This is a genomic window from Streptomyces sp. BBFR51 (assembly GCF_044591655.1).
GTDB lineage: Bacteria > Actinomycetota > Actinomycetes > Streptomycetales > Streptomycetaceae > Streptomyces.
In genome coordinates, this window is the sequence record NZ_CP172448.1 from 169,707 (window position 1) to 227,377 (window position 57,671).

The following is a 57,671-nucleotide window of genomic DNA, read 5'->3' on the forward strand; positions in this document are numbered from 1 at the left end:
TGGGACGAGGGCTACGCCCTGGCCTCCGACGCGCTGCGTCCCCTCACCGGCTACTCGCTGCGCCCGCAGTCCGTCCCGGAAGCGATCGCCTACCAGCTGGTCACCCAGATGACGCTGCAGACCTCGCACGCGCCGGATCTGATCAAGTGGACGTCCGGCTATGAGCTCAAGAAGCTGGCGCGCGGCGGACAGCTCACCGACTTGTCCGGTCTGTGGGGCGCGTACGCGGACAAGGGATGGATCACCGAGTCACAGCGCGACACGATGCAGTACCGCGGCGCGGTCTACGGAATCCCGTTGTACGAGTCCTACTACGTCGTCTTCTACAGCCCCCCGGTCTTCGCCCGGCTCGGACTGCGCGCGCCGGGCAGCTGGGAGGAACTGCTGCACTGTGCCACCGTCCTCAAGCGCCACGACATCACGCCCTTCGTGGCCACCCAGGCCGGCGGCTGGCCCGCCTACGAATGGTTCCAGGAGCTCATCAGCAAGATCGACCCCGACTTCTACACCGCACTGGTCGAGGGGAAGGCCCGCTACACCGACGAACCGGCGGTCCGGGCGATGGACATCTGGCACGAGTTCATACGCAAGGGCTGGACGACCCCGCCCGACTACGACCAGGGAAAGGGCGCCGCCGAACTCCGCGAGGGCCGGGTCGGGATGTTCCTGCACGCGACATGGCACACGAAGAACCTGAGCGGTGCGGGCATGCGCCCCCTCAAGGACTACGACGCCTTCGTCCTGCCCACCGTTGCCAGGTCCACGAAGAAGTCGGTGATCACGGAGAGCAGCGCGCTCGCGGTGCCGCGCCGGGCCACCACCCACGAGGCCGGCATGGCGAGCGCCGGGGCCTGGCTGCACCCGAACGTTCAGCGCGCGTGGACAGACTACCTCCAGGACGGCTCGGCCAATCCCGCCGTACGGTCCAGCAACCCCGTGGTGGCCGGTCTCAGGGAGAACATCACGAAGGAACGGCGCGCACGTCTCGTCCGCTACAGCGAGGCCAGCCCGCCCAGCATCATCCAGGGCAACATCCAGGATCTCTCGGCCTTCATGACCGGCCAGACGTCGCCCGGAGCGACGCTGAGCAGCATGGCGGAACGCGCGGACGAGGAATGGCACACGTGGAGGCAGGACGAGGCATGAGGACCACTACCGCGCCACCCGCCACCACCGCCCCCCCAGCACCGCTCGCCCGACCCACGCCCCCGCCGGCCGCCTACCGTCAAGCCCCGGGCGGCGGCACGTGATCGTCTCGCCGCCGGGGCCTTCCTGACCCCGTCGGTCGCACTGGTCGGTGTGGTGCTGCTCGCGCCCTTCGCGACGACGATCTACCGAAGCTTCTTCGACGACCACCGTCACTCCGGCTTCGCCGGTGTGGACAACTACCGGCTCTTCCTCACCGACGACGCGCTGCTGCGCTCCGTGGAGAACACGCTCCTGTGGGTGGCGGGGACCGTGGCGCTGCCCTTCGCACTCGGCATGCTCATCGCCTGCCTCACTGACGCCACCCGCTGGTCACGGTTCGCGCGGTTGTGCGTCGTCATCCCCTACGCGCTGTCCGGCGCCGCCGTGGCCGTCGTGTGGAACTTCGTCCTGAGCACCGACGGTGCGCTCAACCAGCTGCTGTCCGCGGTCGGCCTGGGCTCCCTCGGCCAGAGCTGGCTGCTCGACTGGCCGGGGAACACCCTGGTCATCATCTGCGTCAACGCCTGGCAGGCCACCGGTGTGGCGGTCATTCTCATCCTCGTCGGGCTGCAGGGCATCCCGCCCGAGACACTGGAAGCCGCCGATCTCGACGGCGCCGGTCCCTGGCAGCGCTTCCGCTTCGTCGTGCTGCCCCAGCTCCGTCCGGTGTCGGTCATCGTGATCGGCATGAGCCTGGCCAACGGGCTCAAGTCCTTCGACCTTCTCTGGGTTCTCACCCGGGGCGGCCCCGGGCGGGCCACGGAGACACTGGCGGTCTCCATGTACCAGGAGACCTTCCTGCTCCAGCGGCCCGGAGCAGGCTCCGCGATCGCGGTGATCCTCACCGTGATCGTCCTTGCGGCGTCCTGGTTGTATCTCCGGCGCCAGTTCGACGAGAAGGGCGCGTGACGATGCATCTCGGCAGAGTTCTGCGGAACACCGTGCTGATCCTCCTGTCCCTGCTGTGGGCCATCCCGTCCTGGCTGCTCCTGGTCAACGCGCTCGTCCCCGCACAGGAGTACACCGGTACGCCCCACTGGCTGCCGAAGAGCTTCGGGCTCTTCGACAACTTCGCGACGGCATGGACCGAGGCGGACCTGGGGCCCGCCATGGGCAACAGTCTGCTGTACGCCGTCGTCGGCTCCCTCGTCGCGGTGGTCATCGCCACCGCGGCCGCGTTCGCGGTGGTGATCATGCCCGTGCGGCGCCGCGTTCTGTGGTTCTGGCTGATCTACTCGGGCACGCTGCTGCCGCTCCAGGTGTTCCTGCGCCCGCTGTTCCTCTCCTACGCGCGCTTCGACCTGTACGACACACAGATCGGCATGTTCCTGGTGTACGCCACCATCTCCATCCCGTTCTCGTTCTTCCTCATGCGCAACTACGCCACCACCGTGCCCCGGGAGGTCGTCGAGGCGGCACGGATGGACGGCGCCTCGTGGTGGCGACTGTTCTGGCAGATCCACGTACCGCTGTCGAAGTCGGCGATGGTGGCCGCGTTCTCCTTCCAGTTCGTCGCCATCTGGAACGACCTCCTGTTCGGCATCACCTTCAGCGCCAGTGACAACATCCGGCCCGCCATCGCCGCGCTTTCCGAACTCCAGGGCAACTACTCCGACGTCGGGCCCCCCGTGGTCCTGGCGGGCGCCCTTCTCGTCTCGCTCCCCACCCTCCTTCTCTTCTTCTCCGCCCAGCGCTTCTTCGTCAACAACCTCAAGCTCACGCGCTGACCCCCGTTTCTGTACCCGCCCCACTGCGTTGCGGAGCCCCATCCATGCATGACGACCGTGAACTGACCGAAGCCCGACTGCGCCGCGTGCTGGAACAGCGCATTCGCCCCGCCGTGTATCCCGCCTCCGTGCCGCTGGAGGTCGCGGCGTGGGTCTCGCCCGGCGAGCCGGTTCCGCCGGCCGAGGGGCTGAGGGCCGCCCACACTCCCGTCGCCGTGGGAGAGCGGTGGGGCGCCCCCTGGGACACCACGTGGTTCCGGGTACGCGGCGAAGTGCCCCCCGAGTGGGCGGGGAAGACCGTGGAGGCCGTGCTGGACCTGGGCTTCGACGAGGGGCAACCCGGTTTCCAGTGCGAGGCCCTGGTCTACACCCCGGACGGCACACCGGTGAAAGGGCTCAACCCCCGTAACCAGTGGGTCCGGGTGGGCACCCGGGTCCAGGGCGGCGAACCCGTCGAGTGGCACTTGGAGGCCGCCTCCAACCCGTACCTGGATCTCGGCTCGTTCCTGCCGACGAGGCTCGGCGACCGGCACACCGCCCGCGCGGAACCCCAGTACCGTCTGGCGCGCATGGACCTCGCGGTCTTCGACCCGCAGGTGTGGGAACTCGTACAGGACCTGGAAGTGCTGGACGAGCTGATGCACGAGCTGCCGCTGGACAGCGAACGCCGCAGCCGGGTGCGGCGCGCCGTCGGCCGGTCCCTGGACGCTCTCGACCCGCAGGACGTGAACAGCACGGCTTCCGCGGCCAGGCAGGAGCTGGCGGATGTCCTGGCCTCGCCGTCCCACGCGTCCGCGCACCGCATCAGTGCGGTCGGGCACGCGCACATCGACTCCGCCTGGCTGTGGCCCCTGCGCGAGACCGTACGGAAGGTCGCGCGCACCGCGGCCAACATGACCGCGCTGCTGGAGGACGCCCCCGAGTTCGTCTTCGCCATGTCCCAGGCACAGCAGTTCGCCTGGATCAAGGAACACCGGCCCGAGATCTACGCCAAGGTCAAGGACGCCGTGCGTGGCGGTCGGCTGGTGCCCACGGGCGGGATGTGGGTCGAATCCGACACGAACATGCCCGGATCGGAGGCGATGGCCCGTCAGTTCGTGCACGGGAAGCGGTTCTTCCTGGACGAGTTCGGAGTCGAGAGCGACGAGGTGTGGCTGCCCGACTCGTTCGGCTTCGCCGCGGGCCTTCCACAGATCATCGCGGCCGCGGGTGCCAAGCGGCTGCTCACCCAGAAGATCTCCTGGAGCCGCACCAATTCCTTTCCCCATCACACCTTCTGGTGGGAAGGGATAGACGGGACCCGGATCTTCACCCACTTCCCGCCCATCGACACCTACAACTGCTCGATGGTGGGCAGTGAACTCGCGCACGCCGCACGCACCTTCAAGGAGCAGGGCGCGGCCAGTGGCTCGCTCGCCCCCACCGGGTGGGGGGACGGCGGAGGCGGCACGACGCGCGAGATGGTCGCCAAGGCGGCCCGCACGCACGACCTCGAAGGTTCTCCCACCGTCACCTGGGAGACACCGGAGGCGTTCTTCACCCGGGCCCAGGACGAGTACCCGGACCCCGCCGTCTGGGTCGGCGAGCTGTACCTCGAACTCCATCGGGGGACCTTCACCAGCCAGGCCCAGACCAAGCAGGGCAACCGGCGCAGCGAACACCTGCTGCGCGAGGCCGAGCTGTGGGCGGCCACCGCGGCCGTACGAACCGGGTTCGCGTACCCCTACACGCAACTGGACCGCATCTGGAAGACGGTCCTCCTGCACCAGTTCCACGACATTCTGCCCGGCTCGTCCATTGCCTGGGTGCACCGGGAGGCCCGGCACACCTACGCCGAAGTCGCCCGGGAGCTGGAAGGCGTCATCGGCGCCGCGCTCGAGGCGCTGGCCCCGTCCGGCGGCACCGAACTGCTCGCCAACTCGGCTCCCCATTCACGGGGCGGAGTGGCTGCGGGTGCTCTGGGCGCTCCCGTGGCCGACGGCGCCGACGTCACTTCCGAGCCGGACGCCGAGGGCGGCTTCGTCCTCGACAACGGGTTGCTGCGGGTCCGCGTCGACGCCCGCGGACTGGTCGTCTCGCTCTACGACAGGGAAGCCGGCCGGGAAGCACTGGCCCCCGAAGCGGCGGGGAACCTCCTGCAGATCCACCCGGACCTCCCCAACGAGTGGGACGCCTGGGACGTGGACGCGTTCTACCGCAACGTCGTCACGGACCTCGACGACGTGAGGGAAGTACGCCTGGAACACACCGGAGCGGACTCGGCGACGCTACGGGTCGTGCGTTCCTTCGGACGTTCGCGGGCCGTGCAGTCCCTGACCCTGGCGCGCGGGCAGCGGCGGATCGACCTGGAGACGGAGGTGGACTGGCACGAGACGGAGAAGTTCCTGAAGGTCGCCTTCCCTCTCGACATCCATGCCGAACGGTATGCCGCGGAGACGCAGTTCGGGCACCTGTACCGGCCCACTCACACCAACACCAGCTGGGAGGCCGCCAAGTTCGAGGCGTGCGCGCACCGTTTCGTGCACCTCGAGGAGCCGGGCTGGGGCGCGGCGGTCGTCAACGACTCGACGTACGGGCACGAGGTGACCCGAACGGTGCGCGCCGGCGCCGAGCGAGGAACGACCACGACCGTTCGCCTCTCCCTGCTGCGGGCGCCTCGCTTCCCGGACCCGGAGACCGACCAGGGAACGCACCGCTTCCGCTACTCCCTCGTCCCCGGGGCGCGACTGGCCGACGCGGTCCGTGAGGGGCACCGCATCAACCTGCCCGAGCGCCGGGTGACCGGGGCAGTCGACGCCCCCGGCAGCGTGCCCCTGGTCGGCGTCGACGCCGAGCAGGTGGTGGTCACCGCCGTGAAGCTCGCCGACGACGCCAGCGGCGACGTGATCGTGCGCTTCCACGAGGCGCACGGCGGACGCACCACGGCCACCGTGACCGCGGGCTTCTCCGTTGCCGACGTCACAGCGGTCGACCTCCTGGAACGCCCCCTCGACGCCCCCGCGCACATGACGGCCGAAGGGGACTCGGTACGCCTTGCCCTGCGGCCCTTCCAGATCGTGACCCTGCGGTTCGCCAGGAGCGACCGTGCCTGAGGGCCAGGGCACCGGATGCCGTCCACCCGCCATGCCCGCCCGCGGACTTGCTGCCGCCCGGCCTCCAGAGGAACCCCGCATGACCTCCGACCGCTCCCTGTGGACAGCGACCCCCGCCCCCGTCACCGGCTCCTGGCCGGACGTGGACGGCACACCCACCCTGCACGTCGACCTCGACCGTCCCGACGCCGTATGGCCCGAGGTGCATCCCGGCATCCACGACGCCGACGGAGGTCACCGGGCGCACCGCATCGTGGCGTCCTTCGCCCTCGAACACGCCGAAGACGCCGTCCTGCACCTCGCGTACGCGGCGGAGCGCGGCCCCTGCCCCGATCTCGAAGTCGTCCTGGACGGCACCCGTCACTCGCTGCACCACCTTGCCGTCGAGCGGGCCGACCGCGCCCGCACCGGGGACCCTGGCCCCACCTCCGGGCACGGCACACTCCGCATCCCGCTGCCCGCGGCATGGCTCACCCCCGGGCGGCACGAGCTGACCGTGACCACCGTCCTCGACGAACCCGCGGCCACCGGAGCGCCCCGCACCGAGGGCGGGTCCGCCGCCCACCGACCCGGCGAGGCACTGCCCCCGGCACGCGCCCACTACGGGAAGTGGTTCGGCTCCTATCTGCGGTGGGACGCCGTCCGGCTGGAGTCCAGCCGCACTCCACCGCCCCACACTCCGGCGTGGTCCCTGCGGACCACACCCCTCTACCTGCACGGTGACCCGCAGCCGGTTCCGCTGGTCGAGCTCACCGCTCACATCCCCGCGGGGGCCGCGCTTCCCGGCGATGTGTCCCTGCGTTACGCGGACCGGGTCCTGCCCGTTCCCAAGGCTCCGGAGCGGAACTTCGGCATGGTGCGCTGGCGGCTGCCCGCGCCCGGCTTCGACGCGCCGGCCGAGTTCGCCGTCCACGCGGGCGAGACCGTCCTGCACCGTGCCGACCTGACACCGGCGCGCCGCTGGACCGTGCACCTGATCCCGCACGTGCATCTCGATCTCGGCTTCACCGACACCCAGCCGAAGGCGCTGGAACTGCACTGCCGCAACATCGACAAGGCCCTGGACCGGCACGCCCAGGATCCCGCGTTCCGCTACAGCGTGGACGGGGCCCTGGTGGTCCGGGAGTACCTGAACACCCGCTCGCCGCGGCGACGCGCCCGTCTGCGCGAGGCGATCGCCGCCGGAGTGATCGGCGTCAACACCTTTCACAGCAACCTGCTCACGGGCATCACCAGCCTGGACGAGCTGCGCCACGCCCTCGACTTCGGCTCCTCCCTGCCCGCCGGGCCCGGGACCGTCCCCCGATACGCCAACATCACCGACGTACCCACGTGGACGGGGGTCCTGCCCTCGGTGCTCCGGATGGCGGGCGTGGACGCCTTCGTGGGCATGTCCAACCATCACCGCGCGGCGACCGCCGGCAGCGACGAAGTACACCTGATCTCACCGGTGCGCTGGCAGGCCCCCGACGGCAGTGAAGTCCTGGCCCACTTCGCCGACCACTACTCGCAACTGCGGTTCGTCGCCGCCGATCCGCAGTCCGTCGCCGGCGCGGTGAACGGCCTGGAACGCCTTCTCGAGCGTTACGAACGTCGGGACTACCTGCCCACCGATCTCGCCGTGATCGGCACCCACGCCGACAACGAGGATCTCGGGGACGGTGACGCCGGGTTCGCCGAACGGTGGAACGAGGCCTTCGCCCACCCCCGGGTGCGGGTCTCCACGTTCGGCGACTACCTGAGTTCCGTCGCGCCGCTGCGTGACCGTCTGCCGCTGCACAGGGCGGAGGGCGGGAGCTTCTGGGAGGACGGGCCCGCCGCCTCCGCAGCGGACGGCGCCGCCTACCGGCGGGCCCAGGCCATGCTGCCGGCGGCCGAGAACCTCGGCGTCGCCTCACAACTGACCGACGAGCGCTATCGCCCCGACCGGCAGGCCCTGGACCGCGCCTGGGACGGATTGATCATCGGGGGCGAGCACACCTGGACGTGGGCCCGTGCCGTATCCCACCCGCACGCACCACAGATCGACGACCAGCTCCACTGGAAGCGCCGTGCCATCGACGACGCGGCGCGGATCTCCCTCGACGAGAGCCGCCGCGTGCTCGGTCAGCTGGCCGAGGCCCTCGAGCTGGACGGCCCCTGCCTCCTGGTCCACAACCCGCACCCCTGGCCCGCGTCGCTGACCGTCGAGGTCGACCTGCCGCAGGGCAGCACCCCGCTGGACGCGCAAGGACGACCGGTCCCCCTCGAGGTGCTGAGCGACTGCGCCGGCATGCTCCGAGTCAGGCTGATCCTCGAGGAGATGGAGGCCTTCGGCTACCGCTCCTTCCCCCTGAGCGACCGAAGCGACACCGTTCCCGCGGGGGAAGGGACCCCGGCGGCCGCACTCACGCCCCCGTCGCACCCCGCCGACGAGCGGACCCCGGTGGGGGCCGCCACGGCCGGGGAGACGCAGACGAGCGAAGTGTGGGAGATCGGGCTTCGGGACGGCGACGGGCTTCCCGTCAGCCTGCGTCATCTGCCCACCGGCCGCGAACTCCTCGACTCCCGGGCCCCCTTCGCGCTGGGCGAGCTGATCCAGCTGACCGCCGCCGAGGCCAAGAGCAGCGGAGCCCACGACCGGACCATGATCAAGCAACTCGATTCGCGTCTCCACCCCGGCCCGCCCACCGCACTCGCCGAGGAACGCCCCGCGATGCGGCTGCTCGGCGTGCGCCGCACTCCGGACGGCACCCGGCTGCGATGGGCCGGCGAGGGCGCGGGCCTCGGCGACATCACCATGGAACTGCTGCTGGGCGACGCTCCCGACCAGTGCGAGCTGAGCGTCGAAGCGACGAAACTGCCGGTACTCGACATGGAATCGGTGTCCATCGCCTTCCCCTTCCTGGTCGACACGCCGACGGTGCGCTACGACAGGCAGCTGGGCTGGGTGGAGCCACGCGCCGATCACGGGCCGGGCTCGTCCAACGAGTGGCTCTCCGCCACCTCCGCGGTGACCGTCACGGCACCCGAGGGTCCCGGCGTGCTGTGGGCGGCCCCGGACAGCGCCCTGTTCTCCTCCTCCGACCTGGTCCGCGGCGTCTGGCCCGAGCGGTTCTCGGAGACGAACGGGTACCTGTACGCGTACGTGATGAACAACTTCTGGCCGTGCAACACGCCGCCCACGCAGTCCGGCCGGGTCCGGTTTCGCTACGTCTTCGCCGCCATCGACCGCCACGTGCCCGAAACGGCGTCACGGTTCGGGGCACAGGCCCGGCTCGGCGCCCTGGCTCATGAAGTGACCCCGCTCGACCGGTTCACCGAGACACGGCAGCCCCGATTCGCCGAGGGCGCACTGCTCGACCTGGGAGACGTGCCCGACTGCAGGGTTTCCCTGACCGGCGAGGAAGATCGCCTCGTCCTGCGGATCGCCAACCTGCGCGCCGTGGAGAACCACGACATCGCCCTCCGCGTCCCGGACGGCTTCCGTTCGGTGGAGGGCGATGTCGCGACGCCGGCTGCCGACGGCAGGCTCAGGCCCCGCCTGGGGCCCTTCGGCGCCGTGGAACTGCTCCTGAAAGGCGGTGAGCCTCGGCAGACGGACGACTGACGGTGGTGGCCGGGCGGTTACCGGATCACGCCGGGTCGAGGCGGGAGACGGTGCCGCCGATGGCGAGGACGTACAGCTCGCCGTCGGCGTCCTGGGCGAAGGACACGACCTCACCGCCGTTCACACCGAGGTCCCTCTCGCCGGTCACCTCGCCGTTCTCGATTTCCAGGGAGCGCAGCGTGCCGTCGCAGTAGTCGCTGTAGACGTACTGTCCGGCGAGGTCCGCGATCGCGTCGCCGCGGTAGACGTAACCGCCGGTGACCGAGCAGCCGAGGCCGTTGCGGTCGTACTCGTGGATCGGCGGGACGTGGTTCGCGGGCTCGGTGCCCCCTCGGAAGGGGTGCGTGCCCTCCATCTGGGACCAGCCGTAGTTCTCTCCGCCCTTGCTGCTCGCGGGCGCCCAGTCGATCTCCTCCCAGTCGCTCTGGCCGACATCGCCGATGAGCAGGTCGCCGGAGCCGGCGTCGAAGGAGAACCGCCACGGGTTGCGCAGCCCGTACGCCCAGATCTCACCCTTGGCGTTCGGGTCGTCGGCGAAGGGGTTGTCCTCCGGGATCGCGTAGGGGTCGCCGCCCTGCGGGTCGATCCGCAGCAGCTTGCCGAGCAGGGTGTCGAGCTTTTGACCGTTGCCGTCGGGGTCGCCGCCGCCTCCGCCGTCACCGAGCGCGACGTACAGGTAGCCGTCGGGACCGAACTTGATGTCGCCGCCGTTGTGGTTCGACTCGGGCTGTTCCTGGGTCAGGACGGTGCGTCGGGTGTCCTCCTGGACGGCCCCGTCCTCGACGGCGAACTCGTCGACGGTGCTGGTGCCCGCGAGGTCGGTGTAGGAGATGTAGAGGTGCGCGAACTCCTTGTCGAACGCCAGCCCGAGCAGGCCGCGTTCACCGTCGGTGGTGGTCTCGTCGGAGATGTCGAGTACGGGGTCGCCGAGTCCGTCGTCGTTCAGGACCCGGACCGTGCCCGCACGTTCGGCGACCCAGACCGTGGCGCCGGGGCCCGCGGTGCCCGCGGTCGGGTTCCGGGCCTGGGCCACCTCGGTCAATACGACGGGCGCCGCTAGCTCGGGGGCGGCGGGCTCGTCGGCGGACGCCGTGGCCAGAGCCAGGGACCCGACGAGGCCCAGCGTTCCGATGATCGCCGACATTCTGGTGCGAACTTTCACCATGGCCTCCCGGAGGCGGTGAGTGGGGGGAAGGTTGTGCCGCCGGTCACCGCAGAGGATACGAGACGTGAGCGCCCTGGCCTAGACCAATGCGCGCCTCTTCTGACACTCGTGCCGTCATCGATCCCGGTCCTTCGTGAGGGTTGTTCACCCGGCTGAAGATGCTGCTGAACAACTGCCGACGGCGCTGTACTGATGGGAGCAGAGCATACGAACGCAACCGCTCTACCGAGGGAGAGGATTCGTGCGTTCCGGGGACGAGTTCGCCGACCGCTACGTCCTGAGGGAGGTCATCGGCGCGGGGCGCGGCGGTGACGTGTGGCTGGCCCACGACACGGTGGTGGGCCAGGACGTCGCCCTGAAGCCGGAGCGGACGGACGGCGAGGGCGAGACCGCCGTACGACGGCTGCTGGGCGAACCGCGCGCCATGGCCAAGTTCCGCGGCCATCCCCACGTCGTGACCCTTTTCGACGTGGTGCGGGTGGAACAGGACCGGGCCGGGACTCGGGACCTGGCCGGGGAGCAGACGTTCTGGTTCGTCATGGAGTACGTGCCCGGCGGCGGCCTGGACCTGCGCACTCCGCTCTCCCCGGCGCGGGCGGCCCGCGTCGGTGCCCAGCTCGCCGACGCACTGGCCGCCCTGCACGAAGCGGGCATCGTCCACTGCGACGTCAAGCCCTCCAACATCGGCCTCACCCGGTACGGGACCGCGAAGCTGCTGGACTTCGGTGCCGTCTACCGGGTCGGCGGCACCGAGACCATCACGGTCAACGGCCCGTCCAGCTTCACCCCTGACTACGCCGCTCCCGAGCTGGCCCGCGGGAACCTCCCCCGGCCGGCCTCGGACGTGTTCTGCCTGGCCGCCACGCTCTGCGCGCTGGTCACCGGCGCGCCGCCGCGCGGGGGCGTGTCCCAGGAGGCCGGAGCCCTCTCCGACGGTGCGGGGGACGACGCCGAGGAAGCCGACCGGCTGAAGTACTGGAAGGCCGAGCAGGGCGTCGTCGAGCTGGACGCCGCCGCCGTGGGACCCCTGTATCCCGTGCTCACCGCCATGCTGCAACGCGATCCCCGGCGACGCCCCGACGCCGCCGAGGCCAGGCAGCTCCTGGAGGACGTCGCCGCAACCGGGCCGAAGCCCTCTCGGGACACGGCCGGCACCATCACCGGGCGCCGACCGCGGCGGCGGCCGCTGCTCACGGCCGCCCTCGGCATCGGCGCCGTACTGGCCCTGGGGCTGGTCGTCGTCCACGACCAGGGGGACGGCGGGAAGGCCGTTTCCCAGTCCGTGCAGAGCGGACTGGAGCAGGACCCCTCGGACGGCGAACCCGAGACCCTCATCGGCGATCCGCACACGGCCGACGTCTGTGCCCTGACCGATCCCGCCGCGCTCAGCCGGTTCAGTGACGGCGAGGCGCGCGTGGACGTGGACTACGGGAACTTCGACCGCTGCGACGTCCTCGTGGGCATCGACGACAGGACCCGGATCGACGTGTCGATCCGCGTCCTTCGGGGCTCGTCACCCGAGGGTTCGACACCCTCCCGCACCGTCGGGAGGATCGGGGTCCGCGAGGAGCCGGCCGAGCGCGACGAGTGCGAGCTGCTGCTGACCTCCGACGGCGACACCGCTTCCCGCGTCGAGGTTCGCGCCAGCATGGGCAAGGGCTCCGTCGTCGGCGGCAACGCGACCCTGTGCACGGTCGCCGACAGCGCCGCCACGAGCGCCGCCGAGGTCCTCAACCTGGGCCCGCTCCCCCGCCGTTCGCCTGCCTACCCACGCACCTCGCTGGCCTGGGCGAACGCCTGCGAGCTCCTCGACACCAAGGCGCTGTCCGTCGTTCCGGGCCTCAAGGTCGACGTACCGGACGTCGGCGTCGCGGGCTGGAGCTGCGAGTGGTCCAGCGACGTCGACGAGCTGGACGCGGAGATCGCCTTCTTCCGCGACCAGCCGAAGTCCGCGGTGAACGGCGCCACCACCGTCACGCTCAGCGGATACCGCTCCGTCGTCGGACCGGACGACCCGGACACCTGTACGGCCTTCGTCGAGTACCGCAGGTACAGCGGCCGGGACGCCGAGACCGCCGCCGAGATGGTGCGCCTGGACGTCACCGGGCAGCAGCCCATGGAGAAGCTGTGCACGATGGCCAGGGCCCTCGCGGCCTCCGCGGCCGCCGAACTCCGCGCGCGCTGACACCGGTCCTCAGACAGTGGAGTCCGGCCAGGCCGCGTCGTCCTCCATCAGCTCCAGGTCCGGCGGTACGAGCGTCGTCGACTCGACCAGACCCTTGATCAGGTTGTGCAGCAGGCTGTTGTCGCCGGGACGACCCTGCGACTTGTCGTGGATCAGCGGGTACCGGAAGCCGGTGCGGTGCAGGCGACGGCGTACGGCCTCGATCCGGTACTCGATCTTGCGTTCGTTCCAGCCCGCGTCCGGGCGGAGGTAGGCGAACTGCTTGGCGGCGGTCGCGTACGTCAGGGGGCGCGGGTCCTCCTCGTACAACAGGTACCGCTGGCCGAGTACGACCAGCAGCAGCCGTTCGTCGTCGTCGAGTGCCCAGGTCTCCGGGCGCGCCGTCTCCGCGCGCCGGCGCGACACCGGTCCCTGGTCGTCGTGGCTCGCCACGTACAGCTCGACCAGGTGCTCCCGGTAGCCGGACCCCTTCACGAACAGCGGGGTGTAGCCGGGGGCGAGCGGGATCGGCTCGGTGCTGAGGTGCATCATCCGGCCTCGGGGCAGGCGGACCAGCTGCTGTCCGGTGTTGCGCAGCCACCACTGCCCCGCGCGGTACGTCAGCTCCCCGTGCCGGCGGCTCACCCGCAGGTCGTCGATACCGACTCCCAGATCCACGTCCGGCTTCTCGCCCCGTCCGAAACGGACCGTCAGCCCCGGGCGGGGCGGTGCGGTGAGCTCTCCCGTGACCGTACGGGCGTGCAGGATGCCGGGCGTGGTGGGCGCGACACCACGGGCGAGGCTGGCGGAGAGGGGCATCGCTGGTCTCCTCGGTTCGTGGGCTGCTCCACCGGCGTACGGGGCATGCCTGCACGATGCAGTGTCCCCTCCGGGACCCCTCCCGAGTCCCGCCCCGCACAGTGGGTGTCGTTTCCGCTTTCCCCACGGCGAAGGGTGACTTGATGGCGGAGGAGAGTGTCGAGGTCGTGATCGCGGCGGACGGCACCGCGGAGGTGCACGTCCGGGGTGTCGCCGGAACGCGGTGTGTGACGGACACGGATGAGTTGATCCGGCTGCTCGGCGGCGCGGTGGAGCACCAGACGCTCACCGAGGAGGCGTACCAGCAGGACACGGCCGAGGAGCAGGATCGCCTGTGGCAGGGGTGAGCGGCCCGGGCACGCCCTGGCGACTGCACGCCGTCGTGCCCCGAAGCCGCGCCAACGGTCCGGGGGTCCGGTACGTCGCCTGGAGTCAGGGGTGTGCCCTGGCCTGCCCGGGGTGCTTCAACCCCGAGACCCATACCGCGGCGGGCGCCCACCTGGTCCGCACGGCGGGTGAGGTGGCCGACGAGGTGCTGGCCGACGCCGCGTCCCTCGAGGGCGTCACCCTCACCGGCGGTGAGCCGCTGGAACAGCCCGCCGCGGTCGCCGCGTTCTGTGCCGAACTCCGGGCGCACAGCGACCTGTCGGTGATCGTGCTGACGGGGTTCACCCGGCCCGAGATCGAGTCGGACCCGGCCCGGTCGGCGGCCGTCGCCGACGCCGATCTGGTGATCGCCGGCCGCTACAACACGCGGCTGCGTCTGGCCCGGGGGCTGCGCGGCTCGTCGAACAAGGAGTACTGGATGCGCACCGGGCGCTACACGCCGGACGATCTGGCCGCCGTACCGGAGTTGGAGATCACCGTCGCGGCCGACGCGACGCTGACGTTCACCGGCATGGCCGCGCCGGGAGGAGAGTTCTGAGTGGGCACTGTGGGCATCCATGACGAGATCCGACTGTATCTCCGCGCCCGGGTGGCGCTGATCGTGCTCGTCACGGTCGAGGAACAGCGCGCCCTGGCGGTGCTGGATCAGGTGCGGCTCGACCGGGACCCGTCGTCCGACCTGGTCACCTGGGACATCGCCGACGGTCTGGAGTCCGCGGCGGGGCGACAGCTGCCCAAGGCGGCCAGTCCGCCGGACGCGCTGGCCAAGATCAGGGAGCTTTCGGAGAAGGACCCGCACCGCCGCGATCTGTATGTGCTCAAGGACTTCCACGCCTTCTGGGAACGCGACCCGGCGGTGCGCCGTCGTCTGCGCAACCTCGCCCACAAGCTCGTCTTCACCGGCTCCTCGCTGATCGTGACCACACCGGTGCGCGGCATCCCCGTGGAACTGGGCGACGACGCGGTGGTGGTCGAAATGCCGCTCCCGGAGGCCGATGCGCTGCGCGGCGAACTCGACCACCTCATCGACAGCACCAAGGGCGTGAAGTCCACACTCACCCCGGCGGGACGCAGCCGCCTGGCCCAGGCCGCGCTGGGCCTCACCACCGCCCAGGCCCGCCGGGCCTTCGCCAAGGCCATCGTCCGCGACGAGGTGCTCGACGACCGTGACATCGAGGCGGTGCTGGCCGAGAAGAAGGCGGTCATCCGGGAGAACGAGGCGCTGGAGTTCTACGGCGCCGAGGAGAGCCCCGACGACCTCGGCGGTCTGGACGTGCTCAAGGAGTGGCTGCGACTGCGCGAACGCGCCTTCGGCGACGCCGCCCGCGAGTTCCGTCTTCCGGCGCCCAAGGGCATCGCGCTGATCGGCATCCCCGGCACCGGCAAGAGCCTCACCGCGAAGATGATCGGCGGACTGTGGCGGCTGCCCCTGCTGCGCCTGGACGTCGGCGCGCTGTTCGGCTCCCTGGTCGGTGAGTCGGAGGAGCGGGTGCGCAGGGCGCTGCGGCTGGCGGAGACCGTGTCGCCCTGCGTGATGTGGATCGACGAGGTGGAGAAGGCGCTGACGTCGGGCGGCCACGACTCAGGCACCTCGCAACGGGTCTTCGGCACCGTCCTGACCTGGATGCAGGAGAAGACCGCCCCGGTGTTCGTCGTGGCCACCGCCAACGACGTCAGCGCGCTGCCCCCGGAGACACTGCGCCGCGGCCGCTTCGACGAGGTGTTCTTCCTCGACCTGCCCACCGAGGAGGAACGACGCGAGATCATCACCGTCCATCTGCGCAAGCGCGGCCGCAGCCCGGAGGCGTTCGACGTCCACCAACTGGCCCGGGACTGCGACGGGTTCGTCGGGGCGGAGCTCGAACAGGTCGTCGTGGACGCGATGTACGAGGCGTTCGCCGAGGAGCGTGACATCACCACCGCCGACATCACTCGCGCGGCGGTCCGCACGGTCCCGCTGAGCAAGTCCCAGCGCGAGGTCATCGAGGACCTGCGCGCCTGGCTGCGGGAGGGCCGCGCCCAGTCGGCGTCCTTCGCCGGTGCCGCGCAGGCGGCCCGGTACCAGGTTCCGGTACTGGAGGTGTAGCCGTTGCCGCACATTCGGATCGCCGTGCCGGCGCTGCGGCTGCCCCTCGGGCACAGGTCCCGGTGGCGCCTGCGGTCTCTGACGTGGGCGGAACCGCCGACGTCCGGACCGTCCCGGCGACGGTGGGACTCCCCGCTCGTGGCGGCACTGCTGCACCCCGTCGGTGAGCGGGCACGAGCCTGGCTGTCGGTACTGAACGACACCGAGGTCGTCGACCTGTACTGCACGGCGGCGCCGGCCTCGCCGAAGGCGGCGGCCTTCCGCGCCGAGCACCATCTCGCGCCCAATGACGAAGTGCGCCGCGCCGTCTTCTTCGTACGCACCGGACAGCAGGAGCAGTACAGCGCCCCGGACCCCGACGGCGCGCTGCTGGCACTCGGCTGTCCATCGGGGCGACGGCGGATACGGCGGTGGTCGCGGGCGACTTCGAGAGCGAAGTGGACGAGGACGGCGAGGAGTGAGGCCGATGCGGGTACGCACCGCTGTACTGGTGCTGCGGCTGCGGGCCGCGCCGGAGTCGTGGCTGGGCCGCCGGGCCCTGCACGCCGTGTTGCGTGCGGCGGAGTCCGGAGCGACCGGGAGTCTGCGCGCCGCCGGCCGCGCCATGGAGACCCACGGCGCGGAGGCGGTGTTCCGGGCGTGGCTGACGCCGTCGGTGTCCGGGCCGTCTCCCCAGCGCTGGGCCTCTCCTCTCGTGGCGGGACTGCCGGCGCCCTCCGCACCCGTACCCGCCGTACTCGTCGACGCCGCGTGGCTGGACTGGCTCGACCGGCACGGTGCCGAGCTGTGGTCGCTGCTGGAGCGCTGGGGTCCCGCCCCGGCGACCTCCGAGCCGCGCGTGCGCTCCCTCAGCCGGCTGGCGCTCGGTGACGGCGACGTGGCGCTGGAACAGCGCGATCTCGTAGGCGCCGCACTCCGTTTCGACCACCCGATCGGAGAGCGTGCCCGGGCCCGGCTGCTCGCGCCGGGCGAACCCGAGACCGTCGAACGGTTCTGCGCGGCGGCGCCGGCCTCGCCGGAGGCGGCGCGCTTCTGCGCCGAGCACCACCTCGCGCCCGCCGACCAGGTCCGACGCGCCTTGTTCTTCGTACGTACCGGGCAGCCGGCGCAGTACCGGGCGCTGGACCCGGACGGCTCGATCCTGGCACTCGGCTACCGCGGGGCCTCCGCCGAGGAGCGCTCGATGCTGCGGGTCGCGATGAGCAGGCTGGGCATCCTGGACGTGCTGCGTGTGCTGGCGGGACAGAGTTCCCATCGAGGGGACCTCGCCTCGCTCGACGAGAGCGAACGTGCCTATGTGATCGAGCAACTGGTGGACCGGCGTGACTGGGACCACTTGTGGTCCCTCACGCTGCAGATGTCGCTTCCCGAAGCGGTACGGACGGCCAACGAGTTCGACGACTGGCGGCCGTCCGGCGAGGACGACCGCCGCTTGTTCGAAGCCCTGTGTGCCGCGGACCCGCCTGCCATCACCCGGTTCGTGGACGCCCTGGCCGGCGCGGGCCCGTTCAGCTCCGTCCCCCGCACCCGCATCTGGCCGACCGACACCGATGAGCAGCCGATCACGGTGCACGCTCTCGACTTCGCGGCGGACGGCGCGCAACTCGCCTTCGCCGGGCGAGGGACCGGACACTGCGCCGGGATCGTGGACCTCGGCAGCCTGAGTCTGGCGTGGGTGGACGACGACCTCCCGCAGCCCGCCCAATGGATCGCCCATCTGGGACCCGACGCCATGATCGTGGCGGCGCGCAAGTACATCCACTACGCGGACGAGAGCGGCACGCGGGCCCTCGGCAGTGCGCCGAGCGAGGTGGGCGGCGTGGTGCGCATCGCCGGAGACCGTGCCTTCATGGTGCCAGCCAAGCACCGCACACCGGGCATGACATCGGAGTGGGCGATGTTCGTCGGAGGCTCCGACGGCCCCCTTGCCGACGGCGGCTGGCCGCGCGACCAGCGGTACGTCCTCCCGAGGAACCCCGCGGTGGACGCGGAGGGGCGGGTGGTCGCCCTGGTCCATGGGCTCCTCGACGTCGCGGTGGCCGACCTCGCCGACTCCACCGTGAACAAACTCGGCCAACCCGAGAAGGCGAAGTCCCGCCTGCGTCACGCCGCCGTCTCGCCTTCCGCGCTGGTCTGCAACACCGAAGCCGGTGAACTCCACGTGTGGCACGAACCTCTCACCTCCTCACAGGCGCCGCTCACGACCCGTCCCTGGAGGTACGCGACGAGTGCGATCCATCTCGCCTGGTCACCCGTGCTGGACCGGTTCCTCGCCGTCACGGCAACGCATCTGGAACTTCTCGACGTGCCGCCGACGCCGGACACGCCTCTGCCCGAGGACTGCGTGTCGGAGCGGGTCCGCCTCCTCGCCGACCGCCCGAGTGCCAGGGCGCGTTGTGCTCGGGTGTCACCGCGGGGGGATCTGCTGGCGGTGGGCGACCTGGACAGGGGCACCGTCGACATCTACGTCCTGACCGCCCTCGCCCTTCGCCCGTTCATCGCCGGACCCATGGGCGCGATGCACCACAAGGACCTCGCGAAGGTCGTCGAGGTGATGGAGAACCCTGCCCTGAACGAATTGTCCCGGCAGGCGTTGGGGCTGTTGCGGGCATGCCTGGAACACCGCTTCCGGCACGACGTCGGGATCGGCGGGACAGCGGGTTCGGCGGGCGCGGCACGTCTGGGCGACTACGAGATCGAACTGGACGGGTGAGCGCCGATGCCCACCGAGGACGAGACCGACCAAGCCCCGGACTCCGACCGCTCGTTGCCGGCTCTGGCCTGTCGAGCGGCGGCTCCTGGGGTCCGTGAGCGGCTGCGTACGGTCCTGACCTCTCCCCGTGCGAACTCGACTACCTGCGCCACCGACATCGCCCTCGGCCAGGTACCGGACAAGCATCAGGGAGACGTATGACCACCCGTATCGGTATCGACTTCGGCACCGCCAACACCGTGGTGGCGGGCTGGGACCAGGAAGCGGGCCGGGGTGTTCCCATCCCGCTGCCCGGGGTCGACCTGCTGCGCGAGGCCGGTCCCGGGCCCACCCAGCGCGTCGTGCCCTCGCTCATCGCCTACACCGACGACGGCGCGACCCGCCGTCTCGGCGCCCAGGTCACCCCCGACCTGTCCGAGACTCCCGGCGTCACCGTCTTCGCCTCCACCAAGAGCAATGTCGCCGGGCAGTCCTACGACGCGGCCCGCCCGGTCGGCGACCGCAAGATCACCGGGCGGGAGGCGGCCGTCCAGTTCCTCAGCGACATCATGGCGCTCGCCCTGCTCACCATCGAGGACGACGACCTCGAGATCGTCGTCACCGCGCCCGTCGAGTCCTTCGACGGCTACCGCGACTGGCTGGTACGGGAAGTGCGCGACGGACTGCCCACCGCCCGGCTGCGGGTGGTCGACGAGGCCACCGCGGCGGCCGTCGGCTACTGCGCCCGCCTCAACCCGGGCGACGCGTTCACCGTGATCGACTTCGGCGCGGGCACCCTCGACGTCTCGGTCGTACGGGTGCAGGAACCCGAGACCGCCGGCGCCGGGGCCGGCGTACGCACCATCGCCAAGAAGGGTCTGGACCTGGGCGGCAACACCATCGACGCGCTCCTGGCCGAACACGCCGTCGACCAGTTGTCCCTGCCGCCCGGCGACCAGATCGGCCGCAACCAGGTCTTCAGGCGTCTGCTGGCCTCCGCCGAGCAGGCCAAGCGCACTCTGGCCGGCGCCGACCGCGCCGTGATCACCGCCCGCGACGCCCGCACCGACGCGGTGCACCAGGTCACCGTCACCCGGGGCGAGTTCGACACCCTGCTCCGTGACAAGGGGGTACTGCGCCGGGTCAACCAGGCGCTGCGCGGGTGCCTCGACACCGCGGCCGCACGTGGCTTCGCCACCGACGACATCCGGCAGGTGTTCCTCGTCGGCGGGACCTGCCTCGTCCCCGCCGTGCAGGATGTGGTGCACCTGCACTTCGACCCCGACGTCGTACGCATGGACCGGCCGCTGGAGGCCGTGGCGGCAGGCGCGGCCGGCATCGCGGGCGGCAGCGAGTTGTTCGACCACATCCAGCACGACTACGCCATCCGGCACGTCGACCGCGACACCGGGGCCTACGAGTTCGAGACCCTGGTCGAGGCGGGCACCGCCTACCCCACCCCCGAGCCGGTCAGGACGCTCACCGTCAAGGCGGTGCACGACGGGCAGCAGCGGCTCGGCCTCGCCGTCTACGAACTCGCCCACGCCACCTACCGGGATTCCAGCGCCGAACTGGAGATCGCTTTCGACGCAGGAGGCGGTGCCCGCGCCATGACCGTCACCCCGCAGCAGCGTCAGCAGCGTTCCATGCTCTGGCTCAACGAGGACAGCCCGACCTTCCTGCGGGCCGATCCGCCGGCCACCGCGGGAGAGGACCGCTTCCGCCTGGAGTTCCGCGTCGACGCCCACAAACGCCTCACCGTCACCGCGTACGACCTGCGCCGCCACACCCTGATCCTGGACGGCCAACCGGTCGTCCGACTCGCCTGACCAAGCGCCCACTTGACCGCATCCCCCCTTCGGCAGCCCCGACAACAACAACCAAGGGACCCGTCATGTCGCACTTCACCCGAGTCCGCACCGCACTGCGCGACCCCGACCTGCTCGTCCAGGCCCTCTCCGCGGTCGGTTTCCCCGCCGTCGAGGCCCACGACACACCGCAGACCCTGTACGGATACAGGGGCGACGCCCGCCCGGACCGCGCCGAAGTGGTCATCCGCCGTGCCCACATCGGCCGTGTCAGCAGCGACATCGGCTTCCGGCGACGCGACGACGGCACCTTCGAAGCCGTCATCAGCGAGTACGACAGACGCCGCTACGACCAGCCCTGGCTGACCGAGGTCGCCCGCGCCTACGGCCACGCCGCCGCACTGCGCTACGCCGAGGACAACGGCTACGAGGTCGACTCCGACGTGCTCGAACAAGACGGTCGGCGCCGTCTCGTCCTGCGCCGCTACGTCTGATGCGCGGGCAACGGGTACGTGAAGGCGTCGTCGTCGCTCTGGCCGCGGTGGCTCTGATGGCATCCTGCACCGCGGGCCCGGCCGGCGAGGACGGCGGTCCGGGGGCCACCGGCTCGTCACCGGGCAAGCCTGCACGGGACGCTCTCGACCTCAGGGGCGATCCACGGGCCGCGGCGCCCCTGACGTTCGACAGTCGGACGGCCCATGTCCTGCCGACCGGCCCCAAGGGCAACCCCACCATCGCCTTGTACGGACGTGGAGCCTGGCTGTCGCACGCGTCCGGAGTGACGGTGTACAACCTGGCCACGGGCAAGGCCGTCTCCAGCATCACGACCGAGAACACACCCGCGTACGACCTGCCGGCGCCGGGCGAGCTGAGCAAGAAGCAGGCCGAGATGATCCGAAACCGTGTGTCGTTCCCGGTGCCGGTGCGGATCGGTGGCGAACCGGCCATGCTCGCCGTCGTTCCGGTCCAGCTCGCCAAGCAGGGCAGCGGTTTGGCCCAGGCCGGATTCGAGGTCGTCGCGGCGCGGGCGGACAACGGCAAGCTGATCTGGCGGATTCCCGTCGACATCTACGGCGACCCGACCGGCGGACTCGGCGCGCTCCAGGTGTCGGCCGGGGACGACGTGGCGACCGTCACCTGGACGGAGGACGGTTACCCGACCGGCACCTTCGCGGTCTCCCTGGACGAGCCCCGGATGCTGTGGCAGCGCGCGGGCTTCTGGAAGGTCGGGGGATCCGGCGACGCCGTGCTGGGCTTCCGCGAGGAGCCCGACGGGGACTACGCGTTGGCCGGTGTCGCCGCGGCCAACGGCCGAGACCTGTGGGTCAAGGAGGTGCCGGAGGGCTCCACCTGGGCGATCGCGTCGAGCGGTGGGCCGTTGGCCAAACTCGACGACGACAGCGAGCAGGCGCGGCTGATCGAGATCGCGAGCGGCGATTTCGCCCTGTCCAAGCGCGGCGGTCTGACCAGGGGGATGGACTGCGATCACGGCGAGGGCGGCTCCGTCCTGCTGTGCGCCTCCGAGCAGGACGGAGCGATCGCGGCGGACGACACCGGCAAGATCCTGTGGCGTCGGCCCGCGGGTGACGGCCCGGGCGACTGGAACGCCACCGTGGAAGCCGAGTTCAAGGATCTGTTCTACGTGAAGGGCAAGGACGGGGCCTTCGTCGTCGACGGGCGTACCGGGCGAACGGTCGGCAGCGACACGGGAGTTGTACCCGACCGCGCCAACGCCTACGCCGCTCTGGTCTACACCGACACCGGCACGGAGGTCCACCACTCCAAGCGTTGACCGGACCGCCTGGTCCGGGACCCCTCCCCAAGCCGAGTCCGTACGATCCCGGCATGTTCTCGGGACCAGGAACGATCCGACGGGCTCGCCCGTTGCTGCTGACGGCGGCCGCCGGAGCACTGCTCATCGCCTGCGGCGGCGATCCGGCACCCGCTGCACCGCAGGCCTCTCCGTCGACATCGCAGTCGCGATCGTCGGCTCCCGCTTCCGTCTCGGCCGCCCCGGAATCCTCCGCACCACCTACGACATCGCCTCTGACGCAGGACACTCAAGACGCCTTCCAGGCCGCGATGGCCGCCCATCCGGGCGCGGACCTGGACAAGTGCGGTATGAACGCCTCGTTGGACGACGCCGACTGCGGGGCGGCCCTCGTCGCTGCCGAGCGGGTCGCCGCCGACACAGGGCGGCGGCTGCGGCGGAAGGGCGCCGAACATGCCGACCTGCTCTATGGCGCGGCGCTCCTGGCCGCAGGTGCCGTTCAGGACGGCGTCGACCGGCTGCGGCATCCGATCCCCTGTTACGGCCTCAGTGACGAGCCGCAGCCTCCACCGCCCCTGCGTGCGGAGGCCGAGGACATCTGCGCCGAGGGTGCCGACATCGCCAAGGGTGAGTGGCAGATCTTCCTCACGACCGTCGCGCTTTGAGTTCCCAGGACGACGGGGACTTTCAGGAAGCCCGGCGTCCGTCTCGGCGGCGGACCAGCGTCAGCACCTGGTCGCGCAGCTCGCGCATGGTCCGCGGCTCCCGGGCCTCGGTGTTGAGCCGCAGGAGGGATTCGGTGTTGGAGGGGCGGAGGTTGAACCACCAGTCGGGGCCGGTGACGGTGAGACCGTCCAGTTCGTCGACGGTGACGCCGGGCCGATCCTGCCAGGCTGTGCGAACGGCGGCGAGGCGGGCGGCCGGGTCGTCGACGGCCGAGTTGATCTCGCCCGATGCGGCGTACCGGTCGAAGCGGCGGGTGAGGTCCGACAAGGGGCCGTCCTGCCGGCCGAGTGCGGCCAGGACGTGCAGGGCCGCGAGCATTCCGGTGTCGGCGTTCCAGAAGTCGGCGAAGTAGTAGTGCGCGGAGTGTTCGCCGCCGAACACGGCGCCGGTGCGGGCCATCTCGGCCTTGATGAAGGAGTGCCCGACGCGGGTGCGCACGGGTGTGCCGCCGGCCTCTCGGATCACCTCGGGCACGGTGCGTGAGGTGATCAGGTTGTACAGGACCGTGGCACCCGGCCTGCGGTCCAGTTCGCGCAGGGCGACGAGGGCGGTGATCGCGGAGGGCGGGACGGGTTCGCCGCGCTCGTCGACGACGAAGCAGCGGTCGGCGTCCCCGTCGAAGGCGAGGCCGAGGTCGGCGTGTTCGGCGCGGACGCGCTCCCGGAGGTCCACGATGTTGGCCGGGTCGAGCGGGTTGGCCTCGTGGTTCGGGAAGCTGCCGTCCAGCTCGAAGTACAGGGGGACGACATCCAGCGGCAGGCCGGCCAGCACGGTGGGCACGGTGTGGCCGCCCATGCCGTTGCCCGCGTCGACGACGACCCTGAGCGGGCGGATGGCGCCGAGGTCGACGAGGGTGCGCAGGTGGCCCGCGTACTCCTCCAGCGTGTCGTGGTGGGTGAGGGTGCCGGTGCGGTGGGCGGGCGGGGGCGGCCCACCGGCGTCGGTCCACTGCTCGACGAGCGTGCGGATCTGCCCGAGTCCGCTGTCCTGGCCGATGGGTACGGCGCCGGCGCGGCACATCTTGATGCCGTTGTAGCGGGCCGGATTGTGCGACGCGGTGAACATCGCGCCGGGCAGGTCGAGCGTCCCGGACGCGTAGTACAACTGGTCCGTCGAGCACAGACCGGTCTCGACGACGTCGGCGCCCCGCGCCATGGCTCCCCGGGCGAAGGCCCGCGCCAGGCCCGGCGAGGAGGCCCGCATGTCGTGTCCGGTCACGAGGGCAGGCGCGCCGGTGACCTGGACGAACGCGGCGCCGAACAGTTCGGCCGTCCGCTCGTCCCACTGGTCGGGTACGACGCCGCGCACGTCGTAGGCCTTGACGAGTGCGGACAGGTCGGTGCGCGGGGCGCTGTCAGCGGGGACGGCCATGGCTGTCTCCTTCGTGGTGCCGCGGAACGGGTGTGGCCTCGAGGAGCCACAGGGCGGTGTCGGGTGGCAGTTCGTGACCGTCGGTGGGTGCGCTGGCCAGCACGGGACGACCGGGTACGCCGAGCGCCGCCCAGGGCAGTGGCCGTGTGCCGAGGTTGACGACGCAGGCCAGGGCGCCGCGCCGGAAGGCCAGGTACGGGTCGCCGGACGCCGAGTACCAGTGCGGCGGGGCTGTCGGGTCGGGTGCGGGGTGGGCCCGGCGCAGCCGCAGGGCGGTGCGGTACAGGGCGAGTGTCGAGTCGGGGTCCTGGTCCTGGGCTGCGACGGAGTAGCGCACCCAGTCCTCCGGTTGGGGCAGCCAGGTGTCCTCGGGGCCTGCGGTGGTGAAGCCGTACGGGGCACGGTCGCCCGACCAGGGCAGCGGCACGCGGGAGCCGTCGCGGCCCCTCTCGGTGTGGCCGGAGCGTTCCCACAGCGGGTCGCGGATGCGGTCGCCGGGGACGGTGGCCTGCGGCAGGCCGAGCTCCTCGCCCTGGTAGAGGTAGGCGGAGCCGGGCAGCGCGAGCATGAGCAGGGCCGCCGCGCGGGCCCGGGCCGCCGAGCCCAGGCGGGTCACCGGGCGGACCGCGTCATGGCTGGAGAGCAGCCAGGTGACCGATCCGCCGCCGGGCGCGGACAGGGAGGCGTCGATGACGCGGCGCAGCTCCGCCGGGTCCCAGGCCGCCTCCAGGAACGCGAAGTTGAAGGCCTGGTGCATCTCGTCGGGGCGGATGTACCGGGCCAGCCTGGCGGGGTCGAACACGGCGGCCTCGGCGACCATCACCCTCTCACCCGGCGGTACCGCGCCGGGCGGCGCCGGGTGGGTGTCCAGCAGGGCACGCCATGCGCGGTACAGCGGGTGCAGTTCCTCCTGGTCGTAGTACGGCATGAGGTGGTTGCGCAGCGGGTCACGGTGCTGTCCGGGTCCGGCGTCGGGCAGGTCCTCGGCCTTGAACAGGGCGTGTGCGACGTCGACGCGGAAGCCGTCCACGCCTCGGTCCAGCCAGTACCGCAGGATGTCGGTGAAGGCGGAACGCACTTGTGGGTTCCGCCAGTCGAGGTCGGGCTGTTCGGGGGCGTGCAGGTGGCAGTACCACTCGCCGTCGGCGACCCGGGTCCAGGCGGGTCCGCCGAACGCCGACTGCCAGTCGTTGGGCGGGAGTTCGCCTCGTGGGCCGCGTCCGGGGCGGAAGAGGTAGCGTCCGCGAGCCTCGGAGCCGGGTCCGGCCGTCAGCGCCTCCTGGAACCAGGGATGCCGGTCGGAGGTGTGGTTCGGCACGAGGTCGACCATGAGCTTCAGGCCCAGTGCGTGGGCGCGGGCGGTGAGTCGGTCGAAGTCCTCGCCGGTGCCGAGGTCGGCGGCGACGCCCGTGTGGTCGGCGATGTCGTAGCCGCCGTCGGCGAGCGGGGACGGGTAGAACGGGGTGATCCACACGGCGTCCGCGCCCAGTTCGGCGATGTGGCCGAGGCGCGCGGTCGCCCCGGCGAGGTCGCCGACGCCGTCGCCGTCCGAGTCGGCGAAGGCGCGCGGGTACAGCTCGTAGCACACGGTGTCCTGGAACCAACTCATGCGGATTCCCACAGGTGCGGTCCGGTGGCGAAGCCGGGTACGGGCTGTGCGGTGCCGGTGTCGGCGGCCAGGGTGGCGGCCTCGGCGACGGTGACCGCGCTGAGGCCGGCGAGTCCGTCGGCGACGGGGGTGCCGCCGTCGCGGGCGACGCGGAGCAGGTCGGCGGCCGCGGCCCGCACGCTCTCGCGGTAGACGTGCGGCTTGCGTGCCGCACCGCCCAGGTCGAGGACGGCGCGGACGTGGTGCGGTACGACGCGTTGCTCTCCGCGCCCGCGCGCGGGGCGGGCGGTGCCCGCGTCGCGTTCCACGGCGACCGAGACGTCCTCGCCGCCGTGTGGCCGGAAGCCCTCCACGTGCAGCAGCTCTTCGGCCCGTGCGGGCAGGCGCTCCCAGGTCCGGGCGCCGTCCTCGTCGGTCCAGGCCGAGATCTCGGCGCGCAGTGGGATCCAGCCGTCGATGCGGGTCTCGGCGAAGCCGTGGTCCAGGCGCATGAGTTGGCGTTCGCAGCGGTGGGCGTGGGTGAAGGAGTGGAGGTGGGAGGCGAGGCCGCCGTCCGGGTGGAGCACGTCGGCGCTGACCATGTCGACGGGGCCGCCGGGCCGTCGTACGGCGGTGGCGCGCACGCTGAGCGGGTCGGAGCCCAGCAGGGCGCGGGCCGCGTCGAAGAAGTGCACGCCGTGCCAGACGAAGACGCCGCCGCTGTGCGCGCGGTCCCAGAACCAGTGGTCGGGGCCGAGGTCCTCGTCGGAGGCGTCGTTCTCGAACAGGAACCGGCGCGGGGGCGCGAGCAGTCGCTCGCCGATGAGCCGCTGCACGGCCCGCAGCAGCGGGTTGTAGCGCAGCACGTGGTCGACGACGAGGATCCGGCCCGCGCGCTCGGCCTCGGCCACCACGGCACCGGCCTCCCGGGCCGTGGTGGCCAGGGGCTTCTCGCACAGCACGTGCCGGCCGGCGCGCAGTGCGGCCGTGGCCATGGCGGCGTGCGCGGCCGGCGGGGTGGTGACGGCGACGACCGCCACCTCCTCGCGGGCCAGCAGGTCGTCCAGGCGGGCGGGGGCGGGAACGCCGTACCGCTCCCCCAGCGCCCCCGCCCGCCCGGGGTCGGGGTCGGCGACGGCGACCGGACGCAGCCCCGGCAGGTCGGCCACTGCGTCCAGGAGGAACGCCCCGAAGCCGCCGCAGCCGACCAGGCCGAGGCCGAGCGGGGCCGTCGCCGAGGTCATGCGGTGCGCTCCAGGAGGGCGACGCCGATGTGGGCGTCCGCCATGCCGTAGAACACGTAGAGCTGTCCGTCGATCTCCTCGATGGCGGTCGGGAAGACGACGTTGGGGACGGTGCCGGCGCGTTCCTCCTCGGTCTCGGGGGCCATGAGCGGTTCCTCGGAGCGGGCGAGGACCTTCGCGGGGTCGGCGGGGTCGAGAATCATGGCGCCGGCCGCGTAGGACACCTTCTGGTTCTGCTCGAAGGGGTCCTCGATGTGTCCGCAGACTCCGTGGTGGAGGAGCAGCCAGCCCTCGGGCACACGGATCGGGGCGGGGCCGCCGCCGATTTTCAGCTCTTCCCAGGGGTGCTGGGACAGCGCGACGAGGCGGTGGTCGCGCGGGCGGGCCAGGGCGCGGATGTCGGCCTCCACGTCGGCTACGGGGACGTACGAGATCCAGATGCCGGGCCGTTCGTCGGTGACGCCGGCGGGCAGGTGGACTCCCTCGCCGGGCCGGAACCAGCCGAGGTCCCACATCGGGCGGTGCAGCATCGCGTAGGCGGGTTCGCCGTCGGGTCCGGGCACGGGCTCGGGGAAGTGGACGACGTCCTTGTTCGGGAAGAGGTTCAGGTCGGTGTCGAGGTCGGGCTGGTAGGCGAACTGGATCGGGCCGAGCCGGGTCCAGTCGGTGAGGTTCTCGGACACGGCGAGGGCCGGCTTCGGGCCGAGCGGTCCGTAGGCCACATACGACATGACGTGCTTGCCGAGCGAGGGGATCCACGTGACGCGCGGGTCCTCGACACCGGCGTTGTTCTTGCCTCGCTCCCAGCCCTCGTCGGGCGCGAGGACGACGCCGCGGCGCTCGACTCCGCTGGGGACGCCGTCGGTGAAGGTGACCTCGGCGAGCCCGACGCGGGAGACGTTGCCCTCGGCGACGAGGCGCGGCAGCAGGTGCAGGCGGCCGTCGGGGGTGCGTCCGGACGCGGGGTTGAGTACTCCCTCGGCTTCGTTGGCCTCACCGGGCAGCGGGGACATGATCAGGCCCTTGCGTACCAGGCGGTAGGGGATGCGCGCGGCGGCGCCGGTGGTGCTCATGGGGGGAATCAGCCCTTTACTCCGGAGTCGATGTCGGTCGAGGTGAAGTGGCGCTGGAAGAGGAGGAACAGGGCCACGGCGGGGGCGGCCAGCACACATGCGCCGGCCAGCAGGGCGCCGGTCGGGTTGGAGACCGTGCCCTGGAGGTTGGACAGGAAACTGGCCAGGGAGACGGCCAGGGGCTGCATGTCCGCGTCCTTGGTGACGAGGAACGGCCACAGGAACTCGTTCCACGGGCCGATGAAGGTCAGCAGCATCGCGGTGAGCACGGCCGGGCGGGCCATCGGGAGCGCGATCTTCCACAGGATGCGCAGCTCGCCCGCTCCGTCGATGCGGGCGGCCTCGAAGAGGGACTGCGGCATCTGGAGGAAGAACTGCCGGAACAGGAAGACGGCCGTCGAGTTGATCGCGAACGGCAGGATCATCCCGATGTAGTTGTCGCCGAGCCCGTAGTCGCGGACCACGAGGACGTAGAGCGGGAGGGTCAGGAGCTGGAAGGGCACCATCTGCACGAGCAGCAGCGAGGCGAACACGGCACCGCGGCCGCGGAAGTGCAGTTGGGCCAGCGCGTATCCGGCGAGCACGCCGAAGACCAGGGTGCACAGCAGGACGCCGACGGTCATGATGCCGGAGTTGAGCAGCGAACGGCCGAGCGAGATGGCGCCGTTGACCGCCGTGTAGTTGGCGCCGGTGAGCCCGCGGGGCACGGCGGAGGACAGGTCGCCGGTGGTCGTCTTCCGCAGCGAGCCGACGATCATGTAGTAGAAGGGGAAGAGGAAGGCGACCGCGCCGAGCCCGAGCAGCAGGTACTTGGCGGCCGTCCCCCAGGGGCGGCGGGAGCCGGCGGGACCGGCGTGGTCCGTGGTGTGCGCGACGGCGCCGTCCGGGGCCGGGGTGGAGGCGCTCATGTCAGTTGCCCCTCTCGGTGAGCTTGCGGGCGGCCAGCGAGACGACGAGGACGAATCCCACCAGCACCACGCCGAGCGCGGCGGCGAAGTCCGGGTGGCCCTGCTCGATGCCCTTCTGGTACATGAGCAGGACGGGTGAGGTGGAGGCGTGGTCGGGTCCGCCGCCGCCGGTCAGCAGGTAGGGCTCGCTGAAGAGGTTGGCGCCGGTGATGATCGCGTAGATGACGACCAGGGTCGTCGCGGGCCTCACCCCGGGCACGGTGACCGAGAGGAACTGCCGGACGCGTCCCGCTCCGTCGACGGCGGCGGCCTCGTACAGCTCCTTGCCGACGTTCTGGAGCGCGGCGAGGTACAGCATCACGAAGAAGCCGAGCTGCTTCCAGGTCACGAAGAAGGCGATCATCGGCATCGCGAGGTGTGAGTTGACCAGCCATGAGGGATCCGGCGCGTAGGAGCCCAGCAGGTTGTTGACGAACCCGTCCGTGCCGAACAGGAACTGCCACACGGCGACCAGGGCGACGCTCGCCGTGATGTACGGCAGGTAGTAGGCGGCGCGGAAGAACGCCCGGAAGCGCATTTTCGCGTTCAGCGCGGAGGCCAGGACGAGCGAGAGGATCACCGTGAGCGGCACGTTGATCACGAGGAAGACGCCGATGTTCAGGAAGGCGCGGCCCACCACCGGATCGGTGAACACGTCCCGGTAGTTGGACAGCCCCACCCACGGCGAGTCGACGTGGGTGCCGGGGGCGGTGAAGTAGAAGCGGTGGACGGAGATCCACAGGGTGTACACCAGCGGCACGGCGAACACGACGAGAAGGAACAGCACGTACGGGGTGACGAACAGCGTGCCGGTACGCGAGCGGGTCCGTCCGTGGCGGGTGGCGCCGTCCTTGCGGGGGGTGTGACGGTCGATGGTGGCGGAGGGACTGAGGTTCGTCATGCCGGGTCCCCGTACTCGTCGAGCAGCTTGGTGATCTTGTCAGAGGCCTTGCGGAGCGCGGCGTCGGTGGACTCGTCCCCGAACACGACGGACTTGGTCCACTGGTCGCGGAACGCCTGCCAGACGTCGACGGAACCCGGCACGTTGGGAACCTCGACGATGTGCTCGGCCTGCCGGGCGAACGCCTTGTACAGGGGGTTCTCCGCGAAGAAGCCGGGATAGCGCGCGGGCAGGTTCTCGCGCATGGGCATCTGGCCGGTCTCCGCGAGGAACTTCCCGTCCTGCCGGGCGGAGGTGGCGAACTTCAGCACGTCCCAGGCGGTGGCCCGGTTGCGGCAGGCGCTGAACATCGCTGCGGACTTCTCGTCGCTGAAGGAGTACGTGTCCTCGGGCGCTTTCCCGGCGGAGGTCGGTATGGGGGCCACACCGATGTCGACACTGTCCTTGTAGGCGGAGACGGCCCAGGGGCCGACGGTGGCCATGGCCGCCTTCCCGTCGTTCACGGCGTCGCCGGGGTACAGCTCCTGCGGGGCGAGCTTCTCGGCGTACAGCGTGCGCCAGAACTCGGCGACGCGGCGGCCCGCCGGCGAGTCGAACTGCGGTTCGCCGTCCTGGACGAGCTGCTTGCCGCCGCTCTCCGCGGCGAAGGCGGGGTAGAAGTCGAACCAGGACTGGAAGAACTCGCTGCTGGGCGCCGGCCAGATCGCGGCCTTTGCGGCGCCGCTGTGCACGAGGGTGCGGGAGGTCTCAAGGAACTGGTCGTAGGTCGCCAGCCGGGGATGCTCGGGGTCGAGCCCGGCCTTCTTGAAGATCTTCTTGTTGTAGAGGATCATCACCGGGTTGCTCTTCCACGGCAGTTGGTAGAACTTGCCGTCCGGTGACCTGTACTGCTCCGTGAGGGAGCCGCCGCGCTCCTGGATGTAGGCGTCGCCGTCGGGGAAGTCGCTGAGCGGCACGAGGCCGTTCTGCTTCTCGAAGGTCGGCACCGAGGCGGGCGCGGTGTTGAAGACCAGGCAGGCGCTGGTACCCGCGATGATCGAGGCGCTGATGGCCTCCTCGGAGGTCTTGCCGGCCGGGATCTGCTGGGCCTTGACGTGCTGGTCCGGATGGCTCTTGTTCCAGGCGGCGATCATCTTCTCGCCCCAGGCCACCTCCTGCGCGTTGTTCGACAGCCAGACCGTGATGGGGCCGCGGGCGGTCGCGGCGGCCTCCGGGTCGGGGGCCGACCGGCCACAGGCGGTCGCGGCGCCCGCGAGAGCGAGCACCAGCAGCGAGTACGCCGTTCTCCTCAGCATGAAGACTCTCCGAACTGTTCACGCCCGGCCTCGTCGCCGGGCGGGACATCCTTGCCACGCTCCCTGGCCTGGCGGCCCCGTCGTCAGGGACGGGGTGCCGGGCCCATCGAGGCGCGGGGGACGAACTCGGCGGGCGGCAGCACGACGTGTGCCACCTCCTCGCCGGCGAGGACCCCGTCCAGGGCCCGCGCTGCCGCCTCTCCCCACCCGCGTGCGTCGGCGCGGGCGGAGGAGAGCGGGGGGTGGGTGTAGCGAGTGAGCGGGGTGTCGTCGTAGCCGACCACCGATAGGCCTTGCGGTACGGGGACGCCCAGTTCCTGGGCGACGGACAGGCCGGCCGTCGCGGCCAGGTCGTTTCCGTAGACGATCGCGGTGGGTGGCTCGGCCAGCGTCAGCAGTTCGCGGGTGGCCCGCGCGCCGCCCTCCGCGGTGAAGCCGCCGGGCAGCACGGGGGCATCGGGCAGGTCCAGGTCGCGCAGCGTGTCCTCCCAGGCCAGGCGGCGCCGGTGCGCGTGACGGAACTCCTGGGGGCCCTCGACGTGCGCGATACGGCGGTGGCCCAGCTCGGCCAGGCGCCGTACGGCGTCGACGTAGGCAGGCCGGTCGTCCAGGCTCACCGAGGTCAGTCCGTCGCTCCACTCGCTCTGTCCGACCACGACGGCCGGCAGTCCCAGCCTGTGGACCAGGGCGGGACGTGGGTCGCCGTGGCGCAGGTCGGTGAGGAGCACGCCGTCCACCCGGCGGTCCGCGGCGAGCCGTTCGTACACGGAGCGCTCACGGTCCGGCGTGGTGACGTGCACCATGAGCCCGTCGCCCCGCTCCCCGAGAGCGACCTCCACTCCGGCGATGAACGCCGGGAAGAACAGGTCGGTGCCGATGTCCTCCGGTTCGCGGGCGAGGACCAGTCCGAAGGCGCCCGCCTTGCCCAGGGACAGCGCGCGGGCGGGACGGCTCGGGGTCCAGCCGAGTTCCGCCGCGGCGGTCAGGATGCGCTGCTTGGTCTCCTCGGCGATTCCGGGGCGGTCGTTCAGCGCGAACGACACGGAGGTGCGCGAGACGCCCGCACGCCGTGCGACATCGGCGATGGTGGGCTGCTTGCGCGCCATGGCGCCTCCCGTTCTCCGCGTGGCTTGTGAGACTGCGGCTTGTGAGGCCGACTCGTTCAAACCGGTTTAGGTGACCGATCGACGCCTACTAAACCGATTTGAAACGGGATCGTCAATGACGCGAGGAGTGTGCTCTGCGTCACTTCCGCCGCGCGGTGCAAGTCCGAAGCCGAGAGCGGGCCATCTCGGGGCGGCCGGGTGAACTGCCCGGTGCGCGACGTTTGGCACCCTGGGCGATGACCGACGGTGCGGAACACCTTCGGCTTTTGCTGGTGGCTATCCAGCGCTGCGCGGCGCCAGGCGCTGGGTGATCCGGTCGAACAGGTCCGTCAGCGGCTCGCCGACCTCACGGCCGAACTCGGTCAGGCCGTAGGTGACCTGGGGCGGCGTCGTCGGCTCGACCTCCCGCCACACCAGGCCGTCCTGGACCAGGGAGCGCAGGGTCTGGGCGAGCATCTTCTCGCTGATGCCCTGGATGCTCTCGCGCAGTTCGAAGAACCGAAGGCTGTTACTCCGCAAGGAGATCAGCACCCAGACGCCCCACCTGCTGGTCACGTGGTCGACCACGTCCCGCGCGGGGCAGTCGGTGTGAAACACGTCATACCGCTGGGCCGCCTCGACCTGTCTGTGCTGCACGCCTCCGGTCACGTCATGAGCTTACCTCCAGGTATGCCCTTACCGAAAGTTAGTCCGTGCTCCTAGCTTGGTGGCTCCAGAGGACATCCGACGAGGAGCTGATCATGATCGTAGTGACCGGGGCCACCGGGAACATCGGCCGGCCGTTGACGCGGGCGCTGACCGAGGCCGGCCAGCAGGTGACGGCCGTTTCACGGCATACGACGGCCGTGCCCGACGGGGCTCGGCACGTTGCGGCCGACCTGGCCGAACCGGCCGGCCTCAGGCCCGCGCTGGCCGGGGCGAAGTCGCTGTTCCTGCTGCTGTCCGGCGACCTGCACGCCACTGGAGCCAGCCCTGCCGACATCATCGGCGAGGCTGCGGCCGCCGGGGTCCGCCGGGTCGTGCTGCTCTCCACCCTGGGCGTGGTGACCAGGCCCTTCGGTCCGACGCGGATCGCGATGCGCGCGCTGGAGGACATGCTGCGGGAGTCCGGCCTGGACTGGACCATCCTGCGGCCGGGCGGCTTCGCCTCCAACGCCCTGTGGTGGGCCGATTCCGTCCGCGCGCGCCAGGTCGTCGCCGCACCCTTCGGCGACGTCGGGGTGCCCCTCGTCGACCCGGCGGACATCGCCGCGGTCGCGGCGGCCTGCCTGCTGGAGGACCGGCACACCGGCGGCGTCTACGAGCTGACCGGCCCGGAGGTGATCAGTCCGCGCCGGCAGGCGGAGGTCATCGCCACCGCGCTGGGCTCGCCGGTGCGGTTCCACGAACTCACCCGCGACGAGGCCAAGGCCGCCATGGCCCAGAGCATGCCGGCGGAACTCGCCGACGACACCCTGGAGATCCTCGGCTCCCCGAGCCCGGCCGAGCTTCGTGTCAGCCCGGACGTCCAGCGGGTCCTCGGCCGCGCCCCGCGCCCCTTCGCCGACTGGGTCGCCCGCAATGTCGACGCGTTCCGCTGAGCCTCTTCGCACCCTTGGAACCTGACCCGAGGGGCATGACGCAGCGTGTGGCAGGTGGGTGAGGACAGGTCCGGCTCAACCGGTCGGCGTGACCGGGGACCGCAGGCCGAGCCACTGCTCGGCGTCCCAGGCCTCGAAGCGCTCCACTTCGGTGAATCCCAGCTTGGCCGCGAGGCGCATCGAGCCGACGTTGGCGGTCTGGGTGGTGAGCACCACCGGCTCCTCGGGAAGGACGCCGTCGAACCAGTCGAGTGCCGCCGCGCACGCCTCGGCGGCGTACCCGGATCCCCACGCTCGTGGCAGGACCAGGTAGCCGAGATCGGCCTTGCCCGCGGCCGCCGGGCGGTGGCTCCCCGTTGCCCTCCTGAGCAGGATCTGGCCGATCATCGCCCCGTCGAGATCCACGACGAAGCTCCCGGGCCACCGCTCGGGCACTCCGGGCAACTCGCGTTCAAGCTCGTCACGAGGCCGGGGGCCGCCGAGGTAGGTGTGCACCGCCGGCGACGCCAGCAGTTCGACGAACGTCGCACGGTCCCGGGCTTCGGGCTCGCGAAGCGTGAGCCGTTCGGTCCGTATCGGGACAGGTGGCCAGGCGACGGAACCCAGTTGAATCATGGCGCGCAACCTACCGCACGCCCGCCGAGCAGGGCCGGTCCCGTTGTCGCTACGGACCCTGGCGCGTGCACAGGAAATGAATTGAGGGAGGTGTCGCACCGCTGCTACGGTCCTGATGGACCGTGAAGTCGTCATCTGGAGGTGAGTCCCGTGAACACAGTTACCCATGGGTGCTCCCTCAATCCGTCACGGTCCGGCGGCTGACCTTCGGTGTCGCCAGGAGCGCCTGATCTCGAGGCTCTCCTGGAAGGAGACTCCGATGAACACCAAGCCCTTCACATCCGGCCTGAGCGGGAACGCGGTGACGATCACGCGCGTCGCGGACCGGCAATGGCATGCACTGGATGACGACCTGGTGGTCGGCCGGGGCCATGCGGAACACCGGCCCGACGGGCGCCTGTTCGTCAGTATCGACGCCTGGCACGAGGCCACCTTCGACCGGCTCGCCAAGGCGATGCTGGCGGAACTGCCGACCCCGCTGTACGCGGTGGTCGACGAAGCCGACGTCGAGCTGACGGCCGGCTGGCGGCGGGCCGGCTTCACGATCCGGCGCCGCGAGTGGGAGTGCCTCGTGCCGACCGACCCCCGGGTCACCGGGCTCGACGAGGTCCGGCCGCCTTCGGGGGTGACGATCGTTCCCGCCGGTCGGGCGGACGTCGGGCTGCTGCGGGCGGTGGACCGCGCGATCCGTGACGAGGTCGAGGCGACCGTCGGATGGCAGTCGATGCCCGCGGAGGTGATCCCCCGCCCCGAAGGCGACACCGTCGTCGACCCGTCGAAGTACGCGGTGGCCGCGGCAACGGACCGCTACCTGGGTCTGATTCGGGTGGTGACGGTGAACCGTCCGCGCATCGGACTGGTCGCGGTCCGGGCCGGCGAGCAGCGCCGCGGCATCGCGCGGGCGCTGCTCGCCCATGCGCTGGGGACGCTGCACCGCTCCGGGTTCGCCTCGGCCTGGACCGAGGTCCACGAGTCCAACCGGGCGGCCTCGGCGCTGTTCGAGGAGATCGGCGCCCGGCCGATGAGCAGCAACCTGGAGCTGGTGCGATGACGAAGCACAAGAACGTCGTCGAAGTCGAGGGCAAGGTCGTCGAGTGCCTTCGCAGCGCCATGTTCACCGTGGAGCTCGAGAACGGCCACCAGGTGCTCGCGCACATCAGCGGGAAGATCCGCAAGAACTACATCAAAATCATGCTCGAGGACCGCGTACTGGTGGAGCTCCCGCCGTACGACCTGACGCGCGGTCGGATCGTGTTCCGGTACCGGAACTAGCGGCAGTTCGCACCCTGCGCGACAGTTGGTCCCGGGGCCCCGGTCAGGGCGTCTTCCTGACCGGGGCCGCCGCGGCCGCCGAGTCCTCGCGGCGATTGAGGGCTACCGCGTCGCGGTGGCCAGTGCCGCGCGGATGCCGTCCTCGCCGACCGGCAGGCCCTTCTCGTTCGAGTACGGCCCGTACGGTGTTCCCCACACCGGCGTGCCCGTCGCCTGCCGCCAGCTGTCGGCCAGCGTTCCCGCGTCCACCACGCCGTAGCCGATGGAGTCGATGAATTCGGTCACCGCCGCCTTCGCCGGTGCGGAGTCACCGGCGATCGGCAGGTAGGAGCGGTCGGCCGCCCCAGCCGGGCGTGCGAGTGACAGCAGGTGCTTGAAGAAGATGTTGTTGAACGCCTTTACCAGCAGGGCGTCCGGGGCGTACCGCAGGAGCAGCTCGCTCGAGGTGAGGGACTTGCTGTCGAGCTCGGGGATGTGCCCGTCACGCTCGGGGCCGTAGTTGCAGGTGTCGATGACCGTCTTCCCCGACAGCTGCGCGGCGGGCACGTGGGGGAAGGCGCCGACCGGCACCGTGACCACGACCATGTCGCCGGCCGCCGCGGCCTCTTCGCTCGTCGCCGCGGACGCCCGCGGACCCAGTTCCCCGGCCGTGGCAACGAGCGTTTCGGGGCCGCGTGAGTTGCTGAGCACCACTTGGTGCCCGGCCCCGACGGCGAGTCGCGCGAGGGTCCTGCCGATGCTTCCGCTTCCGATGAATCCCACAGTCGTCATAATTGCAACGTCCTTCAGAGGAGCCGAACTTGCCGGTTGACAGGCTCGGTACGATCCGGGTTCCCGCCGTCAGCCGGCGGGGAAGTAGTGGCCGTTGTCCAGATCGGCGAGCAGGCCGGGCCGGGCGGGTTCCCAGCCGAGGGTCCGGCGGGTGATGAGGTTGGACGCCGGGTAGCTCTGCGTGACGATGTTCGTGAGGAACCCGAAGTACCCCGGCGTCATCAGGGCGTCGTTGGGAACGCTGACGGCGGGCAGGCCGAGGCGGCCGGCGACGGCCTCGGCGATGGCGCGGAACGAGATGCCCCCGTCCTCGACCGCGTGCCAGTATTTACCGGCCGGCCCCTTCTCCAGGGCCAGGCGGAACAAGGTGGCGGCATCGCGGATGTGCACGGCGTTCCACAGGTTCGCGCCGTCGTCGTGGTAGCCGACGAACCCCTTTTCCTTCGCGAGCGCGATCAGCGTGGGGAGGAAGCCGGCACGATCGGTCGTGCTGTGCGCGATGTTGGCGATCCGCACGACCGAGGAGCGCACCCCCTGCTCGGCGAGGTCGACGACGGCCCTTTCCACGATGTTGCGGACCCGCAGGGTGCCCTTGTGCTCCTCGCCGACGGGGAGGGCCGGGTCCTCCTCGGTGGCCGGCCGCTCCAGGCTCCCGGGTGAGCCTATGCTTCCCGCCGTGACCAGCGGCTTTCCAGTTCCCGCGAGTGCCTCGCCGTACGCGAGCATGATCGGGAGCTCCGCAGCGGCCACGGCGTCCATCCCGCCGGAGGGCAGCAGGTCCTGCCTGTGCGCGACGTGGACAACGCCGTCGGAGCCCGAGGCCGCCTCCTTGAGCCCGTCGAGATCCTGGAGGTCGCCCCGCCGCACCTTCGCGCCGAGCGCGGACAGGGCCGCCGCGGCAGCGTCCGACCGGGCCAGGCCGGTGACCTCGTGCCCGGCGGCGATGAGCTCCGGGATGATGTAGGAACCGGAATGGCCGGTCCCCCCAGCGACGAAAACGCGCATCTGATGTCCTCGTGAGAATAGGAGCAGGTCTTTTCGTGCCGTAAGTGAACTCGCGTAATGCGGCACGAGAGGTAGTGATAGGGCTGCGCTCAGCCGAGAAGGGTGATGCCGAGGGAGAAATTGGTGTGCTTGACGGAGTGGTTCATGAGGCCCAATTCCAGCAGGCCGACGTTCTCCAATGCGCGCGCCATGGACAGGTCCCCGGTGTCCCAGGGGCGCAGCCCCAAGCTCTCGACGAACGCCGACACGCGTGCTTTCGCGTGCGTGTCGTCGCCGGCGATGAACACGTCCAGGGGGCGGCCCTCGGCCGGGCCGGCCGCCAGAACGTGGGAGAACACGGTGTTGAACGCCTTGACGACATGCGCGTCGTCGGGAGCCGCCTTGGCGATCTCCTGGGCGCCGGAACTGCCGTCGGGGACGACGAAGCCCCGCAGGTCGGGGGTTACGGGGTTGGTGACGTCGACGATGACCTTGCCGCGCAGTGCGTCCCCGTACTCCCTCACCACCGCCGCCGCGCCGGCGTACGGCGCGGCGAGGACGACGATGTCTCCGACCGGGGCGGCCCCGGCCGTCCCCACCGTGGCGCCGCCGAGCGTGGCGGCCAGTTCCTCGGCCTTGGCCTGGTCGCGGCCGATGATCTCGACGGCGTTACCGCCGACGAGCGCCCGGCCGGCCACAGCACGGGCCATGTTTCCCAGTCCGACAATGCTGATGCTGCTCATCGGGGTTCCTGCTTTCCGGGCCTTGGCCCTGCTGTCAACTTCCAGTGTCGAATTCTTTTGCCGAATTCACTTCGACGCCCTCAAGCGCCTGCTTTTCATGCTGCCATCGGGCCTGAGCGGCGTCCAAGACCTGTTGAAGCCGTGGTGATACCCTGGGGGCATCACCGGGTTGGGGTTTCCATGGATCTGGATCTGCGCAAACTGCGTTACTTCGTCACCGTGGCCGACCGGCTGCATTTCGGCCGCGCCGCCGATGAACTGCACATCGCGCAGCCGGTGCTCAGCCGGCAGATCCGCGCGCTCGAGAAGGACCTCGGCGCCTCGCTGTTCACCAGGGATCGCCACGGCGTAGAGCTCACAGACGCGGGCCGGCAACTGCTGGCCGACGCGCGCCCGCTGCTCGCCTCGACCCACGCGGTCCGCCGCCGGGTGTCCGCGGCCGCCGGCGGCAGGCGGCGGCTGATGGTCGGTTTCCGGGCCGGCATCGCCGTCACCCCGGCCGCCCGTGCGTTCGAGGACCGGCACCCGGACGTGGTCGTGGACGTACAGCGGATCGAAGGGGACGACCAGGCTGCGATGCTGCTCGACGGCCGCATCGATGTGGGCTATGTGCGGCTGCCCATCGACGAGACCGGCCTGCGCGTCACCCCGCTGTACACCGAGCCGCGGATAGCGGTACTGCCCGCCGGACACCGGTTTGCCGGCAAGGATGAGGTCACCGAGGACGACCTGGCCGGTGAACCGCTGGTCTGGCACGGTGACCCGAGCACGCAGCCCACCAAGCGCCCGCTCCGCAATGCCGGGTACCCGGTGCGCGGCGTGGACGAGACGCTCGAGCATGTCGGGGCCGGACGGGGCATCTCCTTCCTGGCCCGTTCAGCGTCAGTGTTCTACTCGCATCCCGACGTCGCCTATGTGCCCATCCCGGATCTGACGCCCGAACAGGTGTGCCTCGCGGTGGCGGCATCGCACACGTCGCCGCTCGTGGATGACTTCGTCACCGCGGCTCAGTCGACGGCCGGGAGCACGGCGGAATGTGGGAACTATGAGATGTGGCAGCGTGGAGGCGATGCCGCCACAAGGCTCGCTTGAGCAGTTCGACCGAGCCCGTTCCTCATGCGCTGAAGAGTGAGATGACCTCACGGAGTCGTGCTGTTGCGGCTGCCCTCCGAGCCGGTTCCGTTCTTCGGCCGGCGGTTGTCCGCCAGAACCCGACGACGGGCGCCGACCGGACGTGTCGGCTGCCCGCCGGCTGACACACCTTCAGGACCTCTGCCGGCTGCGTTCGAGTTCTTCATGTTCGTCCGGCACGGCCGCGATGTGCCACGTCAACTCGGCACTTCCTCCCGTCGTCGGTCATCGCCGGCTGTGGCGGGGATGGCGTTGTCGATGAGGACGGCGGCGATTGCGGCGGCGGTGGGGAAGGCGTCGGCATTGAGGACCCGGGTGCGGGCCGCGGCGCCGTCGATGAGCAGCGCGAGCTGCTCGCCGAGCTGCTCGGGGTGGGCGGCGCCTGCTTCGCGGGCGGTGTCGGCGAGCCGCGCGGCGACGGCTTCCTTGTATTCGCGCGCGTACTGGGACGCGGGGTGCTGGGGGTCGTGAAGTTCCACGGCGGCGCCGATATAGGGGCACAGGGGGGTGGTGGGCGGAACGTCGAAGGCGGCGAGGAGCCGCTCGCGGGGTGTGAGGTCCGTCCGATCGAACACGCCGGACAGCACGGAGGGGTCGAACCGGCGCAGGTACTCCGCGACGAGTTCGTCCTTGCCGGCGAAGTGCTGGTAGGCCGTGCGCTTGGACACCTGGGCCGCCGCGCAGAGCTGATCCATGCCGGTGCGGTTGATGCCCTGCTCCCGGAACAGCTTCTGGGACGCGCCGATGATGCGCTCGCGGGCGCCCCGACCGCGGCGGCGGCCCGTGGGGCCCTTCTCCAACTCCGTCATGGCTCCATCGTACCGCAGCGAGGTAACGACCGGTGTACTTAGCTTGCGCCCCGGCCACGCGACCCGTACCGTAAGCACACAGGGCGGTGTACATAACACCGTCGCCCCAGGTACACACGGCATCACCGACTCAAGGGAACGACCATGGGAAAGCTCGACGGCAAGGTCGCGGTCATCACCGGCGGCACCACCGGCATGGCGCTGGCCGGCGCCAAGTTGTTCGTCGACGAGGGAGCGCACGTCTTCATCACCGGCCGCCGCCAGGACGCCCTGGACGAGGCCGTGAAGCAGATCGGCCGCAACGTCACCGGCGTCCAGGGCGACGCCGCCGACCTGGATGACCTGGACCGCCTCTACGACACCGTCAAGCGGGAGAAGGGAAGCCTCGACGTGCTGTGGGCCAGCGCCGGAGGGGGCGCGCCCGCCCCGCTCGGCGAGATCACCGAGGCCCACTTCGACGCCGCGTTCCACCTCAACGCCCGCGGCACCCTGTTCACCGTCCAGAAGGCCCTCCCGCTCTTCAACGACGGCGGTTCCATCCTCATGACCGGCTCCAACGCCTCCCTCGGCGCCTTCCCCGGCTGGAGTGTCTACGCCGGCAGCAAGGCCGTCCAGCAGGCCTGGGCCCGCGTCTGGATCAACGAACTCAAGGACCGCCGCATCCGCGTCAACGTCCTGACCCCCGGCCAGGTCGCCACCGCCAAGCAGGAGGAGCTCTTCGACGAGGCCACCAAGCGCCAGTTCGAGTCCCTCATCCCCCGCGGCCAGATGGGCCGCCCCGACGAAATCGCCACCGCCGCCCTCTTCCTCGCCTCCGACGACTCCAGCTACGTCAACGGCATGGAACTCGTCGCCGACGGCGGCACCACCGCCATCTGAACCGAGCAACCACAACCAGGGCAGGACATCTCATGAGCAACATCAGCATCATCGGCACCGGGAACATGGCCCGCACCATCGGAGCGCGGGCGGTAGCGGGCGGCAACACCGTCGAGGTCATGGGACGCGATCAGTCCAAGGCCGCCGACCTGGCCAAGGCTCTCGGCGGCGGCGCCACGACCGGAGAGTGGGGCACCGCCCCGGCCGGGGACATCGTCATCGTGGCCCTGCTGTACGACGGCGTCGTGCCGGTCGTCGCCCAGTACGGAGACGCGCTCGCGGGCAAGGTCATCGTCGAGATCAGCAATCCGTTCAACTCCACGTTCGACGGGCTGGCCCACCGCGAGGAGACCTCGATCGCGCAGGAGGTCGCCAAGGCCGCCCCGGCAAGCGCCAGCGTGGTGAAGGCGTTCAACACCGTCTTCCGCCATGTCCTGGAGAAGGGTCGGCCCGACGTCTTCATCGCCGGCGACAGTGCGCGGGCCAAGGCAAGTGTGGAGGCGTTCATCGAGACGCTCGGGCTGCGCCCGCTGGACGTCGGCGGCCTGAAGATGGCGCACTGGCTGGAAGGAGCGGGCGTGGTCACGGTGGGCCTCGCCAACCACGGGGTGGGCAACTTGGACTTCGCCCTCAGCATCACCGAACTTCCCGTCCGAGTTGACGGTTGACGGATCCCGCACCGCATGGCTGCGCCCTCCCTGCCACGCGTCAGACGGCTTCCCGGTGCATGAAAGGGCAACGCAATTGCCCGTACGGCACCGAAGGAGCGTCTTCCTGAAGGCCCTCGGAAGGCGGTTCGGCAATTCGCTCTCCGTCGGAATTGGCCGCCGCACCTCGTCGCAAGTGCCCGCTCCCGAGGGCGTTCAGGCAGCGTAGTCACGAGACGGTCATGAATATTCGCATAACGTTCACACTCACCCTTTGCTTGTTCCAGCCGTCCACCTGACGGCTGGTAACGTGCCCAGCGTTCGACCCCACAGAACGAAGTACTCGATCCTTGGATTTCACTTTATGACTGGTACGCCAGACGAAACCCCCACGAACACTTTCGCCCCGGGCGGGCACCGTCGGCACCGCAAGGCAAGAGTGAGCCGCATCGGCGCGCGACGGGCCCTCGTACTCGCGATGGCCGTGCCCGTGGCCTCTGCCACGCTGGCCGGTACCTCGGCCTTCGCCGCCGACGACAACGCCGCGGCAGCGCAGGGCATCTCGGTCGACGATCTCTCCGCCGACGACGCGCAGTTGGTCAAGAACCTCAACGAGCGCCTCGCCGACGAGCGCCTCGGCTCCGACGTCAGCGGCGTGGTGCTCGACGCCGACTCGGACACCGCCCTCTGGGACCACAACGGCTCCACCGCCCTCATGCCGGCCTCCAACGCCAAGCTCGCCACGGCGACCACCGCCCTGACGCTGCTCGGCGCGAACCACGAGTTCACCACGAAGGCCGTGTACGGCGAGGGCACCCTCACCCTCGTCGGCGGCGGTGACCGCACCCTCACCGGCGACGACGTCGCCGAGATGGCCAAGACCGCCGCCGACGGCCTCAAGGCCGCCGGCCGAACCGACGTCAAGGTCCGGGTGGACGACAGCCTGTTCGCCGACCCGAGCCTCGCCGAGGGCTGGAACGAGGGCTACTACCCCACCGAGGTCACGCCGGTCCGTTCGCTCGTCGTCGACGGCGCCGCCGTCGAGGACACGTCGATCAACGCCGGCAAGGTCTTCGCCGAGAAGCTCGCCGAGCAGGGCATCACCGTCGACGGGGACGTCAGCCGCGCGACGGCGAAGAACTCCGACGTACCGGTGGCGCAGCACAAGTCGGCGCCGCTGTCGGACATCGTCAAGCAGATGCTCAAGACGAGCGACAACAACATCGCCGAGACCCTGCTGCGGATGTCCGCCGTGGAGCTTGGCAGGCCGGCCACCTTCGAGGGCGGCACCGAACTCGTCCGCCAGGTGATGAGCTCGTACGGAATCTCTCTCGACAACTTCGAGATGCACGACGGCAGCGGCCTCTCCCGTGCCGACCGCATTCCGGCCGCGACGCTCGCGCAGCTCCTCGACGCGATCACGGAGTCCCCCGCCCTGAGTTCGATCCTGGAGGGGCTGCCGGTCGCCGGCGAGGCCGGTGCCAGCCTCGGCCCGGAGTGGGGACGCTTCGACGACCCCAACTCCGAGTGCGCGGTCGGCAAGGTGCATGCGAAGACCGGCACGCTCACCGGGGCCGTCGCCCTGAGCGGTGTCACGCAGACCGAGGACGGCGAGTGGAGGATCTTCTCCTTCATCGAGAACAACTCGTCGGCCGACCCGAGCGACATCAAGGACGCCATGGACGGCCTCGCCGCGACCGTGAACGGCTGCTGGGCCTGACCGGCCACCGCGTCTGACAGATCGCACTTCACGGTCCGTCTGCGCGTCGCCCACGGGCGGCGCGCAGACGACTGTTTGAGGAGTTTCGGTGAAGGCTCTCGCGGACTCGACGGCGTCCCCCGGGGGCAGACGTGCGTGCCCTTACGGGCATCGGCGTGGACGCCACGGCCGGGCGGGCGGGTGCCCGGTTGGCTACTCGCCGTGCGGGTCCGAGTGGTTGAGGGTCTGGACGACCTGCTCGTAGTCGCCTCGCGCCTCACCGTAGCGGAGGTACTTCACGCGCTCGACCTGGATCTCCTTGGCGTCGGGCCGGGCCTCGATCAGGTCGACCACCTCGGCGATGAACTCGTCGAGAGGCATGGCGAGTTCGTTGTCCTCCTGGCCGGGCAGGAGTGCGGTGCGGACGGACGGCGGCTCGAGTTCCAGGACCTTCACCGAGGTGTCGGCGAACTGCAGCCGGACGGACTCGCTGAGCATGTGGATCGCCGCCTTCGACGCGTTGTAGCTCGGTGTGACCTTGAGCGGCGTGAACGCCAGACCGGAGGACACGGTCATGATGGTGGCGTCGGGCTGGGCCCGCAGATGCTCCACGAGCGCGGCGATGAGGCGGATCGGACCGAGCACGTTCGTCGTGACCGTGGATTCGGCGGTCGCTAGGAACGACGCGGGATCGCGCCAGTCCTCGATGTGCATCACGCCGGCCATCGCGACCAGGACGTTCAGGTCCGGATGGCCGGCCAGCACCTGCTTCGTGGCGGCGGCGACACTCGCGGCGTCCGTGACGTCGATCTGCACGGTGTCGATGCCGGGATGCGCGGCCGCGATCTGGTCCAGCAGCTCGGTACGTCGACCGCCGACGACGACCGTGTTGCCCTTGGCCCGCAGCGCGAGGGCGAGGGCGAGACCGATACCGCTGGTGGCCCCGGGGATGAAGATCGTGTTGCCGGAGATGTTCATGACCCGATCGTCGCCGGTCCGGACGCGCGGGTGCAGAGACCGCTTATCGGGGGATCGGCGATCCCTGGCTCGCCGGCCGGCACCGGACGACAATCGACCCCATGGACCGTGCAGCAATGGCCGACTTCCTGCGCCGCCGCCGCGAGGCACTCCAACCGGAGGACGTCGGCCTTCCCGCGGGGGCACGTCGGCGGGCCCGGGGTCTGCGGCGTGAGGAGGTCGCAGCGCTCGCCGTGATGTCGACCGACTACTACACGCGGCTGGAGCAGCAGCGGGGCCCGCAGCCCAGCGGCCACATCCTGGCCTCGCTCGCCCGCGCGCTGCGGCTCACCGGCGCCGAGCGCGACTATCTGTACCGAGTCGCCGGGCACGACGCGCCCGCTTCACCTTCGGCTCCGGGTCACGTCGCCCCCGCGCTGCTGCGGGTGCTGGACCGGCTCGAGGACACTCCGGCGCTCGTCCTGACCGACCTGGGCGAGACACTCGTGCAGAACAGGATGGCCGCCGCTCTGTTCGGGGACGCGGCGAAACACACGGGGCTCGCCCGCAGTGGCGTCTACCGCTGGTTCACCGATCCCGCGGAGCGGTCGATCTACCCCGAGGCCGACCGGGACCGGCAGAGCCGCGCCCAGGTCGCGAACCTGCGCGCCGCCCACGGGCTGCGAGGCCCGCAGTCGCGGGCCGGCGAGCTCGTACGGATCCTGCACAGGGCGAGCGGTGAGTTCGCCGAGTTGTGGGCGCGACACGAGGTCGCACAGAGGTTCGAGGATCACAAGACGCTCGTCCATCCCGAAGTGGGTGCGATCGAACTCGACTGTCAGGCGCTGTTCACCGAAGACCAGTCCCAGACACTGCTCGTCCTCACCGCTCCGCCCCGGAGCGAGGGCCACGAGAAGTTGCAGCTCCTGGCCATCCTCGGGCTCCATCGCTTCACCGAGGCGGAGCGCTAGGACCCGGTCCCGGGCCCTGGAGACCCTGCCGGGACGGTGCGCGCTCCGTGTCGGTGGCGGTCATGTCCAGCAGGAGCATGGCGTCGTGGTCGGGAGTGCCTGGCTCGGCGGTGTAGGCACCGAGGCGGTGACCGGGGGTGCCTTCCAGCGCCATGCCCTGGAAGGCGAGGGTGATCCTGCCGACCTGCGGATGCTGGAAGGTCTTCGTGGTGATCTTGCGGCCGGTGACGTCGTAGCGCTCCCACAGTCCGGCGAAGGCCGGACTCTTGAGGAGCAGCTCGCCGACGAGCCGGGTGAGGTCGGGGGCGTCGGGGTCGGTACCGGCCAGGGCGCGCAGGCGGGCGACGCAGTGCCGGATCTGGTTGTCCCAGTCCGGGAAGACCTCGCGGGCAGCGGGGTGGAGGAAGAGATAGCGGCCGAGGTTGCGCCGGGCGGCGGGCCAGTCCTCGATGCCCGCGTACAGGGCGAGGCCTCCGGGGTTGTGGGCCAGAACGTCCATGCTGCGGCTGACGACGTAGGCCGGGCTCGGGCGCAGCGTCTCCAGCAGCAGGTTCACGTGCGGGCGCACGGTGCGGCTGGGGGCCGGGGCGGCCTGCGGGGCGTAGCGGGCGGCGCGGACGGCGAGGTCGCGCAGGTGCTGGTGCTCGGCGTCGTCGAGTTGCAGCGCGCGGGCGAGGGCGTCGATCACGGCGGGGCTGGGGCGGGTTTCCCTGCCGCGTTCCAGGCGGGTGTAGTAGTCGATGCTGACCCTGGCGAGCGTGGCCAGTTCCTCGCGGCGCAGGCCCGGGGTGCGGCGTACACCGGGGCCAGGAGTGAGGCCGGCGGACTGCGGGCTGGTCTGCGTGCGGCGGGCGCGCAGGAAGCGCCCCAGTTCCTCGCCGCCGCCGTGCTGCTCGGGTGCCATACGGCCAGTGTCTCTCCCCCGGCCGTGCGGCATGTGCCTGGAGGGGGGCCCTGTCATACCCCCGCTGGACACCCCCCGGCACACCTCGGCCTGCCTGTGGCGGGCTCCGGGAGGCAGGGTTGAACGTGTCGCACCGTGTCCGAGCGCCCGCCGTCCCCTGTCGCGCCCCGGTGGCGGGCTCCCTTCCGATGGCGTGGCCCCCGCGTGCGGGAAACGGTGGACGTGTTGAAGGGCGACTCGACCGGTCGGAGCCCCGGCTCCCGGCCCTGCACGCGGGAAGGGAAAGACGATGACGGACTGGCACGGTTCGGATCTCGAGAAGATCGCGACGGCCGAGGAGCTGGACCTGGCATCCGAACGGTCCAACGGCACTCTGCGCGACCCGGTGACGATGTGGGTGGTCCGCTCCGGCGACCGGCTGTACGTCCGCTCGGTCAAGGGCACGGGCGGCCCGTGGTACCGGGGAACGCAGTCCCGCCACCAGGGACGCGTCGAGACCGGCGGCGTCCGCCGGGACGTCACCTTCCACGGCGCCGACCCCGACGAGTATCCGGGCGTCGACGCCGCCTACCGCCGGAAGTACGGGCACTACCCGAGCATCGTCGAGCACGTCCTGACCGAGCGTGCCCGCACGTCCACCCTGCGCCTCGAACCCCGCTGACCCGCCCGGAGCCCAGCACAGCACAGCACAGCCCGACAGGAGGACTACGAACATGAAGCACATCAAACTGGGTGACCTGACGGTTTCCCGCATCGGTCTCGGCGCGATGGGGATGACGCACGGCTACACCGGATCCGGCACGGACGAGGCGGAGTCGATCCGCACCGTGCACCGGGCACTCGAGCTGGGCGTCACACTGATCGACACCGCCGAGATCTACGGCCCCTACACCAACGAGGAACTTCTCGGCCGGGCGCTGAAGGGCCGCCGCGACCGTGTGGTGCTGGCGACGAAGTTCGGCCTCGTCTCCCACGCGGGCGGGGCCCCGTGGAAGCCGGACAGCGGCCCGGCCAACATCCGGACGGCCGTCGAGGGCTCACTCAAGCGCCTCGGCACGGACCACATCGACCTGTACTACCAGCACCGGGTCGACCCGGACACTCCGATCGAGGACACGGCCGGCGCGGTCGGCGAGCTGATCACCGAGGGCAAGGTCCGCGCGTTCGGCCTGTCCGAGGCCGGCCCGGACACGATCCGCCGCGCACACGCCGTCCACCCGGTGACCGCGGTGCAGTCGGAGTACTCCCTGTGGACCCGTGGCGTGGAGGAGCGGGTCCTGCCGGTGCTGCGCGAACTGGGTATCGGCCTGGTGCCCTTCTCGCCCCTCGGCCGTGGCTTCCTGACGGGCGAGATCCGCTCCACCGACCAGTTCGACGAAGACGACTTCCGGCGCGACAACCCGCGCTTCACCGGCGAGAACTTCCGGCGCAACCTGGCGATCGCCGACGAGGTGCAGGCCGTCGCCGCCGAGGCCGGCGCGACGCCCGCGCAGGTCGCGCTGGCCTGGCTGCTCACGCAGGGCGACGACATCGCCCCCATCCCCGGCACCAAGCGCGTGACCCGGGTCGAGGAGAACACCGCCGCCGACGGTGTCACGCTGACCAGCGAGCAGATCGACAAGCTCGGCGGTCTGCCACCCGCCGCTGGCGAGACCCACACGGAAGCCCAGGCACGGCTGCTCGAACGCTGACTCCGGCCACCCCGCCCGGCCGCCCCGGCGTTCCAGCTCCCCGGCGTCCCGGCCCACTCGAACGAGAAGGAAGATCCCCGTGCAGAACGTCACCCTGAACAACGACGTCGAGATGCCGATCCTCGGCTTCGGCGTCTACCAGATCCCGCCGGAACAAACCGAGCAGGCCGTTTCCGACGCCCTCGCGGCCGGTTACCGGCTCCTCGACACCGCGGCCGCCTACGGCAACGAGGAGGCAGTCGGCCGCGCCGTCGAAAGCAGCGGGATCCCGCGTGAGGAGCTGTTCGTCACCACCAAGCTGTGGGTCCAGGACGCGCCGGCCGAGGAGAACACCCGCCGGGCCTTCGAGACGTCCCTGGCCAAGCTGGGCCTGGACTACGTCGAACTGTACCTGATGCACCAGCCCTACGGGGACGTGTACGGCCAGTGGCGCGCGATGGAGGACGTCAACCGGGAGGGCCTGGCCAAGGCGATCGGCGTCGCCAACTTCTACCCCGACCGGCTCCTGGACCTCGTCATCAACAACGAGGTCGTCCCGGCGGTCAACCAGATCGAGACCCACCCCTTCTTCCAGCGCGCCGCCGACCAGGACCTGATGCGCGAGCACGGGGTGCAGCACCAGTCCTGGGGCGGATTCGCCGAGGGCAGGAACGACCTGTTCACCCATCCCGTCCTGAGCGAGATCGGCAAGGCGCACGACAAGTCGGCGGCCCAGGTCGTGCTCCGCTGGCTGATCCAGCGGAGCATCGTCACGATTCCCAAGTCGGTCAGCCCCGACCGGATGGCGCAGAACTTCGACGTCTTCGACTTCGAACTCACCGACGGCCAGATGGCGCAGATCGCGGACCTCGACACCGGGACGACGCTGTTCTTCGACCACCACGACCCCGAGATGGTCGCCTGGCTCAGCAGGCGCCGACTGGACAGCTGAACGCCGGTCCACGTGATCGCGCGTATGCGAAGTGGCATCCTCGTCAACAGCTGCCCGAGCGTCGTCGAGCCCCTGCTCGTTGACGCTTCCTGAGTGACTCCGTCGACATCCGTCTCCTTCGCCGCCGACGCCGCGTGAAACCGGCGAACCGGCTCTGAGGCGCGGCTCCGTGCTGTTCCGTCAGAACGCCACGTTCCGCACCCGGCCAGGGGCCGGCGGTACGGGCGTCACCTTCGAGTCGATCAACTGGAGGGGCCCTGGGCGCCCCGAGCACTCGGCGCCGAGCCAAGCGGTGCGCGAAGTCTGGACAGCCACCGGGGGACGTGTTGTCATTCCGCTGACAAGAATTTCCAACGTTGAAAGAGCCGCTGCCACCGCACCTGCCGAGTGGTGCCGCCTGCCGAATGGTCCCGGTCTCCGGGACCTCTGCGCGAGGAAAGGTTCGATGACACAACGACACACCCGTCCACGAGCGAGAGCGTGGGCGCTGCTGACAGCCGCAGCGCTGACCCTGCCCACGACCGGTCTGATGTCCACCGCCTCCGCCGCCGAGACCCACACAAGCGCCGCGTCCCTCGCCTCCGAGCGGGACGCCGTCGCGGTGCACGGTCTCAAGGGCGAGTACTTCAGCATGTCGGCCCCGGGCGCGAGGGACTTCGCGCAGCTGGGCGGCACCCTGCTCGACCCGCAGATCAACTTCTCCGGTCTGACCAGCACCTTCGAGGAACTGACCGGCAGGACGGAGCACACGACCGCCCGCTGGACGGGGCAGATCGAGGCACCGGCCACGGGTGACTACACCTTCTACGCCAGCGGCGACAACGGCTTCCGGCTCCTCATCGACGGCGAGCCGGTCATCGACCACTGGGAGCCGGACTGGGACAACGAGCAGACCAGTGCCGCGGTCAGGCTGACCGCCGGCGAGAAGCACGACTTCCGGCTGGAGATGTTCCAGGACACCGGCGGCGCCAACATGTTCCTGCGCTGGTCCACGCCGAGCATGACCAAGCAGGTCGTCCCGATGTCCGCGTTCACGCCGCCGGCCGGGTTCGAGGTCTACCCGGTGGAGCCGACGGTCGCCGAGGACGGGCGACAGTTGCGGGCGCGGTTCGAGGGCAGGGTCGGCGGCGACCTCAAGGCCCTCGCGGACCACCTGAAGATCGAGGCCGACACCACCCCCATGCCGGTCGCCTCGGTCAAGACGGCCCCCGGAGACCGCAGTTCCCTGCTCGTCACGCTGTCGGAGCCGATCCAGAAGAACCAGCAGGTCAAGCTCACCTACGACGGCGCGGGCGGCCTGACCTCCGGCGGCGAGACCGTACCGAAGATCATTCGCTACGCGCAGAACGACTCCGCGCACCGGCTCACCACCAAGTGGGGCGACAAGCTCGACGAGAAGCACCCGCTGCCGGAGTACCCGCGCCCGCAGCAGGTACGCGCCAAGTGGAAGAACCTCAACGGCCCCTGGCAGTTCGCCGGCGCCGAGGCGGGCGAGCAGCCGGTCTTCGGCAAGAACCTCGACGAGAAGATCGTCGTGCCGTTCCCCGTCGAGTCGCAGCTCTCGGGACTCGAGCGGCACGAGGACCACATGTTCTACCGCAAGCTGGTCGACGTGCCGAAGAACTGGAAGGTCGGCAAGGGCGCCAAGGGCGAGAGGCTGAAGCTCAACTTCGGCGCCGTCGACTACCAGGCACGCGTCTGGGTCAACGGCAAGAAGGTCGCCGAACACACCGGCGGATACAACGCGTTCAGCGTCGACATCACCGACGCGCTCAAGGGCAGGGGCCCTCAGGAGGTCGTGGTCGCGGTCACCGACACCGGTGGCGCGAACCAGCCGATGGGCAAGCAGTCCACCAATCCGGGCGGCATCTTCTACACCCAGTCGTCCGGCATCTGGCAGACGGTATGGATGGAGCCGGTCGCCTCCGCATCCGTTGACAACGTAGTCACCACCCCCGACATCGACAAGAGCAGCCTCGCGGTGACCGTCGAGTCCGACGACGCATCCGCCCGGGCTCGTGTCGAGGCCGTCGCCCGGGACAAGCGCGGCAAGATCGTCGGCCGGGTCGTCGGACCGGCCAACAAGGAGCTGCGTCTGCCCGTGGCGAAGCAGCATCTGTGGAGTCCGGACGACCCCTATCTCTACGACCTCGACGTCAAGCTGACCGACGGCAGGTCGACCGACAGGGTCGGCAGCTACTTCGGCATGCGCGAGATAGGCATCGAGAACGTCGGTGGCTACCAGAAGCTGGTGCTCAACGGGAAGCCGGTCTTCTCACTCGCCACGCTCGACCAGGGCTTCTGGCCCGACGGCCTCTACACGGCGCCCAGCGACGAGGCGCTCGCCTTCGACCTCGAGGCGCACAAAAAGCTGGGCTTCAACTCCGTCCGCAAGCACATCAAGGTGGAACCCGCGCGGTGGTTCTACCACGCGGACAGACTCGGCCTGCTGGTCTGGCAGGACTTCGTCTCCGGGAACATCACCGACGCGGCCGGGCAGAAGGCGTTCGTCGACCAGGGCATGGAGGCGATGCGGCAGCACCACAACGCGCCCTCCGTCATCGGCAACATCGTCTTCAACGAGGGCTGGGGTGAATGGGACCGCGAGGAGAGCGGCCGCATCGCCGAGGCCGTCAAGGCCGCCGACCCGTCCCGCGTGGTCAACGCCCACAGCGGTGTCAACTGCTGCAACTCCAAGGGGGACTCGGGCAAGGGCGACATCATCGACCACCACGACTACAACAACACCGACCCCGCGTTCCCCGACGGCGAGCGGGCCGCCATGGACGGTGAACACGGCGGCTTCACGCTGCGCACCCCCGGGCACATGTGGCCGGGCGCCCCGACCGTGATCTACAGCGGCGTGGCCGACAAGGCGGCGCTGACCCGCAAGTACGTCGAGAACACCGAGGAGTTCTACCTCGAGCAGGCCGGCGCCGAGTTGTCGGGTTCGGTGTACACACAGATCACCGACCTCGAGAACGAACTCAACGGCCTGTACACCTACGACCGCCGGGAGATCAAGGTCGACCCGGCCCAGGTCCGCGAGGTCAACCGCAAGGTCATCGCGGCCGGTGCCGCCGCGGGTGAGCGGGCCGAGCTCAAGGGCGGCGGGCACTGGGCACTCGACGAGGGCACGGGTACCACCGCCGGGGACGAGGGCCCCAACGACAAGGCGCTCAAGCTCTCCGAGGGCACCACGTGGACGCCCGGGGTCAGTGGCAGCGCGCTCGAGTTCGACGGCCAGGGACAGTACGCCGAGACCGACGGCCCGGTGCTCGACACCACCGGAAGCTATTCGGTCTCCGCCTGGGTGACCCTGGACGAGCTTCCCGGCAACTACGCCACCGCCGTCAGCCAGGACGGCAGTCGGCAGGCGAGCCCGTTCTACCTGCAGTACGGCCAGGGCGCCTTCGCCTTCAGCACACCCGGCGAGCAGCGTGCGCGGCTGGTGACCACGCCGGAGACAGGCCGCTGGTACCACCTCGTCGGGGTACGCGACGGCGCGAGCGACCAGATCAAGCTGTACGTCGACGGTGAACTGGCGGCGACCGCGGCGGCCGGCCCGAACTACGTCGGCTCCGGGCCGTTCGTCGTCGGCCGCGCTCAGTGGGGCGGTGCGGACACCGACTTCTGGAACGGCGCCGTCGACGAGGTCCATGCCTATGACAAGGCGCTCACCGCCGAGGAGGTGAGCACGCTCCACACGCAGGAGAGGCCGTAACCCCGGCCCCTGCGACGGTCCCGGCGAGTGCCGCTCGGCGCACTCGCCGGGACCACGTGTGTGCGGCGGACCGACGGGTGTGCCGGCCCGGAACGTCAGGTCGACGTCGTGGATCGGGCCGGCGAAGTTCGTGTCGCGCGGTCATGACCGCGTCCCCCCAGGGGCGGGGCCCTTGAGGGGACGGGGAGGAAGCGTTGTCGCGTGTGCCGCCGCGTGGGCGACGGGATGGTGCCGGACGCGGCAGCCGGGTGTCGGAGAGGCACGGCCGCCGCGTCCGGGGCTTGTCACATCAGTTGCCGTCTGCGGCCCAGCCAGGTCTGGGCGATCACCACGAGGGCCAGGAAGCCACCGCTGACGACGAGTTGGTAGGAGGAGTCCAGGGAGCCGATCTGGTTGATGACGTTCTGGATGACCTTCAGGAGCAGCACGCCGACCAGAGAACCGCTGACGTAGCCGAGGCCGCCGGTGAGCAGGGTGCCGCCGATGACGACCGCGGAGATGGCGTCCAGTTCCATGCCGTTGCCGAGGATGGTCACGCCCGAGGCGAGCCAGGCGGCGTTGAGCGCGCCCGCCAGACCGGCCAGCACTCCGGACAGGGTGTAGACGAGGATCTTGGTACGGGCCACGGGGGCGCCCATCAGGGCCGCCGCGTCCTCGTTGCCGCCGACCGCGTACACGTGCTGCCCGAACCGGGTGCGGCGCAGGACGACGGCACCCGCGACGAAGAGCGCCAGCGTGATCCATACCGGGTTGCCCAGGCCCAGGGTGCTGCCCTGGCCGAGTTCGGCGAGGACCGATCCCTTGCCGATGAGGTAGGTGTTCGCGCCCTCGTCCGTGAGGGCCAGCATCAGTCCGCGCGCCCCGAGCATGGCGGCGAGCGTGACGATGAAGGGAGCCAGGCGGGAGCGGGCGACCAGCAGGCCGTTGACGACTCCGATCAGGCCGCAGACCACGAGGGGCAGCAGCAGGGCCACCAGGGTGCCGTGGCGGGACCCCCAGGCTGCCAGGACGCCGCCGAGGGCGAACAGGGACCCGACGGAGAGGTCGATGCCGCCGGTGATGATGACGAAGGTCATGCCGAGGGCGACGATCGCGAGGAACGCCGAACTGGTCGCCATGTTCGAGACGTTGTCGCCGGTGGCGAACGAGTCGAAGCTGAAGGAGGCGATGACCGAGACGATCACCAGCACGGCCAGCGCGCCGTGCTGCTGGACCAGGGCGCTCAGCCGCTCGGAGCGGGCGGAGCCCACCGGAGCGGTGGCGTCCGTGGGTTCGTTGCTCGCGGTGGTCACGGGCGTGTCCGTCTTCGTGACGGTCATCGCTTCCCCCGTCCCCGTGCCGCGTAGACCGCGCACACGATCACTATGGCCTGGGCGATCTGGGTCCACGAGGGCGGCAGATCGTGCTTGATCAGGGTGGCGGTGAGCAACTGGATCAGTACCGCTCCGGCCACGGTGCCGCCGATGTTGACCCGCCCTCCGGTCAGCGGGGTGCCGCCGACCACGACGGCGGTGATGGCGGACAGTTCCATCAGGTTGCCCAGCGAGGTCGGGTCGCTGGCCTGGAGCCGGGCGGTGGCCAGCACGCCCGCCACCGCGGCGAGCAGCGCGCAGGCGATGTACACGATGATCAGCACGCGGCGCACCGGCAGACCCGCGAGCTGGGCGGCGGGGCGGCTGTCGCCGATGGCCAGCAACTGGCGGCCGAAGGTGGTCCGGCGGACCACGAAGGCGACCAGCAGCGCCAGTGCGGCGGCGATCAGGATCAGGTACGGGACACCGGCGATGTCACCGGAACCGAGCGAGGCGAGACTTGGGTTGTGCAGGTCCTCCAGCTGCGGGAGCAGGACCAGGGCCAGGCCCCGGCCGCCGACCATGAGGGCCAGGGTGGCCACGATGGGCTGGACGCCTATGAAGGCGACCAGTGCTCCGTTGGCCAGCCCCACACCGGCCGCGAACAGGGCCACCACGAGCAGCGCGGGAACCAGACCGTAGCCGAGGTAGAGCGCCGTCACCGAGGCCGCCAGGGCCATCACCGCGCCGACCGACAGGTCGACGCCCTCGGTGCCGATGACCAGGGCCATGCCCAGCGCGACGATGATGACGGGTGCGACCTGGACGGCCTGGGTGCGGAAGTTCTCCGTGGACAGGAAGTGCGGTGTGATGACGATGTTGACGACCAGGAGCAGGGCCACGCCGGCGTACACGCCGTAGGTCTGCAACCACTGGAGCAGGCGGGCCTTGTCCAGCGGGGCGGTGCGCAGAGCGGCTTCAGCCATCGGTGGCCGCCTCCTTCACCGCGTCGCGCGCCGGGTCGCCGCCGGCGATCGTGCGCATCAGCTTGTCCTCGTTGACGTCGTCGCCGGTCAGTTCGCCGACGACCGCACCGTCCTTCAGTACGACCACTCGGTCGGACCCTTCGATCAGTTCCTCCAGGTCGGAGGAGATGAGCAGGACACCCAGGCCGTCCGCGGCCAGTTCGTCCACGAGCTTTTGGACCTCGGCCTTGGCGCCGACGTCGATGCCGCGGGTGGGCTCGTCCAGGAGCAGCACCTTGGGGTTCATGGCCAGCCAGCGGGCGAGGAGCACCTTCTGCTGGTTTCCGCCGGACAGTTCGCCGACCTTCTGGTGCGGGGAGGACGCCTTGATGCGCAGCCGTGTGATGAAGGTGTCGACGATGCTGTCCACGCGGGCCTCGGAGACCAGGCCGAAGCGGGACAGCCGGGGAAGGGCCGCGAGCGCTATGTTCTCGCGGACCGACAGGCCCGGGACGATGCCCTCGCTCTTGCGGTCCTCGGGCAGCAGGCTGATCCCGGCGCGGATGGCGGCCGGGGTGGAGCCGCCGCGCAGCGGCGCACCGGCCACCGTGACCTGGCCCGAACTCCGCGCGAGGGCACCGGAGATGGCCTTGGCCGTCTCGGTACGGCCCGAGCCGAGCAGGCCGCCGAGGCCCAGGACCTCGCCGGGGCGGATACTCACGGACACGTCGTGCAGTTTGTGCGGGACCGTCAGTCCTTCGGCACGCAGGACCGGTTGGTCGTCGACGGCCTGGTGGTCGCCGGCGAACTTCGTCGCTCCCTCGGCACGGACCTCGCCGAGGTCCCGGCCGAGCATGGTGGAGACGAGCGCGAGGCGGTCCAGATCGGCCAGCCGGCCGTGGTGCACGCGGCGTCCGTCGCGCAGCACGGTGGCGGTGCTGCACATGGCGTACAGCTCGTCGAGGCGGTGACTGACATAGACGACGGCGATGCCCGCGTCGCGCAGCCGCCGGATCACCGAGAACAGGGTCTCCACCTCCCGCGGTTCGAGCGAGGAGGTCGGCTCGTCCATGATGACGACCCGCGCGTCCGTCGCCACGGCGCGGGCCAGGGCGACCATCTGCTGGGCGCCGACGCCGAGGGTGCGCAGCGGCTGCCGCACGTCCACCCGGACGCCGTACGTGCCGAGTGTCTCCTCGGCCTCCCGGTTCATGCGGGCCACGTCCAGTACGCCGAAGCGGTTGCGCGGCTCGCGGCCCAGGAAGAGGTTGCGGGCCACGCTCAGCAGCGGGATGAGGTTGACCTCTTGGTAGATGGTCGAGATCCCTGCCTTCTGCGCCTCCAGAGGGGTGGCGAAGGAGACCTTGCGGCCCTGGAAGGTGATGTCACCCGCGTCGGGCCGGTAGACGCCGGTGAGGAGCTTGATGAGGGTCGACTTGCCGGCGCCGTTCTCGCCGATCAGGGCGTGGACCTCGCCCGGGTGCAGGGTGAGGTCCACGTCGTCCAGGGCCCGGACCCCTGGGAAGGTCTTGCTGAGTCCGCGGACGGCGAGGACTTCGGCGGGGGGTGCCACCTGTGCCTCCAAGAAGAAAGTGGTGAGAGGGGCCGGGGGCCCGGGTGTCCGGGCCCCCGGAGGAGGATCAGAAGGCGTTGCCGATGTCCTGCTTGGCGTTGTCGCCGTTGTAGGCGTTGTCCTGGATGATGATGTCCTGGGGGACTTCCTCGCCCTTGGTGAAGGTGTCCAGCGTCTGGAACGCCAGCGGCCCGAACCGCGGGTTGGACTCGATGACGCCGCTGATCCAGCCGTCCACGACGCCCTGGACGGCGTTGCGGGTGCCGTCCACCGTGACGATCTTGACGTCGCCGGCCTTCTTGCCGGCGCCCTTGAGGGCGGTCACCGCGCCGAGGCCCATCTCGTCGTTCTCGGCGTAGATGCCCTTGATGCCGGGCTTTGACTGGATGAGCTGCTCGGTGACCTGCTGGCCCTTCTCGCGTGCGAAGTCACCGGTCTGCTCGAAGACGACCTTCAGGTCCGGGGCCTTCGCGGCGATCTGCTCCTTGAAGCCCTTGGTCCGCTCGGTGGTGACGTTGTTTCCGGCCGAGCCGAGCAGGATCGCCACCTCGCCCTTGCCTCCGGTCGCCTCGATCATCTGGTCGGCGGCGCGCTTGCCCTGCTCGACGAAGTCGGAGGCGATGAAGGAGACGTAGTCCTTGCAGGGGTCCGCGTTGATCTTGCGGTCGATCGTGATGATCGGCACCTTCTTGGCGGCGGCGGCCTGCAGCACCGGGTCCCAGCCGTCGGAGTTGAGCGGCGCGATCACCAGCAGGTCCGCACCCTTGGCCAGCAGGTTCTGCACATCGCTGATC

General features: G+C 70.6%; 49 protein-coding genes (2 of these 49 cut by a window edge). 27 read left to right on the plus strand and 22 right to left on the minus strand.

The features are described from left to right. The 5 genes from ACGH7X_RS00790 to ACGH7X_RS00810 form a co-directional block, all read left to right on the plus strand. On the plus strand, window positions 1-1,146 hold the 3' portion of the coding sequence (locus ACGH7X_RS00790; protein WP_399880304.1) for an ABC transporter substrate-binding protein. The gene continues 141 nt to the left of window position 1, outside the view; only the last 1,146 of its 1,287 coding nucleotides appear in the window; the start codon falls outside the window, past its left edge; the stop codon is at window positions 1,144-1,146. A 153-nt stretch (window positions 1,147-1,299) separates the two neighbouring features. Then, on the plus strand, window positions 1,300-2,097 hold the full coding sequence (locus tag ACGH7X_RS00795) for a carbohydrate ABC transporter permease (protein ID WP_399880307.1): 798 nt from the start codon (window positions 1,300-1,302) through the stop codon (window positions 2,095-2,097). Between the two features lie 2 nt (window positions 2,098-2,099). After that, a complete protein-coding gene (locus ACGH7X_RS00800) occupies window positions 2,100-2,915 on the plus strand; it encodes a carbohydrate ABC transporter permease (RefSeq protein WP_399896682.1) in 816 nt (271 codons plus the stop codon). Window positions 2,916-2,959: 44 nt separating this feature from the next. Then, complete coding sequence (locus ACGH7X_RS00805) at window positions 2,960-6,007, plus strand: alpha-mannosidase (protein ID WP_399880310.1); 3,048 nt, start codon at window positions 2,960-2,962, stop codon at window positions 6,005-6,007. Window positions 6,008-6,086: 79 nt separating this feature from the next. Continuing rightward, on the plus strand, window positions 6,087-9,596 hold the full coding sequence (locus ACGH7X_RS00810; RefSeq protein ID WP_399880313.1) for a hypothetical protein: 3,510 nt from the start codon (window positions 6,087-6,089) through the stop codon (window positions 9,594-9,596). Between the two features lie 25 nt (window positions 9,597-9,621). Here the strand turns inward: ACGH7X_RS00810 and ACGH7X_RS00815 are convergent, their stop codons facing one another. Next, complete coding sequence (locus ACGH7X_RS00815; protein WP_399896685.1) at window positions 9,622-10,758, minus strand: PQQ-dependent sugar dehydrogenase; 1,137 nt, start codon at window positions 10,756-10,758, stop codon at window positions 9,622-9,624. Between the two features lie 244 nt (window positions 10,759-11,002). On the opposite strand from ACGH7X_RS00815, the gene ACGH7X_RS00820 reads away from it, so the two are divergent. After that, window positions 11,003-12,946 (plus strand): serine/threonine-protein kinase, encoded by a 1,944-nt coding sequence (locus ACGH7X_RS00820; protein WP_399880316.1) that lies wholly within the window; start codon window positions 11,003-11,005, stop codon window positions 12,944-12,946. A 9-nt stretch (window positions 12,947-12,955) separates the two neighbouring features. Here the strand turns inward: ACGH7X_RS00820 and ACGH7X_RS00825 are convergent, their stop codons facing one another. After that, window positions 12,956-13,744, minus strand: a complete 789-nt coding sequence (locus ACGH7X_RS00825) for an FHA domain-containing protein (protein WP_399880319.1) — start codon at window positions 13,742-13,744, stop codon at window positions 12,956-12,958. A 143-nt stretch (window positions 13,745-13,887) separates the two neighbouring features. Here ACGH7X_RS00825 and ACGH7X_RS00830 point away from each other — a divergent pair, with 143 nt between their 5' ends. From ACGH7X_RS00830 to ACGH7X_RS00865, 8 genes are all read left to right on the plus strand, one after another. Then, the gene (locus ACGH7X_RS00830) at window positions 13,888-14,091 is read left to right on the plus strand and encodes a DUF2997 domain-containing protein (RefSeq protein ID WP_399880322.1); all 204 of its coding nucleotides are present in this window, start codon (window positions 13,888-13,890) and stop codon (window positions 14,089-14,091) included. Further along, the gene (locus tag ACGH7X_RS00835) at window positions 14,079-14,669 is read left to right on the plus strand and encodes a 4Fe-4S single cluster domain-containing protein (RefSeq protein WP_399880325.1); all 591 of its coding nucleotides are present in this window, start codon (window positions 14,079-14,081) and stop codon (window positions 14,667-14,669) included. Before ACGH7X_RS00830 ends, ACGH7X_RS00835 begins: the two co-directional genes overlap by 13 nt. After that, window positions 14,670-16,217 carry an AAA family ATPase gene (locus ACGH7X_RS00840; RefSeq protein ID WP_399880328.1) on the plus strand — a complete coding sequence of 516 codons (1,548 nt, stop codon included), beginning with the start codon at window positions 14,670-14,672 and terminating at the stop codon, window positions 16,215-16,217. 466 nt (window positions 16,218-16,683) lie between these two features. Further along, entirely contained in the window at window positions 16,684-18,930 is a 2,247-nt protein-coding gene (locus tag ACGH7X_RS00845; protein WP_399880331.1) for a hypothetical protein, read from the plus strand. A 197-nt stretch (window positions 18,931-19,127) separates the two neighbouring features. After that, on the plus strand, window positions 19,128-20,738 hold the full coding sequence (locus ACGH7X_RS00850) for an Hsp70 family protein (RefSeq protein WP_399880334.1): 1,611 nt from the start codon (window positions 19,128-19,130) through the stop codon (window positions 20,736-20,738). Between the two features lie 65 nt (window positions 20,739-20,803). Continuing rightward, window positions 20,804-21,211 (plus strand): DUF1257 domain-containing protein, encoded by a 408-nt coding sequence (locus ACGH7X_RS00855; protein WP_399880337.1) that lies wholly within the window; start codon window positions 20,804-20,806, stop codon window positions 21,209-21,211. Between the two features lie 56 nt (window positions 21,212-21,267). Beyond that, entirely contained in the window at window positions 21,268-22,509 is a 1,242-nt protein-coding gene (locus ACGH7X_RS00860) for a hypothetical protein (protein ID WP_399880339.1), read from the plus strand. 290 nt (window positions 22,510-22,799) lie between these two features. Beyond that, the gene (locus ACGH7X_RS00865; RefSeq protein WP_399880342.1) at window positions 22,800-23,153 is read left to right on the plus strand and encodes a hypothetical protein; all 354 of its coding nucleotides are present in this window, start codon (window positions 22,800-22,802) and stop codon (window positions 23,151-23,153) included. A 22-nt stretch (window positions 23,154-23,175) separates the two neighbouring features. On the opposite strand, the gene ACGH7X_RS00870 is transcribed toward ACGH7X_RS00865, so the two are convergent. From ACGH7X_RS00870 to ACGH7X_RS00910, 9 genes are all read right to left on the minus strand, one after another. Continuing rightward, entirely contained in the window at window positions 23,176-24,585 is a 1,410-nt protein-coding gene (locus ACGH7X_RS00870) for a phosphomannomutase/phosphoglucomutase (RefSeq protein WP_399880345.1), read from the minus strand. Beyond that, window positions 24,569-26,194, minus strand: a complete 1,626-nt coding sequence (locus ACGH7X_RS00875) for a glycoside hydrolase family 13 protein (RefSeq protein WP_399880348.1) — start codon at window positions 26,192-26,194, stop codon at window positions 24,569-24,571. The genes ACGH7X_RS00870 and ACGH7X_RS00875 overlap by 17 nt, the downstream gene beginning before the upstream one ends. Continuing rightward, on the minus strand, window positions 26,191-27,417 hold the full coding sequence (locus ACGH7X_RS00880) for a Gfo/Idh/MocA family protein (RefSeq protein WP_399880351.1): 1,227 nt from the start codon (window positions 27,415-27,417) through the stop codon (window positions 26,191-26,193). Before ACGH7X_RS00880 ends, ACGH7X_RS00875 begins: the two co-directional genes overlap by 4 nt. Next, complete coding sequence (locus tag ACGH7X_RS00885; protein WP_399880354.1) at window positions 27,414-28,490, minus strand: glycosidase; 1,077 nt, start codon at window positions 28,488-28,490, stop codon at window positions 27,414-27,416. The genes ACGH7X_RS00880 and ACGH7X_RS00885 overlap by 4 nt, the downstream gene beginning before the upstream one ends. Window positions 28,491-28,498: 8 nt before the next feature. Next, the gene (locus ACGH7X_RS00890) at window positions 28,499-29,398 is read right to left on the minus strand and encodes a carbohydrate ABC transporter permease (protein ID WP_399880357.1); all 900 of its coding nucleotides are present in this window, start codon (window positions 29,396-29,398) and stop codon (window positions 28,499-28,501) included. A gap of 1 nt (window position 29,399) precedes the next feature. After that, window positions 29,400-30,338 (minus strand): carbohydrate ABC transporter permease, encoded by a 939-nt coding sequence (locus ACGH7X_RS00895; RefSeq protein WP_399880360.1) that lies wholly within the window; start codon window positions 30,336-30,338, stop codon window positions 29,400-29,402. Continuing rightward, a complete protein-coding gene (locus ACGH7X_RS00900) occupies window positions 30,335-31,633 on the minus strand; it encodes an extracellular solute-binding protein (protein WP_399880363.1) in 1,299 nt (432 codons plus the stop codon). The genes ACGH7X_RS00895 and ACGH7X_RS00900 overlap by 4 nt, the downstream gene beginning before the upstream one ends. Before the next feature lie 83 nt (window positions 31,634-31,716). Continuing rightward, on the minus strand, window positions 31,717-32,739 hold the full coding sequence (locus ACGH7X_RS00905) for a LacI family DNA-binding transcriptional regulator (protein WP_399880366.1): 1,023 nt from the start codon (window positions 32,737-32,739) through the stop codon (window positions 31,717-31,719). 276 nt (window positions 32,740-33,015) lie between these two features. Next, window positions 33,016-33,387, minus strand: a complete 372-nt coding sequence (locus tag ACGH7X_RS00910; protein WP_399880369.1) for a winged helix-turn-helix transcriptional regulator — start codon at window positions 33,385-33,387, stop codon at window positions 33,016-33,018. 92 nt (window positions 33,388-33,479) lie between these two features. Between ACGH7X_RS00910 and ACGH7X_RS00915 the strand changes: the two genes are divergently transcribed. Further along, window positions 33,480-34,319, plus strand: a complete 840-nt coding sequence (locus tag ACGH7X_RS00915) for an SDR family oxidoreductase (RefSeq protein WP_399880371.1) — start codon at window positions 33,480-33,482, stop codon at window positions 34,317-34,319. A gap of 75 nt (window positions 34,320-34,394) precedes the next feature. Here ACGH7X_RS00915 and ACGH7X_RS00920 read toward each other — a convergent pair whose 3' ends face one another. Continuing rightward, on the minus strand, window positions 34,395-34,934 hold the full coding sequence (locus tag ACGH7X_RS00920; RefSeq protein WP_399880374.1) for a GNAT family N-acetyltransferase: 540 nt from the start codon (window positions 34,932-34,934) through the stop codon (window positions 34,395-34,397). A gap of 259 nt (window positions 34,935-35,193) precedes the next feature. Between ACGH7X_RS00920 and ACGH7X_RS00925 the strand changes: the two genes are divergently transcribed. After that, a complete protein-coding gene (locus ACGH7X_RS00925; RefSeq protein WP_399880377.1) occupies window positions 35,194-35,985 on the plus strand; it encodes a GNAT family N-acetyltransferase in 792 nt (263 codons plus the stop codon). Then, on the plus strand, window positions 35,982-36,206 hold the full coding sequence (gene infA, locus ACGH7X_RS00930; protein WP_217168928.1) for a translation initiation factor IF-1: 225 nt from the start codon (window positions 35,982-35,984) through the stop codon (window positions 36,204-36,206). Before ACGH7X_RS00925 ends, infA begins: the two co-directional genes overlap by 4 nt. Window positions 36,207-36,308: 102 nt before the next feature. Here infA and ACGH7X_RS00935 read toward each other — a convergent pair whose 3' ends face one another. The 3 genes from ACGH7X_RS00935 to ACGH7X_RS00945 form a co-directional block, all read right to left on the minus strand. Continuing rightward, the gene (locus tag ACGH7X_RS00935) at window positions 36,309-36,968 is read right to left on the minus strand and encodes an NADPH-dependent F420 reductase (RefSeq protein WP_399896688.1); all 660 of its coding nucleotides are present in this window, start codon (window positions 36,966-36,968) and stop codon (window positions 36,309-36,311) included. A 78-nt stretch (window positions 36,969-37,046) separates the two neighbouring features. After that, window positions 37,047-37,982: an SDR family oxidoreductase gene (locus tag ACGH7X_RS00940; protein WP_399880381.1), complete on the minus strand. Its 936-nt coding sequence runs from the start codon at window positions 37,980-37,982 to the stop codon at window positions 37,047-37,049. A gap of 89 nt (window positions 37,983-38,071) precedes the next feature. After that, window positions 38,072-38,704, minus strand: coding sequence for an NADPH-dependent F420 reductase (locus ACGH7X_RS00945; protein WP_399880384.1), 633 nt, complete (start codon window positions 38,702-38,704; stop codon window positions 38,072-38,074). Between ACGH7X_RS00945 and ACGH7X_RS00950 the strand changes: the two genes are divergently transcribed. After that, entirely contained in the window at window positions 38,688-38,852 is a 165-nt protein-coding gene (locus tag ACGH7X_RS00950; protein ID WP_399880387.1) for a hypothetical protein, read from the plus strand. The two genes, ACGH7X_RS00945 and ACGH7X_RS00950, sit on opposite strands and share 17 nt — an antisense overlap. Window positions 38,853-38,884: 32 nt before the next feature. Further along, window positions 38,885-39,796, plus strand: coding sequence for a LysR family transcriptional regulator (locus ACGH7X_RS00955; protein ID WP_399880390.1), 912 nt, complete (start codon window positions 38,885-38,887; stop codon window positions 39,794-39,796). 236 nt (window positions 39,797-40,032) lie between these two features. On the opposite strand, the gene ACGH7X_RS00960 is transcribed toward ACGH7X_RS00955, so the two are convergent. Continuing rightward, the gene (locus ACGH7X_RS00960) at window positions 40,033-40,644 is read right to left on the minus strand and encodes a TetR/AcrR family transcriptional regulator (RefSeq protein ID WP_399880392.1); all 612 of its coding nucleotides are present in this window, start codon (window positions 40,642-40,644) and stop codon (window positions 40,033-40,035) included. Between the two features lie 144 nt (window positions 40,645-40,788). Here ACGH7X_RS00960 and ACGH7X_RS00965 point away from each other — a divergent pair, with 144 nt between their 5' ends. The 3 genes from ACGH7X_RS00965 (at window position 40,789) to dacB (ending at window position 43,890) form a co-directional block, all read left to right on the plus strand. Continuing rightward, window positions 40,789-41,523, plus strand: coding sequence for an SDR family NAD(P)-dependent oxidoreductase (locus ACGH7X_RS00965; protein ID WP_399880395.1), 735 nt, complete (start codon window positions 40,789-40,791; stop codon window positions 41,521-41,523). A gap of 32 nt (window positions 41,524-41,555) precedes the next feature. Beyond that, window positions 41,556-42,191, plus strand: coding sequence for an NADPH-dependent F420 reductase (locus tag ACGH7X_RS00970; protein ID WP_399880398.1), 636 nt, complete (start codon window positions 41,556-41,558; stop codon window positions 42,189-42,191). A gap of 343 nt (window positions 42,192-42,534) precedes the next feature. Further along, window positions 42,535-43,890 (plus strand): D-alanyl-D-alanine carboxypeptidase/D-alanyl-D-alanine-endopeptidase, encoded by a 1,356-nt coding sequence (gene dacB / locus ACGH7X_RS00975; protein ID WP_399880401.1) that lies wholly within the window; start codon window positions 42,535-42,537, stop codon window positions 43,888-43,890. Window positions 43,891-44,082: 192 nt separating this feature from the next. Here the strand turns inward: dacB and ACGH7X_RS00980 are convergent, their stop codons facing one another. Then, entirely contained in the window at window positions 44,083-44,847 is a 765-nt protein-coding gene (locus tag ACGH7X_RS00980; RefSeq protein WP_399880404.1) for an SDR family oxidoreductase, read from the minus strand. 101 nt (window positions 44,848-44,948) lie between these two features. Here ACGH7X_RS00980 and ACGH7X_RS00985 point away from each other — a divergent pair, with 101 nt between their 5' ends. Then, window positions 44,949-45,797 (plus strand): helix-turn-helix transcriptional regulator, encoded by an 849-nt coding sequence (locus ACGH7X_RS00985; protein WP_399880407.1) that lies wholly within the window; start codon window positions 44,949-44,951, stop codon window positions 45,795-45,797. On the opposite strand, the gene ACGH7X_RS00990 is transcribed toward ACGH7X_RS00985, so the two are convergent. After that, a complete protein-coding gene (locus ACGH7X_RS00990; RefSeq protein WP_399880410.1) occupies window positions 45,778-46,701 on the minus strand; it encodes a helix-turn-helix transcriptional regulator in 924 nt (307 codons plus the stop codon). The genes ACGH7X_RS00985 and ACGH7X_RS00990 overlap by 20 nt on opposite strands. Before the next feature lie 289 nt (window positions 46,702-46,990). Between ACGH7X_RS00990 and ACGH7X_RS00995 the strand changes: the two genes are divergently transcribed. The 4 genes from ACGH7X_RS00995 (at window position 46,991) to ACGH7X_RS01010 (ending at window position 53,047) form a co-directional block, all read left to right on the plus strand. Further along, entirely contained in the window at window positions 46,991-47,362 is a 372-nt protein-coding gene (locus tag ACGH7X_RS00995) for a DUF2255 family protein (protein WP_399880413.1), read from the plus strand. Window positions 47,363-47,414: 52 nt separating this feature from the next. Continuing rightward, window positions 47,415-48,392: an aldo/keto reductase gene (locus ACGH7X_RS01000; RefSeq protein ID WP_399880416.1), complete on the plus strand. Its 978-nt coding sequence runs from the start codon at window positions 47,415-47,417 to the stop codon at window positions 48,390-48,392. A 79-nt stretch (window positions 48,393-48,471) separates the two neighbouring features. Next, entirely contained in the window at window positions 48,472-49,323 is an 852-nt protein-coding gene (locus ACGH7X_RS01005; protein ID WP_399880419.1) for an aldo/keto reductase, read from the plus strand. 445 nt (window positions 49,324-49,768) lie between these two features. Beyond that, window positions 49,769-53,047: a LamG-like jellyroll fold domain-containing protein gene (locus ACGH7X_RS01010; protein ID WP_399880421.1), complete on the plus strand. Its 3,279-nt coding sequence runs from the start codon at window positions 49,769-49,771 to the stop codon at window positions 53,045-53,047. A 284-nt stretch (window positions 53,048-53,331) separates the two neighbouring features. Here the strand turns inward: ACGH7X_RS01010 and ACGH7X_RS01015 are convergent, their stop codons facing one another. From ACGH7X_RS01015 to ACGH7X_RS01030, 4 genes are all read right to left on the minus strand, one after another. After that, entirely contained in the window at window positions 53,332-54,366 is a 1,035-nt protein-coding gene (locus ACGH7X_RS01015; RefSeq protein WP_399880424.1) for an ABC transporter permease, read from the minus strand. Further along, the gene (locus ACGH7X_RS01020) at window positions 54,363-55,325 is read right to left on the minus strand and encodes an ABC transporter permease (protein WP_399880427.1); all 963 of its coding nucleotides are present in this window, start codon (window positions 55,323-55,325) and stop codon (window positions 54,363-54,365) included. The genes ACGH7X_RS01015 and ACGH7X_RS01020 overlap by 4 nt, the downstream gene beginning before the upstream one ends. Continuing rightward, entirely contained in the window at window positions 55,318-56,877 is a 1,560-nt protein-coding gene (locus ACGH7X_RS01025; RefSeq protein WP_399880430.1) for a sugar ABC transporter ATP-binding protein, read from the minus strand. Before ACGH7X_RS01025 ends, ACGH7X_RS01020 begins: the two co-directional genes overlap by 8 nt. Before the next feature lie 67 nt (window positions 56,878-56,944). After that, on the minus strand, window positions 56,945-57,671 hold the 3' portion of the coding sequence (locus ACGH7X_RS01030) for an ABC transporter substrate-binding protein (RefSeq protein WP_399880433.1). It continues 371 nt past the right edge of the window; the window shows 727 of its 1,098 coding nt (coding positions 372-1,098); its start codon lies off the right edge, out of view; the stop codon is at window positions 56,945-56,947.

Coding starts and splice junctions, on each gene's coding strand:
- ACGH7X_RS00800 (WP_399896682.1), top strand. CDS start 2,100: ATGCATCTCGGCAGAGTTCTGCGGAACACCGTGCTGATCCTCCTGTCC.
- ACGH7X_RS00805 (WP_399880310.1), top strand. CDS start 2,960: ATGCATGACGACCGTGAACTGACCGAAGCCCGACTGCGCCGCGTGCTG.
- ACGH7X_RS00810 (WP_399880313.1), top strand. CDS start 6,087: ATGACCTCCGACCGCTCCCTGTGGACAGCGACCCCCGCCCCCGTCACC.
- ACGH7X_RS00825 (WP_399880319.1), bottom strand. CDS start 13,744: ATGCCCCTCTCCGCCAGCCTCGCCCGTGGTGTCGCGCCCACCACGCCC.
- ACGH7X_RS00830 (WP_399880322.1), top strand. CDS start 13,888: ATGGCGGAGGAGAGTGTCGAGGTCGTGATCGCGGCGGACGGCACCGCG.
- ACGH7X_RS00845 (WP_399880331.1), top strand. CDS start 16,684: ATGCGGGTACGCACCGCTGTACTGGTGCTGCGGCTGCGGGCCGCGCCG.
- ACGH7X_RS00850 (WP_399880334.1), top strand. CDS start 19,128: ATGACCACCCGTATCGGTATCGACTTCGGCACCGCCAACACCGTGGTG.
- ACGH7X_RS00855 (WP_399880337.1), top strand. CDS start 20,804: ATGTCGCACTTCACCCGAGTCCGCACCGCACTGCGCGACCCCGACCTG.
- ACGH7X_RS00860 (WP_399880339.1), top strand. CDS start 21,268: ATGGCATCCTGCACCGCGGGCCCGGCCGGCGAGGACGGCGGTCCGGGG.
- ACGH7X_RS00865 (WP_399880342.1), top strand. CDS start 22,800: ATGGCCGCCCATCCGGGCGCGGACCTGGACAAGTGCGGTATGAACGCC.
- ACGH7X_RS00870 (WP_399880345.1), bottom strand. CDS start 24,585: ATGGCCGTCCCCGCTGACAGCGCCCCGCGCACCGACCTGTCCGCACTC.
- ACGH7X_RS00875 (WP_399880348.1), bottom strand. CDS start 26,194: ATGAGTTGGTTCCAGGACACCGTGTGCTACGAGCTGTACCCGCGCGCC.
- ACGH7X_RS00880 (WP_399880351.1), bottom strand. CDS start 27,417: ATGACCTCGGCGACGGCCCCGCTCGGCCTCGGCCTGGTCGGCTGCGGC.
- ACGH7X_RS00885 (WP_399880354.1), bottom strand. CDS start 28,490: ATGAGCACCACCGGCGCCGCCGCGCGCATCCCCTACCGCCTGGTACGC.
- ACGH7X_RS00890 (WP_399880357.1), bottom strand. CDS start 29,398: ATGAGCGCCTCCACCCCGGCCCCGGACGGCGCCGTCGCGCACACCACG.
- ACGH7X_RS00895 (WP_399880360.1), bottom strand. CDS start 30,338: ATGACGAACCTCAGTCCCTCCGCCACCATCGACCGTCACACCCCCCGC.
- ACGH7X_RS00900 (WP_399880363.1), bottom strand. CDS start 31,633: ATGCTGAGGAGAACGGCGTACTCGCTGCTGGTGCTCGCTCTCGCGGGC.
- ACGH7X_RS00905 (WP_399880366.1), bottom strand. CDS start 32,739: ATGGCGCGCAAGCAGCCCACCATCGCCGATGTCGCACGGCGTGCGGGC.
- ACGH7X_RS00915 (WP_399880371.1), top strand. CDS start 33,480: ATGATCGTAGTGACCGGGGCCACCGGGAACATCGGCCGGCCGTTGACG.
- ACGH7X_RS00920 (WP_399880374.1), bottom strand. CDS start 34,934: ATGATTCAACTGGGTTCCGTCGCCTGGCCACCTGTCCCGATACGGACC.
- ACGH7X_RS00925 (WP_399880377.1), top strand. CDS start 35,194: ATGAACACCAAGCCCTTCACATCCGGCCTGAGCGGGAACGCGGTGACG.
- infA (WP_217168928.1), top strand. CDS start 35,982: ATGACGAAGCACAAGAACGTCGTCGAAGTCGAGGGCAAGGTCGTCGAG.
- ACGH7X_RS00940 (WP_399880381.1), bottom strand. CDS start 37,982: ATGCGCGTTTTCGTCGCTGGGGGGACCGGCCATTCCGGTTCCTACATC.
- ACGH7X_RS00950 (WP_399880387.1), top strand. CDS start 38,688: ATGCTGATGCTGCTCATCGGGGTTCCTGCTTTCCGGGCCTTGGCCCTG.
- ACGH7X_RS00945 (WP_399880384.1), bottom strand. CDS start 38,704: ATGAGCAGCATCAGCATTGTCGGACTGGGAAACATGGCCCGTGCTGTG.
- ACGH7X_RS00955 (WP_399880390.1), top strand. CDS start 38,885: ATGGATCTGGATCTGCGCAAACTGCGTTACTTCGTCACCGTGGCCGAC.
- ACGH7X_RS00960 (WP_399880392.1), bottom strand. CDS start 40,644: ATGACGGAGTTGGAGAAGGGCCCCACGGGCCGCCGCCGCGGTCGGGGC.
- ACGH7X_RS00965 (WP_399880395.1), top strand. CDS start 40,789: ATGGGAAAGCTCGACGGCAAGGTCGCGGTCATCACCGGCGGCACCACC.
- ACGH7X_RS00970 (WP_399880398.1), top strand. CDS start 41,556: ATGAGCAACATCAGCATCATCGGCACCGGGAACATGGCCCGCACCATC.
- dacB (WP_399880401.1), top strand. CDS start 42,535: ATGACTGGTACGCCAGACGAAACCCCCACGAACACTTTCGCCCCGGGC.
- ACGH7X_RS00980 (WP_399880404.1), bottom strand. CDS start 44,847: ATGAACATCTCCGGCAACACGATCTTCATCCCCGGGGCCACCAGCGGT.
- ACGH7X_RS00985 (WP_399880407.1), top strand. CDS start 44,949: ATGGACCGTGCAGCAATGGCCGACTTCCTGCGCCGCCGCCGCGAGGCA.
- ACGH7X_RS00990 (WP_399880410.1), bottom strand. CDS start 46,701: ATGGCACCCGAGCAGCACGGCGGCGGCGAGGAACTGGGGCGCTTCCTG.
- ACGH7X_RS00995 (WP_399880413.1), top strand. CDS start 46,991: ATGACGGACTGGCACGGTTCGGATCTCGAGAAGATCGCGACGGCCGAG.
- ACGH7X_RS01000 (WP_399880416.1), top strand. CDS start 47,415: ATGAAGCACATCAAACTGGGTGACCTGACGGTTTCCCGCATCGGTCTC.
- ACGH7X_RS01010 (WP_399880421.1), top strand. CDS start 49,769: ATGACACAACGACACACCCGTCCACGAGCGAGAGCGTGGGCGCTGCTG.
- ACGH7X_RS01015 (WP_399880424.1), bottom strand. CDS start 54,366: ATGACCGTCACGAAGACGGACACGCCCGTGACCACCGCGAGCAACGAA.
- ACGH7X_RS01020 (WP_399880427.1), bottom strand. CDS start 55,325: ATGGCTGAAGCCGCTCTGCGCACCGCCCCGCTGGACAAGGCCCGCCTG.